Here is a 49077-nt window from a genome sequence, read left to right on the forward strand (position 1 = left end):
AGCTCTCTTACAACAACATCAACGATACGGATGCAGCTCTGGAATGCCTCGCAGAATTTGAGAATTCCGGTAATCCTGCCTGCGTCATCGTCAAACATGCAAATCCTTGTGGTGTAGCAGTCGGGAGATCTTTGCTTGAAGCCTATCGAGATGCGCTTGCCTGTGATCCAGTAAGTGCCTTTGGTGGCATCATCGCTGTCAACAGACCTCTCGATCCTGAAACAGCCGCCGAGATTACGGAACTGTTCACTGAGGTAATCATTGCTCCGTCAGCTGATGTGGAATCAATCGGTGTCGTCGCCAGAAAGAAGAACCTTCGGCTACTCGTCTTGGATGGAAATCCACTTTCTGCCGGGGGTCTGACGGTAAAGTCCGCAGGTAGTGGCCTTCTGGTGCAGACACGTGATGTGTTGCATATCGAAAACATGTCGCTCAGGACTGTCACCAAGCGCGAGCCCTCTGCCCAGGAGATGTCGGATCTCCATTTTGCCTTCCGTGTCGCAAAACACGTGAAGTCCAACGCAATCGTCTATGCGAAGAACGGTGCTACTGTGGGCATTGGCGCAGGCCAGATGTCGCGCATCGATGCGGCCAGGATCGCTGCCAGCAAGAATGCGGAGATTTCTCGTCAAGCAGGAATTTCAGTTCCCAGCATCAGGGGATCCGTCGTGGCATCTGACGCTTTCTTCCCTTTTGCTGATGGCCTGATCCATGCGGTGGAGGCCGGGGCGACGGCGATCATCCAACCCGGCGGATCATTGCGTGACGAGGAGGTCATTGCTGCCGCAGATGCTGCAGGGATTGCCATGGTCTTCACCGGCATTCGGCACTTCCGCCACTGAGGGATCAATCAGACCATAGAGCAAGATGAAGGCAGCCACGTTCACGCCCAAATTCCCCTCCCCACAAGCGGGAGGGGAAATCAGTTGGATACGTCAGGACCCATTCCGCTCTAGCCGGCGGCAAACGTCCTCGAGCTGATCGAGCGAGCTGTAGGCGATGTCGATCGTGCCAGCGCCATTGCTGCGATGAGAAATCGTAACCTTAAGGCCCAGCGCTTCGGATAGGGTTTTTTCCAGCGAGCGCGTATCTGCATCTTTTCCAGCTGGTGCTCTTGATTTCTTTGGAGCGGCGGCTGAACGTGCCAGACCTTCGGCCTCACGTACGGACAGTCCAAGCTTTATGATCTGTTCGGCAAGATCGATAGGCTGATCGGTTGCGACAAGTGCACGGGCATGACCTGCCGTGAGACGTCCCTGTTCAATCTGTATACGGACGGTTTCAGGCAAGTTCAGAAGGCGCAGTGTATTGGCTATGTGGCTTCGGCTCTTTCCAATTGAATCGGCAAGTTGTTGCTGCGTGTAGGAGAAGCGGTCGATCAAAAGACTGTATGCGCGCGCCTCTTCGAGTGGGTTCAGGTCGGAACGCTGAACATTTTCGATGAGCGCGATCTCCAGCGCCTCCGCGTCCGAAAGTTCTCGGATCACAACCGGAACATCATGAACGCCGGCCCGTTGCGCGGCACGCCAACGGCGCTCTCCGGCCACGATTTCGTAGTTCCCGGTTTGCAAAGGCCGGACCACAATCGGCTGCAGAAGACCCTTCTCGCGAATTGAGCGCGCAAGATCCTCCAGATCCAGCTCAGCGAAGGATTTTCGTGGGTTGTTGGGGCTCGCCGTCAGAAATTCGATCGGCATCTGTCGCAGCGAGCGTGGCTCCTCTGCCGCGGTTTCACTGGTCGAGGCGTCTCCGATCAGTGCCGCCAGTCCGCGGCCGAGTCTTTTCTTCGATGCACCTGCGGTGTCCATGTCTGTTTCCTGTTTGCCTGACGCCCAGTGGCGAAATCACGCGGCGCGGAGGTCGCGTTCCCGCCGGATGATTTCCGAAGCCAGACGGATGTATGCTTGCGAACCGACACAAGCATTGTCGTAGAGCAAAACCGGCTTCCCATATGACGGAGCCTCGGAAATCCTCACATTGCGGGGAATGACTGTCTGGTAGACCTTGTCGCCCAATACGCTTCGCACGTCATCTGCAACCTGTTCCGAAAGCTTGTTGCGGCGATCGAACATGGTCAGCACAACACCCTGAATGGTCAGGCGTGGATTGAGGCTGGTCTTCACCCGCTCCACCGTTTTGATCAGCTGGCTCAGGCCCTCCAGCGCAAAGAACTCGCACTGGAGGGGAACCAGCACTGCATCAGCAGCAGACAAAGCGTTGATTGTCAGCAGATTGAGCGATGGCGGGCAATCGACGAGAACATAAGAATAGGTCCGTTCAGGATCATTGTCCCTGTACAGACCGGCAATCGCATCTGCCAGGCGGTGGGTCTTGCGCTCGAAATCGGCCAGCTCCAGCTCGGCGCCCAGAAGATCCATGGTCGATGGCGCGCAGTGCAGGCGCGGGATGCCGGAATCCACGATTACATTGGCAAGCTTGGCTTCGCCAATTAACACGTGATAGGTGGATTTCTGTCCGGCGCGCCGCTGCACTCCGAGTCCCGTACTGGCGTTGCCCTGCGGATCAAGGTCGACGATCAACACTCTTTCTCCAACAGCCGCCAGGGCTGTACCCAGATTGATTGCAGTTGTCGTCTTGCCAACGCCGCCCTTTTGGTTTGCAACAACCAAAATGCGCGGTGAAACTGCAGCGGTCGGAGCACTAGATGCTGGGTCAGACACGGGAGACCTCATGAATTTCGAGTACAAAGCCACGTGGATCGCACTGGCTGGGGTGCCTCACACTTTGGATTTTCCAATATTTTGTGGCTTCGGTCAATTCAATATCAATATCTTGTCCCTTATGGAATAGTCCAATTGCCCCATCCATCAAGAAAGGCTCTGCATAGCCGAGAAGCAAGGACAGGGGTGCCAGAGCACGGGCGGTAACACACTGAACCTTCGGCACGACATGGACGTTTGCCAGGGTTTCAAGCCTCACGGCGTGAACATGGGCACGGGTTCCGGTCTGGCGAGCTGCCTCGCGCAGAAATGCGGCCTTTTTTCCGTTACTTTCATAAAGATGAACTTCCAGATCCGCTGCCATTGCAACCACCAGGCCCGGAATACCGGCACCGGAGCCGAGATCAGCGATGGTGACCGCTTCGGCCGGGAGAAGAGGTAAGAGCTGCAGAGCATCCAAGATATGCCGCTCCCACACAATTGGCACGGTCGTTGGTCCAATCAGATTGATCTTTGACTGCCATGCAAGCAGCAACCTTACATAGGTTTCGATCCGCTTGCGTGACACACGTGAAACATTAAACCGGTCAAACAGCTCTTCAGAGCCTTCGGCAGTCATGCCGCACTCTGCCGACCACGCCGCCGGATGTGCCCAAGAACGATGGCCAGGCCCGCAGGCGTCATCCCGTCGATTCGCGAAGCCTGACCCAATGTCGAAGGCCTGACGGCCGCGAGCTTTTGCCTCAACTCAGCTGAAAGCCCGGGCATTCCCTGGTAATCAAGGTCAAGGGGAAGCACAAGTCGTTCCTCCCGGCGCAGCGCGTCAATATCCGACTCTTGCCGGGCAATATAACCGGCATACAGGGCCTCGGCTTCAATTGCTTCCACCACATGAGGCGGAAGGTCCAGCAGTTCGGGCCAGACTGCAGTCGCAGCAGACCATCCGATTTCGGCCATACCAATGAGATCCAAAGCCGATCGTCGTAAACCGTCCTGGTTTACTCTCAGACCGCGGCGTGCCGCCTCTGCGGAAGTCATGGAGAGGTGCCGTGCAAGTGCGAGACCATCCGCCACTGCCCTTTCACGGGCCCGAAACCTTGCAATTCGTTCCTCGCCGATAAGACCCAGGGCAATTCCGACAGGCGAAAGTCGCAAATCCGCGTTATCAGCCCTCAACGAAAGCCGATATTCTGCCCTCGACGTGAACATGCGGTAGGGCTCAGCCACACCGCGCGTGACAAGGTCATCGATCATCACACCGATGTAGCCCTGCGTCCGATCGATGGTCAGGCAGGCTTCCCGGCCGGCCTTTCGAGCCGCGTTGACCCCGGCAATGAGGCCCTGGGCCGCTGCCTCCTCATAGCCGGTTGTTCCATTGATCTGGCCCGCCAGGAACAGGTTCGGCATTCGCTTCACTTCAAGAGAAGAGCTCAGCTCGCGCGGGTCGATGTAATCATATTCGATTGCATAACCCCAACGCTTGATAACGACGTTCTCCAGCCCTGGGATGGCACGGATGAAGGCCTCCTGCACGTCCTCAGGTAGCGACGTCGAAATGCCATTTGGGTAGACCGTATCATCGTCCAGCCCTTCCGGCTCAAGGAAAATCTGGTGGCTCTCCTTGTCGCGGAACCGATGGATCTTGTCCTCGATGGAGGGACAGTAACGCGGTCCCACACCCTCGATCTGACCCGAAAACATCGGAGATCGGTGCAGATTGTCTGCAATGAGCTGGTGAGCAGCTGGGGTTGTTTCCGTGATGAAGCAGGAAAGTTGTTTGTTTTCAATACTTTCAGTAAGGAATGACAAGGGGGTTGGCTGTTCATCGCCCTTTTGCTCTTCAAGCCTGGACCAGGCAATGCTCCGGCCATCCAGGCGAGCGGGCGTGCCGGTCTTGAGCCGGCCCAGTTTCAAGCCAGCTTCCCTAAGTTGGTCTGACAGCCCACCGCTTGGTGCCTCGCCATGCCGCCCGGCGGGGATGCGCCGTTCGCCAATATGGATCAACCCATTCAAGAAGGTACCTGTGGTCAGCACCACTGTGGTGCAATGGAGTACGTTGCCATCCTCGCAACCCACGCCAACTACGGCGCCACGCTCCAGCACAAGGCGGTTGGCAGCACCCTCGATGACAGTAAGGCCTGCCTGCCCGGAGATAGAAGCCTGAATGGCGCGCTTATACAGCTTGCGGTCAGCCTGGGCCCGTGGTCCCCGAACTGCAGGCCCCCTGGAGCGATTGAGAAGCCTGAACTGTATGCCCGCATGATCTGCAGCGCGGCCCATGAGACCGTCGAGGGCGTCAATTTCCCGCACCAGATGGCCTTTCCCCAGTCCACCGATAGCTGGATTGCAGGACATCTCGCCAATCGTATCAGCCCGGTGCGTCATCAGGGCTGTTCGGGCCCCGAGACGCGCTGCAGCAGCGGCAGCTTCCGTTCCGGCGTGGCCACCACCAATTACAATGACGTCGAAACCAGTCTTCATGTCAGGCTTCTCTACGCATATTGAAACCCAGAGTCAAAACTGCGTTTGTTTCACGTGAAACGCCAACTATTTGCCAATGCAAAAGCGATTAAAGATCGCACCCAACCACTCTTCGACATCAACCCGCCCCGTAAGGCGGCCCACCTCATCCGAAGCAAGACGAATACACTCAGCCTTTAGCTCCAGATTGGTGGACCCAACCATACATGCATCGTTGAGCAGCCGAATCGACCGTTCGACGATTGATTTTTGTCGTGCCGAAACAATAAGGGCTGCATCGCCAGCTCTAACCTGTTCATTCGCCAACGATCTGATATAATTGATGAGTTCCGAGCTGCCGGACCCCGTCTGTGCAGAAACATCAAGGTACGGAGGCTCGGTCTCGTTTCGGAAGAGTTTCGAACCGGGATCCACCAGATCAGACTTGTTCCTGACATAGAGATCGACTTTTATGCCAGCTTCAGGGTGGGCACTACCAGGAACATCCGGTGCGGACACCCAAAGAACAATGTTGGCATCAGCAATCCGGCGGCGGGTTCGCCGAATTCCCTCTGCCTCAATCTCATCAGAAGTAACGAGCCTCAGACCCGCCGTATCAGTCAGGATCACCGGAACGCCACCCAGGTCCATATGCACTTCGATGACGTCACGGGTGGTGCCAGGTCTAGTCGCGACAATTGCAGCATCTCGCCGGGCTAACAAATTGAGAATGCTGGATTTTCCGGTGTTTGGATAACCCGCCAAGACCACCCGTACACCGTCGCGCAATATCTCCGACACCGCCGATTGATCAATTGACAGCTGCATTTTTTGTTCAAGTGCTTGAATTTGTTGACCAACGCTCTCAAGAGCTGCCTCAGCAACCCCGCGTTCGTCGGAGAAGTCGACCGCCGCCTCTATACCCGCACGTATCTGAAGGAGCTCAGATCGCCAACCGTCGAATACAGAACTGGCTACCCCCGAGAACTGTTGCATGGCCTGCCGAAGCTGGGAGGAGGTCCGGGCCTCAAGCAGATCCGCTAATCCTTCAACTTCAACCAAGTCAAGCTTTCCATTGGCAAAAGCCCGCCTGGTGAATTCACCAGCATCAGCAGGCCGCAGCAACGGATAGCGCCGCAGCACGTCGAAGACTGCACCCAGGACCGCCGGACTTCCATGTAGATGAAGCTCTACTACATCCTCACCGGTGACCGATTGCGGGCCCGGACACCAGACGACAGCTGCTTTATCCAATAATTCACCTGATCCGGGGTCCCGCAGGCTGCACAGCGAAAAGTGCCGGGGTGCGGGCAAGGACCCCGCCAAATCCTTCAGCAAAAGAGACGATTGCGGACCGGAAAGCCGCATAACGGCAATTGCGACGCGCCCAACTCCGCTCGACAGCGCAAAAATCGTGTCGCTGCCAGTCATTACGCCCTCGAATCAGCGGGCCAACCGTGTGCAGCAGAAGCGCTCAAGCATTCATGGAGTCGAAAAAGTCGCTATTCGACTTTGTTTGACGCAGCTTATCGAGCAGAAACTCGATGGCGTCCACCGTTCCCATCGGATTGAGAATGCGGCGAAGGACATATGTCTTCTTGAGCATATCCGGCTTGACCAGCAACTCCTCCTTGCGGGTACCAGAGCGCAAAATATCAATGGCAGGAAACACCCGCTTGTCCGCAACCTTGCGATCCAGAATGATCTCCGAATTGCCCGTACCCTTGAATTCTTCGAAAATCACCTCGTCCATCCGGCTTCCCGTATCGATCAGCGCCGTCGCGATGATGGTAAGCGATCCCCCCTCCTCGATATTGCGCGCGGCGCCAAAAAAACGCTTTGGACGCTGCAAGGCGTTGGCATCGACGCCACCAGTCAAAACCTTGCCAGAGGAGGGTACCACGGTGTTGTAGGCACGACCCAGGCGAGTAATCGAGTCGAGCAAGATGACCACATCCCGACCGTGTTCCACCAACCTTTTGGCCTTCTCGATGACCATTTCAGCTACCTGAACATGCCGGGAAGCCGGCTCATCGAAGGTCGAGCTGATCACCTCGCCCTTCACCGACCGCTGCATGTCCGTCACCTCCTCAGGGCGTTCATCAATCAGCAACACGATCAGATAGCATTCGGGATGATTCGCCGTGATGGAATGAGCGATGTTCTGCAGAAGCACCGTCTTGCCAGTACGCGGGGGCGCCACGATCAACCCACGTTGCCCCTTGCCCAGTGGAGACACAATGTCGATAACTCGAGAGGAGTAATCTTTTCTTGTCGGATCGCCAGTCTCCATTTCCAACCGCTCGTCCGGGTAGAGTGGCGTGAGATTGTCGAAGTGAACCTTGTGGCGCGTCTTTTCCGGATCCTCGAAATTGATCCTGTTGAGTTTCACCAACGCGAAATAACGTTCGCCATCCTTCGGGCTTCTGATCTGCCCCTCAACCGTATCGCCGGTTCTCAGGGTGAATTTTCTGATCTGGCTTGGGCTGATGTAGATGTCATCCGGGCCAGCGAGATAATTGGCATCCGGTGAGCGCAAGAAGCCGAATCCATCCTGAAGAACCTCGACGACGCCCTCACCGATGATCTCCACATCCCGAATGGCCAGGTTCTTCAAAATGGCAAACAACAGCTCCTGCTTCCGAAGTGCGCTTGCATTTTCAACTTCAAGCTCCTCGGCAAGCGTTACCAGCTCGGCGGGCGACTTCAGCTTCAAGTCCTGAAGCTTGATTTCCTTCAGCTCAGCAATAGCGGTCATTTTTTCAATCACATGGAATGTTTCCGGCCATTCGGCGGGAAATTTGAGGCGGGACTGCGCGCCAAACGCACAGCAGTTCTTGTATACCGCCTTCCAGCCTTATCGCCAAGACCAAAGTCAAGCTGGCTTCAAGACAACCAAGCAAACGATGCCTATCACCAACAAAGTCGGAAACTCATTGATTACGCGGAAATAACGGCCTGACTTGACTTCCCGATTCTCCCTGAACCGTTTGGCATGAACTTCAAGCAATCCATGGAAACCTGTCAAAGCTACGACCAGCAGCAATTTCCAAACAAGCCAGGCGGGAAATGGGTGACCCCAACCACCCAAATGCACAAGCACCAATCCAGATACGAGACTGACCAACCCTGCAGGCCGCATTATTGCCTTGAGCAGCCGACGTTCCATGACCTCAAATACTGATATGATTTCAATTTTTCCAGCATTTTCAGAATGATAAACAAATAGTCTGGGAAGATAAAACAGCCCGGCCATCCAGGAAATCACCGCTAGAATATGAAACGCTTTCAGCCAGCCATATGGATCAGACATCAAACCGCCTCACCGTCTCCACCGCTTCGCCTACGAGCGCCGGATCAGTACCGACTCGAATACCATGTCCCAGATTAAAGATGTGCCTCTGTCGATCGACCAGACCGCAGATACGCTTTACCTCCGACCGCACTGCATCTTTGCCAGCCAAAAGGACGACCGGATCAAGATTTCCCTGTACCACCACGTTGTCAGGTATTTCACCAAGATCAAATTCCGTCTCGACACCAATCGCTGCAGCACCAGGCAAGGCCGCTGCTTTTTTCTGCTGAACCCCTACACCTCTGGCGAAAACGATAACCGGTGTCAGTGGATGGCGGGACCCAACACCCGCTACAATCCTGCCAATGGGCTTCATCACGAACTCTTCAAGTTCCGTCGCCACCAAGTCTCCTGCCCAAGAGTCAAAGATCTGAACCGCCTGGGCACCAGCAGTTATCTGAGCACAGAGATATTCAATTGATTCCTCGACGAGGCGATCTATCAAGGCACAAAACCACGGTTGCCGCTGATAGGCGGCCACTTTCGCCTGAACACGATCTGAACTACCTCCACCGACCATATAGCTCGCTACTGTCCAGGGGGCACCGCAGAACCCGATCAGCGCCTGATGAGAGGGAAGCTGGGTGCGTGTCAACCTGACCGTCTGGCAAACCTGGTTTACTTCCCAAGACGATCCTACCGGCTTGAGTGTCCGCAAATCGTCCATGCTGCGAACCGTGTCGAGGACGGGGCCTTCACCCTCTTCGAAGCGCAGCGCCAAGCCCATTGCGTGGGGTACAACCAGAATATCCGCAAACAAGATGGCAGCGTCGAGATCAAATCGCCTGAGTGGCTGTATAGTCACTTCAGCGGCAAGCTCAGGATTGTAGCAAAGATCCAAGAACGAGCCGGCCTTTTCTCGAACAGATCGGTATTCTGGCAAATATCTTCCAGCCTGCCTCATAAACCAGATGGGCCGGCGTAAAGCCTTTCTTCGCGTCAGCACATCGAGAAGTGCGCTTCTCGAGGACTGACCATCTCCCTTACTATCAATCATTTTATTTCTTCTTGAATCTTTTGTTTGCAGTGCGAAAAGCGGGATACAACTCAATCCAATGATTTCCAGTTGGTCAAGACCAAGCGTGGTTGAAGCACAGATCCAATCTGGGGATACCAGAAATTAAGAAGTGTTAACAGTTTCTTAATTCGGTAGGATTTTCACGCGCTCAGTGCAAAACCTGTTTGCGACTGTTCTGTTGTCCACAATTCTTAAATTATGGCCCTCATGGGGATCCCCTTGTGGAGTTCAGCAGGATCCCGTTTGGAGTGTTTTGAGACAAGGCAACACATATCCTGTTTTCCCACAATTCATGAACAGCAATGCCACAATCTGGTTCACCGCGATTCTTCCATCTACATTTGATTTCAGACGCCACCGGTGAAACACTGGCGACAGTCGCCAAAGCTGCTGCTGCACAATATGCTGATTTCAGACCGATTGCTCACATCTATGCTCTCGTACGCACTCAATCTCAATTGAGACGCGCGCTACATGAAATCGAGGAAAAACCGGGTATCGTTCTGTTTACACTGATCGACTCTGGCCTGCGAAAGCAGCTTGAGACCCAGTGTGATGCGCTGGGTGTGCCTTGTCTTTCTATACTTGATCCGATTATTTCCGCACTGTCACAATACCTCAATGCAGTATCGCGGCCCCAGGTTGCTGGCCAATACGCATTGAATTCTGACTACTTCCGCCGGATTGATGCGCTGAATTTCACCATGGCTCATGACGACGGTCAGAGCCTAAACGATATCTCAAATTCCGATGTCATCATACTAGGTGTCAGCCGCACATCAAAAACTCCAACATCAATCTATCTGGCTCAACGTGGCATCAAGACAGCCAATGTTCCTATAATCCCTCAGGCTCCAGTACCCAGCGAGCTGCTTGACGCTCGCGGGCCGCTCATCGTTGGCCTGATTGCGAGCGCCGAGAGGATAGCTCAAATTAGGAAGCATCGCCTCTTGTCTCTCGCGGAAACCCGATCGACCGACTATGCAGATCCCCGTCTCATCACGGATGAACTGATATTCATGAAAAACTTGTGTTCAAACAATGATTGGCCCATGATTGACGTAACGCGACGTTCAGTTGAAGAAACTGCCGCGGCAATTCTAAACCTTTTGTCAGAAGTTCGACGCTCCAGAGTCTGAAATGATTGTCCTTGCCTCAACCAGCTTGACGCGACAGTCCATGCTTCGAAATGCTTCAGTCGAGTTCGAAGTTGAAGCTCCACAGCTTGATGAGCGGGAACTGGTACGCCAACATCCCGAGTGGTCGTTTGAAGACACAGCGCTGCAACTGGCGGCCGCAAAAGCGATTGAGGTGTCATCGCGCCGCCCAAAGGCAATAGTAGTCGGTGCTGATCAGGTCTTGGCACTTGATGACAGGGTCTATTCAAAACCAAGAAACAGGGTTCAGTGCCATGATCAACTCTTGGATCTACGTGGCAAGACCCATCTCTTGCTTTCCGGGGTTGCCGTTGCCCAGAATGAACAAGTTTTGTGGATGCATCAGGATACCGCGCGCTTGACCATGCGCCACTTTACAGATGAGTTTATTGACTCTTATCTGGATGTCATTGGAGATGATTGCATGTCCTCTGTTGGCGGATACAAGATCGAAGGACCTGGTATTCAGCTGTTTAGCTCTGTAGAGGGCAACCACTTCACCATTCTGGGGTTGCCGCTGCTTCCCCTTCTCCAAAAGCTCCGAGATCTTGGGGAGGCAAGATCATGATCAAGTCTTGTGTGATAGGCTGGCCCATTCGTCATTCACGCTCGCCCATCATTCATGGTTATTGGCTGAAAAAATACAAGATCGATGGCAGCTATGATCGGAAACCTGTTGAACCCAACGCGCTCCAGGATTTTATTGCAGGTCTCACATCAGCTGGATTTACAGGCTGCAATGTCACAATCCCCCATAAGGAAGCAGTTTTCGACCTCGTCAAAGCTGATGATGACACCACAAGACGGATTGGCGCGGTCAATACAGTCTATGTCCGTGATGGCCTCACTCATGGTACCAATACGGATGGTGAAGGTTTCATAAGAAGTCTGCTTCAGTCAGCTCCTGATTTCTCCATAGTTCATAAACGCGTCATGGTGCTTGGTGCTGGTGGCGCGGCGCTCGCCATCGTGAACGCTCTTCTGGAACAGGGTGCGCGTGAGGTCGCTGTTGCAAACCGTACAATTGAAAGAGCAGTTGACCTTCGAAGCCGTTTTGGCAATCGGATCACACCCATTTCATGGGAGAAGATTGCAGATAATCTCTCAGAATGTAGCCTTTTGGTGAACACCACATCGCTTGGGATGACGGGTCAGCCAGAGCTTGATCTTGATTTGAGACGCCTATCGGATCGGGCCGTGGTAAGCGACATTGTGTATACGCCACTTCGTACACAATTACTGAAAAATGCCGCAGATCGGGGTAATACCGTCGTTGAGGGCTTGGGCATGCTGCTGCATCAGGCAGTGCGTGGTTTCTCCCTTTGGTTCGGGACTATTCCAGAGGTGACGCCTGAGCTGTATGACATCGTCGCGCGCGACATTGATCCGGCCCATCAATAATGATCGTTGCCGCTCTTACCGGTTCGATCGCCATGGGGAAGAGTGAAACTGCAAGAATGTTTGCGGTTCACGGCATACCCGTTTTTGATAGTGATGCCATTGTGCATCAACTGTATTCCAGCGGAGGCGCTGCCGTTGAAGCGCTGCGGGCACTGGTTCCGGATGTGATTGAAGGTAATCATGTTGATAGGAAGAAACTGGCTGACGAAGTTCAGGCGAGGCCAGACTTGCTGAAGCAGGTGGAAGCAGTCATTCATCCTCTAGTCAGAAGAAAACAACAGGAATTTCTAGACAAGGCAATGGCCGCGGGTTCTGACTTTGTTGTTCTCGATATACCTCTGCTCTTCGAGACAGGGCGGGAGGCCGAGGTTGATGTGGTTCTGGTCGTGTCTGCTGATGCTGAAAAACAGCGGGCACGAGCACTCGCACGACCTGGCATGTCAGCTGCAAAACTGGATTTCATTCTCGCACGACAGGTTTCCGATCAGACGAAACGGGCCCGTGCTGACTATGTGATCGATACGTCTCACAGTCTTGCTGAAACAAACCGTCAGGTTGACGGGATTATCGCTGAACTCAGGAAGCGAGCTGGGTCGCACTCATGATGCACGAAATTGTTCTGGATACTGAAACTACAGGTCTTGATCCTGCTGCAGGTCACCGAATCGTCGAAATCGGTGCTGTCGAGCTTCTGAACCGACTGCCGACAGGTCGCACGTTCCACGTCTATGTAAACCCTGAACGCGACATGCCCCGTGAGGCGGAGGCAGTTCATGGACTTTCCTCTGCGTTTCTGAACGAAAAACCTGTTTTTTCAGAGATTGCCCAGGAGTTCATAAACTTCATCGCAGATGCGACCCTGGTCATTCACAATGCCAGCTTCGATATGGCATTTATCAACGCCGAGCTGGCGTTCCTTGGCCTTCCGGCAATTCAGCCAGACCGTGTGGTGGACACTCTACATGTTGCCCGCCAAAAACACCCCGGGGCACCCGCCAGTCTCGATGCCCTGTGCCGCCGCTATGGAATCGACAACAGCAAGAGAACCAAGCATGGAGCATTACTCGACTCCGAATTACTTGCGGAAGTCTATCTTGAATTGACGGGCGGCCGTCAGACGGCGCTCACGCTTGAGACATCGGTAACCAAGCGCTCCTTCACGCGTGACTTGTCCATCTCCACAACGATGCAACGGCTGCGGCCGCTACCGCGCCGCCTAACGGATCAGGAACGTGCTGCGCATCAAGCGTTTGTAGCCGATCTTGGAGATAACGCACTCTGGAATGCAGGCAAGCCGATCAGCGACTAAGCCTGACCGACTGTCTGCTGTTGCATACGGCGTTGGTACATGGTGGCGAAATCGATCGGATCGAGCATCAGGGGCGAGAAGCCTCCGTTCCGCGTCGCCTCGGCCATGATCTGGCGGGCGAAGGGGAACAGCATGCGTGGACATTCAATTAGAACCGCCGGATGGATCATCTGCTGGGGAATGTTGTCAAGGCGGAAGGTCCCCGCATATAGCAAGTCTGCGGCGAAGATAACCTTGTCTTGAGACGTTGCTTTTGCTTCAAGCTGGAGCTCGACTTCGAAATCCGTTCCGCCGAGATTACGAGCATTGACGTTGACTGAAATCTTGATGTCCGGTTGAGACTGCTGCTGCCCAAGTGATTGTGGCGCAAGCGGGCTTTCGAAACTCAGGTCTTTCAAATACTGGCCCAGAATTCGGATTGAGGGTTGTCCCTGAATACCAGGATCGGTCTTGCTTGATCCTCCGAGCTGGTTTTCCGGAGCTTCGTCATTTTTTGGAGTATCGGACATTGGAAGCCTTTCTGGATTTCTCGTCACTCGCTATCATGCGGTCGTAACTCCTGCAAGCATGTGCGGGAAGATCTTAATGGCTGGTCGGAGCCGATGGAGGCTGCTGATCATCTGGACTTGCAACGATTTCGATCGATTCACCATCAATGATGAGCCCTCGGGACGGCGGCCAATTGCCATGGGCTGGCCATGATTGGCTGCGAATGGCCAGGGTTGAAAAGACCCAACGCCGTACCATTGGCAGAAGAACCAATAGACCGAGCAAGTCACTGAAAAAGCCAGGAACCAAAAACAGGACTCCTGAGGTAACCTGGCCCAAGAGACGGTAATGGAAATCCTCAGGCTTCAAGCCGGCTGATCCTCTGCGCGTGAGTACTGCCAGACCATCCCGGCCAGCCGACCGTAGCAGACAGACGCCAGCAATACCTGATGCCAGCAGCAGTCCGAGGGTGGAAACGACCCCCCATATCTGGCCAGCCCAAATGATAGAAGTGATCTCAGCAATGAGGGCTAGGACCAGAAACAGGGACAGAATCTGCGAGACAGACGATTTGGGCATGCTTGGGCCTTGGAGCTCCCGAGGGCATTCTATATATAGGTCGGCAAGTGCGGAACTTCACATCATGGTGCGCTTTGGAAAAGTCGCCATCTCAGATCGGTTGAAGAAATGACCATTGATCCACTGAACATCCTTCTCCTTGCCATTGCCCTGGTCGTCTTCTGGCGGTTGCGGTCTGTGCTCGGAGCGCGGACTGGAACAGAAAAGCCACCACTCAGGCCGTTTGAACCCAGAAGTTCTGACCGGGACGAAAGCCAAGACGCCGAATCGACCGTGGTGGATTTTCCGCAAACGAATGGTGGCCCTGGCCGGGACCAAACCCCGGGGGAGACAGCAAAGGTCTGGACCGGATTCGCAGAACCCGACTCTCAGCTGGCCATATCGCTTGAGGCCATCGCGTCACGGGATCCGTCATTCGCACCCGCAAGCTTTCTGGAGGGAGCGAAGCTCGCTTATGAGATGACTGTTGAAGCATTTGCGAAGGGAGATACACCTACTCTCAAGACACTTCTTTCGAAGAGTGTGTTTGATGACTTTTCACGGGTGATCAGCAAACGTGAAGCAGATGGGCAGAAGGTTGAAACGAATTTCGTCGGCATCGACCGGGCCAAGATCCAGGCAGCCAGGCTCGAAGGAAAGACAGCCTCGATAACAGTCGAATTCGTAAGTGAGCTCATTACTGCGACTTATGACAAGGGTGGTCAGCTGATCGATGGTGATCCGAGGCAAATTGGCCGCGTGACGGATGTCTGGACCTTTGAACGGGATTTGACCTCACGTAATCCCAACTGGTCACTTGTTTCGACCCAGGTTTCCGAATGAGTTCAGGACAAGATCGTGGCTGTCAGGTTGACGAGATGCTCGTTCGCTGAGCTTTCGGGCTGGGAGCATCATGATCACGCAGCTGCGCTCGATGTCTTCAGAAGATCCTGCCGTCGACTTTCTGATGTTCCGTCTTACCGCGGCTTGGGACCAGTATTTGGCGGTTCTCCGGAGGACTGGCGGACTGTCTGTTCAGAAGCAGTGAAGTCCGATGCTGCACGTATCTTTTTCGAGACTTTTTTTGTGCCCTGCCGGGTGATTGATCCGGTCAAACCGGACGGTCTGTTCACGGGATATTTCGAGCCAGAGGTCCAAGGGAGCTTGGCACGGACAGAGGCTTTTCATGTCCCCATCTACTCGGTCCCTCCAGATCTTGTTTCATTCACTGAGGACGAACGCTCAGCCATTGGCCTGACATCCGGCAGAAGGCGTATGGGCAGAGCCGAGCCATATCTTACACGTGAGGAAATCGAAGAGGGCGCTTTGGCGGGCCAGGGCCTCGAAATTGCCTGGCTTCGTGACTGGGGCGACGCCTATTTCTTACAAATCCAGGGGTCTGGTCGGATCCGCATGGTGGATGGAACTACTCTTCGGTTAAGCTTTGCTGCCAAGTCTGGTCACCTCTATACCAGCATCGGCAGTCTTCTTGCTGAGCGTGGCCAGATTGAGCCAGACAAATTATCCATGCAATCCATCAGACATTGGATGACCTGCCATCCAAGGCAGGCACGTGAGCTGATGTGGGAAAACAGATCATTCATTTTTTTTCAAAGGGCCGATCTTGCCGAACCCCACCTAGGCGCCTTCGGTGCCCAGCGGGTTCAGCTAACTCCCCAACGCAGCATAGCGATTGATCGTTCCTATTGGGCCTATGGAACACCCATATGGCTGGACACTGAAGCTCCGCTGGGCGATGAAGGCAGTATGAAGAGGTTTCGGCAATTGCTGGTTGCCCAGGATACAGGCAGCGCCATTCGGGGGGCGGCTCGTGGTGACGTGTACTGGGGCTTCGGAGACAGCGCGGGTAGAATTGCCGGACCCATGAAGAGTGCAGGTCAGATGACAGTCCTGCTTCCATATTCAGTGGCGCGCCGAATCGGCCTGATGCCATGACACGCAAGACATCCGACTTTGAACTCTGGCTTGAAACCGTCAAGACAATCAAGCCGTTGTCGAATAGGCATTCACAGCATGTGCTTGTGCCCAGTTTATCCAAATCCCCGATCGTGAGGATCAAGATGCCTCACATATCCTCACCCCAACATCATGTTCGGTCGTTGCTTGAGAAGCCGGCTCCACCAGTTACAGGACTTGACCGACGCACTGCCCAGCGCCTGACCCGAGGACAGGTCGAAATCGACGGCAGAATTGATCTTCATGGCAGCAGCATAGAACAGGCACGCCTCATGCTTCTGCGGTTTCTCGAACAGTCTCAGTTGAATGGTTTGCGGACTGTGCTGGTAATTACCGGTAAGGGCGAGTCGCCATTTTCAAGACATACTCTGCATGGCACGGGCCATTTTCATGTTCCAGAGCGCGCTGGACGATTGAGGCGATTGGCAACTGAGTGGTTTCATGAAATAGAGTTCAGGCGGCTTGTGTCCGGATTTCAGCCCGCACATCCCAAACATGGGGGAGGAGGTGCCTACTATGTCCGGATTCGCCGCATCCGCGAGGACAGATGACGCCCTTCGGTGAGAAAATGCGCAAACTGCGTATGGAGCGCGGCGTCACTCTGAAGCAGATGGCTGACGAAATTGGTGTATCTTCAGCTTATCTCTCGGCACTCGAACATGGAAAGCGCGGCCGTCCAGGGTGGCACCTGATCCAGCGGATCCTGTCTTTCTTCAACATTATTTGGGATGAGGCCGAGGAAGTCATAAGGCTTGCCCGGATCTCTCATCCACGAATTACAATCGACACATCTGGTCTCAATCCGAAAGCAACAGAACTTGCCAATCGTCTTGCAGATGAGATTGCCCGGCTTGAAGCAGCAACACTCGACGAAATTCTTGTCATCATCGAACGCAGACGGTCAAAGACTCTTGCAGCCGGATCCCCGTCAGACGCCGCTAGAAGGCGAAGATCTGTAAGGACAGGATGACGTCGAGAAAATATCGTTTTTACAATATGAACTTGGAAAGATCGGCATTGCGGGCAAGCTGTCCGACATGCAGTTCGACGTAGCTCCTGTCGATCCTGATCTTTTCTTCCGGGCGATCCGGAGCGCTATAGCTGATATCATCGAGAAGCCGTTCCATGACGGTTTGCAAACGTCGCGCCCCGATGTTTTCGACACTTGCATTGGTGTCGGCTGCAATCTGAGCAATCGCCGTGATTCCATCATCGGTGAAGTCCAGCTCGACACCTTCGGTAGCCAGAAGAGCACAATACTGCCGGACAAGGCTCGCCTCTGGCTCCGTGAGGATTTTCTTCAGATCGTCACGCGTCAGCGCTGTCAGCTCAACCCGGATCGGCAGACGCCCCTGCAACTCAGGAAGCAGGTCTGATGGCTTGGCGATGTGAAAAGCGCCAGATGCTATAAAGAGAATGTGGTCGGTTTTTACTGGGCCATGCTTGGTCGACACCGTCGTTCCTTCAATCAGCGGGAGAAGATCGCGCTGGACGCCCTCCCGGCTGACATCAGCGCCATGACGTTCGGCACGGGCGCAAATCTTGTCGATTTCATCGAGAAAAACGATACCATTGTTCTCGACGGCCTCAATAGCATCGAGGACGATCTGATCCTGATCAAGAAGCTTGTCAGATTCCTCAGCCATCAAGATATCGTGGCTGGCGCTTATCGACATCCGCCGTGTCTTTGTTCGATTGCCCAGAACCTTTCCGAGCATATCGGATATGTTGATGACGCTGGCAGAGCCACCAGGAATACCCGGTATCTCAAAACTGCGGCCAGCTGTCTCCGTGACTTGCAGTTCGATCTCCTTATCGTTGAGCTCTCCTGCGCGTAACTTCCGGCGAAAGGCCTCACGAGTTGAGTCAGAAGCGTTGGATCCAACGAGAGCATCAATCACCCGCCGCTCAGCGTTGATCTGCGCCTGGGCCTCCACGTCCTTGCGGCGCGCTGTTCGTGTCATTGAAATTGCCGCCTCAACAAGGTCCCTGACGATCTGGTCTACATCGCGACCGACATAACCGACTTCGGTAAACTTGGTTGCTTCAACCTTCAGGAATGGTGCGTTGGCAAGTTTCGCAAGGCGTCTTGCAATTTCAGTCTTGCCGACACCGGTTGGGCCGATCATCAGGATATTTTTCGGCATGACTTCGTCGCGTAGCGGGCCGATCAGCTTTTTCCGCCGCCAGCGGTTGCGCAGGGCAATCGCAACTGCCCGTTTGGCTTGCATCTGACCAACGATGTGCCGGTCAAGCTCTGAAACAATCTCGCGTGGGGAGAAGTCTGTCATCTTGGTGGTTTACCGTTCAGCCGGCTGCCAGAGTTTCAATGGTCAGGTTGTTGTTGGTATAAACACAGATTTCCGCTGCGATCGCCATGGCCTTCCGGGCAATGGCCTCTGCATCCAGAGCGCTGTCGGCGAGTGCACGTGCCGCCGCCAGGGCGTAATTACCCCCGGATCCGATGGCTACGATACCATTCTCGGGCTCCAACACGTCGCCCGTGCCAGTGAGGACCAGCGTAACAGAGGCATCTGCAACAATCATCATGGCCTCCAGCCGCCGAAGGTAGCGGTCGGTCCGCCAATCCTTTGCCATTTCAACACAGGCGCGTGTCAACTGGGCTGGGTGTTGCTCCAATTTGCTTTCAAGACGCTCAAAAAGGGTCATGGCGTCAGCCGTTGCGCCAGCAAAACCACCAATGACCAGACCTGATCCAAGGGGACGCACCTTACGGGCATTGCCCTTGATCACGGTTTGCCCCAGGCTCACCTGACCATCGCCCGCGATCACAACCCTTCCGGCCTTTCTGACTGAAAGAATTGTTGTTCCGTGCCACGCTGGTGCCTCTGCCATCGGCCGATCCTTGTCTGCTCAGTGCCTCATGTAGGCTCTCCTGGGACCAAAGAAAAGCCACCCTTGGCCAATTCCTGATGCATCTGCTATGAGGCAGTTCAGGCACCAGATGGACGAGCTTGCCATGCGCACCTCTTCGGTAGAACGAAAGACTGCGGAAACCCGGGTTTCCGTGAAGGTCAATCTGGATGGTTCTGGAAACTCAAACATCAGGACGGGTGTTGGTTTTCTCGATCACATGCTGGAGCAGCTCTCGCGTCATTCGCTGATCGATCTGACGCTCAGTGCCGATGGTGACTTGCATGTTGACTGTCACCATACCGTTGAGGATTGTGGCATCGTCATCGGCCAGGCTGTGGCGAAGGCCTTGGGAGACCGCAAGGGTATTTGTCGCTATGCCAGTCTGCATCTGCCGATGGATGGTACCCTTACTCGAGCGGCCGTTGACGTCTCGGGCAGGCCATTTCTGGTGTGGCGCGTAAACTTTACGTCGCCGAAAATTGGCGAGTTTGATACTGAGCTTGTACGGGAGTGGTTTCAGGCATTTGCCATCAATGCCGGAGTTACCCTGCACATTGAAACGCTTTATTCGGACAACAACCATCATATCGCAGAAGCATGTTTCAAGGCGCTTGCGCGCGCATTGCGTCAAGCGCTTGAAATTGATCCCCGGCAGGATGGAAGGGTTCCCTCGACAAAGGGAACGCTGACAGGCTGATGACCCTATACACTGTCCTTGAACCCCCCGGTGGCAAGACAGACCAGGTGAAATTCATCGCCGAGGGTTTTTCATGGGCTGGTTTCCTGTTCACCAGTCTGTGGGCTCTGGCGATGCGGATGTGGTTAATGGCTGTCTTGCTCATTCTGATGGCAATCGCGCTCAACATCGCTTTTGCAACCGACATGATTGATCTGTCGATCGCTATTCTTCTGCAGCTGGGCCTCATGGTCATCGTCGGTCTGGAAGGGCGGATGTTTCGTATCATGTCCCTCGAACGTGCCGGGTACAGGGTGACCGGTCTCATCGAGGCAAGCGGTCTTGAGGCTGCTGAAACTGCCTATTTTTCGGTTCGCAAGCCTCAGATCCCTGCGTCGGTTTCTGGAAACTATCGCAGCCAGCCAGAAGATACGCTCGGCATTTTTGGAAATGTGTGAGACGACTTCGTGAATCTCGCCATTATTGATTATGGATCCGGAAATCTGCATTCAGCCGCAAAAGCCTTTGAGCGGGCTGCCTCAGATAGCGGCCAAGATGTGTCTATCCGGATTACATCTGATCCGCATGTGCTTCACCGTGCTGACCACATCGTTCTTCCGGGTGTTGGTGCTTTTCGAGATTGCCGCGATGGGCTGATGGCTGTGCCGGGACTCTATGAAACCCTTGAGGCCGAAGTGATTGGAAAGGCCAAGCCGTTTCTTGGCATTTGTGTTGGCATGCAGCTCATGGCAACGCGAGGTCTTGAACATGATGAAACAGAAGGATTTGGCTGGATTTCCGGGGATGTCAGGAGGCTTACACCATCAAGTGCACTGTTCAAGGTTCCGCATATGGGGTGGAATACGCTTGAGTCGCACAGGCCGCACCCCCTGCTTGATGGCATTCCGTTGGGCGAGCAGGGGCTGCATGCCTATTTTGTCCACTCCTATCATCTTGATGCTTCCGATAGTGCCGACGTGATCGCAACCACAGACCATGGGACCACGCTGACGGCTGTCGTTGCACGGGAAAACCTGGCTGGCACTCAATTCCACCCTGAGAAGAGCCAGACCCTTGGCCTCCGGCTCCTCGCCAATTTTCTCAGGTGGCGGCCATGATCCTTTTTCCAGCAATTGACCTCAAGGACGGGCAGTGCGTTCGTCTGAAGCTCGGCGACATGAGGCAAGCGACCGTCTACAATGCCGATCCAGTTGCGCAGGCACGCGTTTTCGAAGCTCAAGGCTTCAAGTGGCTTCACTTGGTTGATCTGAATGGTGCTTTTGCCGGCAAGCCGATCAATGGCGGGGCTGTCGAGGCGATACTGACTGGAACGAAATTGCCCATACAGCTGGGTGGCGGCATCCGCAGCCTGCAGCAGGTCGAGATCTGGCTGTCCAAAGGCGTAAGCAGGGTCATTCTTGGAACCGCTGCCTTGCGGGATCCGGGCTTGGTTCGAGAGGCCTGCCGGATTTTTCAGGGGCGTATCGTAGTTGGAATTGATGCCCGTGCCGGCCGGGTCGCTGTTCAGGGGTGGTCAGAGACATCTGACCTCTCAGCTGAAGATCTCGCGTTGCGTTTTTCTGATGTGGGTGTCTCTGCCATCATTTTTACTGATATCGATCGTGACGGTGTGCTCGAGGGATTGAACATCGACGCAACACTGGATCTGGCCCGGAAAGTGCCTATTCCGGTGATTGCCAGTGGTGGACTTGCATCGATGACTGACGTTCATCGTCTGCTTCAGCCCGACTGTCGAATCCTGGAAGGAGTCGTGTCCGGGCGGGCAATCTATGATGGCCGCATTGATTCAGCGCTAGCACTCAAGTTGTTCGGACAGGTTTGAAGATGTTGAAGGCCCGTCTCATCCCATGTCTGGATGTAAAAGATGGCCGGGTGGTCAAGGGCGTCAATTTCGTCGATCTTCGTGATGCTGGCGATCCTGTGGAAATCGCAAAAGCCTATGACGCCGCCGGCGCCGATGAATTGTGCTTTCTGGATATTACCGCCACTCATGAGAACCGGGGTATCATACTCGATGTTGTAAGCCGCACGGCTGAAGCTTGCTTCATGCCGCTGACGGTGGGTGGCGGCGTCAGGACCCTCGATGATATTCGGCACTTGCTTCTGGCGGGAGCCGACAAGGTGTCAATCAATTCGGCTGCGGTCGCCAATCGCCATTTTGTCCGCCAGGCTGCTGAGAAATTTGGCTCCCAGTGCATCGTGGTGGCTTTGGATGCCAAGCTTGTCGGTCCGGGCCATTGGGAAATCTTTACGCATGGCGGCCGCCGGGCGACCGGACTGGATGCCGTCACGTTTGCCCGTGAAGTGGTATCCCTAGGTGCCGGCGAGCTTCTGCTTACATCCATGGATCGCGATGGCACGGGCCAGGGATTTGATATTTCACTAACAGCTTCTATTGCGGATTCTGTCTCTGTGCCGGTTATTGCATCGGGCGGTGTGGGTACGCTTGACCATCTGGTGCAAGGCATCCGTGATGGTCATGCAGCAGCCGTACTGGCAGCTTCCATTTTTCATTTCGGGAGCCACTCGATTGGTGAGGCCAAGCGATATCTTGCGGCCAGTGGCATTCCCATGCGCCTGTGCTAAGAGAAAAGAATGAGCGATCAACGACTTGAAGTCCTCGGCGCACTTGCGGCAGAAATTGCTGCCAGACGTGTCGTGGCCCCTGATCAGTCCTATACGGCCAGGCTGCTGGCAAAGGGTGTTGAGGCCTGTGCCAAGAAGTTGGGTGAAGAGGCTGTTGAAGCGGCTCTTGCAGCGATGACTCCTGACAGAAAGCGCCTGGCCGCTGAATCGGCGGATCTGCTCTATCACCTTCTCGTGCTGCTCGAAGCAAGGGATGTTCCCCTGTCAGATGTCATGGCTGAACTTGCCAGCCGTCAGGGCGTGAGCGGGCTGGCTGAGAAAGCTGCCAGACCCAAGGATTGAGCCCATGGAAGAACTGGTAAAAGAGGTCTCGCCCTTCCGGCGTTTTGCACGTGAGGAGTGGGCCGCCCTTCGTGCAGACACTCCCATGACGCTCACTCAGCAGGACCTGGACGAGCTTCGCGGCCTTAATGACCGGGTTGATCTGGCTGAAGTGGAAACGATTTATCTGCCACTGTCCCGGCTATTGAACCTCTACGTTGCCGCAACCCTGGGGCTGTTCAGGGCTACCAATAATTTTCTCCACCTCACCGATCGCAAGGTTCCTTATGTAATCGGAATGGCTGGCAGTGTGGCCGTTGGCAAGAGCACGACTGCGCGCATTCTGCAGCGGCTTTTGGCGCGCTGGCCAAAACATCCGAAGGTCGATCTTGTAACTACTGATGGCTTTTTGCTTCCCAACGCGGTTCTTGAACGCGAAGGATTGATGACTCGAAAGGGATTTCCGGAAAGCTATGACCTTCCTGCGCTTCTGAGGTTCTTGTCAGATATCAAAGCCGGCAAGCAGGATGTGGCGGCTCCCCTCTACTCACATCTGACCTATGACGTCCTCAAGAATGAGCACACAATCATCAATCAGCCCGATATTCTTATCGTTGAAGGAGTGAACGTCCTGCAAACCGGACGACCCCCTCGGGATGGGCGCGGGATTCCAAATGCCTCGGACTTTTTTGATTTTTCGATCTATCTTGATGCTGATACCGAAGACCTTCGCTGCTGGTACATCGAACGCTACCTCACGCTGCGGGACAGCGCCTTCCAAAACCCCAAATCCTATTTTCATCGTTATGCTAAACTTTCTGACCGGGAAGCCCGAGAGACTGCAACCCGTATCTGGGACACCATCAATCTGGTCAATCTGCGAGAAAACATCCTGCCCACGCGGCCGCGCGCGGATCTTGTGCTTCGAAAAGGAACGGATCATTTTATCCGTAGCGTTTTCCTGCGGAAACTATAGCAGGCCCAGTTGAATGGCGTGGGACTGCAAGTTGACCTCTGGTCGTGCGCCGATATGGGAGATGACCTCGGCAGCAGCCATGGAGCCGATGCGTGCGCATTCGTGAAGCGGCCGCCCTGCCGTAAAACCATGGAGGAAACCTGCTGCAAAGAGATCACCCGCGCCCGTGACATCAACAACCCGGCTCACTGGAAAGGCAGGACTCTCATGTAACCTACCTTCCGCGACCACGACGCATCCCTTTTCAGAGCGCGTAATCACGGCGATCGAGCAATCTCCAGAAATCTTTTTTAGAGCTGCATCAAAGTCTGTCGTTTGATACAGTGACTTCAACTCAGCCTCATTGGCAAAGACGATATCGATACCACCTCGAATCAGTTCGAGAAAACTGTCACGGTGACGCTCGACACAAAAAGAATCCGAGAGCGTCAGGGCTGTCTTGCGGCCAGCTGCCCGAGAAAGCTGGGAAGCCAGCTTGAAGGCATCCTTGGCCTCAGGCCGATCCCACAGATAGCCCTCCATATAGGTGACCTCCGCAGCCTCCACCATTGCCTTGTCGATATCCATCATCGAGAAGTTCACGCAGGCACCAAGATATGTATTCATGGTGCGCTCACCATCGCCTGTGACCAGAATAAAGGAACGCGCCGTAGCCGGGCCCGTTACAGCCGCAGGTGTGTCGAAAACAACGCCCTGAGAACGCATGTCATGGCGAAAAATTGCCCCAAGCTGGTCTTCTTTCACCTTGCCGAAATAGGCAACACGGCTACCGAGGGAGGCCAGGCCTGCAGCTGTATTGGCAGCAGAACCACCTGAGACTTCAACCGCCTGACCCATCTCTGCGTAAAGCGTTTCAGCCTGACGTTCATCGATAAGTCTCATAGAGCCCCTGACCAGCCCATGGCGTGTGATGAATTCGTCGTCCACCCGTGTGATCACGTCCACGATTGCGTTGCCGATGCAAAGCACATTGAATTCAGAGCGGCCCATCGATCATCTCCCATCGTTCCATGTATGTCGCCCTAGCGAAGAGTGTCCCCTCTGGCAAGCATGGCCTTTACAATGTGGTTGGCAGGAACGAGCTTCCATTTTTGGCTGTCGCGCGATAGACAAGGGCATGCTCAAGGCTGCGCTGATGGCGTTCAGTGATGTGGTTTCACCGCAATTTCGGTTGATTCTTGCCAAAGCGATCGGCCTCACGGGTGCTCTGTTTATTTTTGTGATCATATTGGTGCCGCTTGTCGTGGGGTTGCTTGCCCAGTTTCCATGGCCATGGGCCGAGAACATAGCCGTGATTGGCTCTGGACTGGCCTTGGTGGTTGCTTTCTTCTTTCTGATGTCCCCAGTGGCTGCGGCTTTTGCCGGACTTTTCCTTGATCAGGTCGCCGAGATTGTCGAGAGACATCACTATCCAGACGACCCGCCTGGCCAGGCATTGCCATTACGCTCGTCTCTGCTGTTCTCAGGAAAGTTCTTTCTGTTGATGCTGGCCGTCAATATTGCTGCACTTCCTGCGGTCGTCATTGGTCTTGGCGTTGTGGCCCTTATCCTCGCCAATGCCTACCTGTTGAGCCGGGAATACTTCGAGATGGTTGCAAGGCGCCATATGTCGTCTGAATCGGCTGCGGTTTTGCGAAGGCAGAACGGACCCTCGGTACTTCTCGCAGGAACTGTTCCGGCACTCCTGTCGCTTGTGCCAATCGTCAATCTTGCTGTGCCACTTTTTGCAACATCGTTTTTTACCCATGTCTTCAAGTCGGTGCGGCGGTTTTCTGCCTGAAACGGCAGATGTCTGCTATTGGGCACCTCCAACACTCCGGTCGACGAGCCTTGCAGGTATAACGGCCATGAAGAATCAACCAGTGATGGGCGTGACGGCCGTAAATCTCCGGGACGGCCTTTAGAAGTTTTCGTTCTACCTCAAGTGGGGTTTTTCCGGGTGCCAGACCTGTGCGGTTTCCTAACCGGAACAGATGAGTATCCACAGCGATCGTCGGGTGACCGAAGGCTGTGTTCAACACGACGTTCGCTGTCTTTCTGCCAACTCCAGGAAGAGATTCTAGGGCTTCCCGGTCATCTGGAACCTGCCCGTGATGCTTTTCGATCAATTGCCGCGAGAGCAGAATGACGTTTTTCGCCTTGGTGCGGTACAATCCGATGGATTTGATAAGGTTGCGAAGCCTGTCTTCTCCCAGTTTGATCATGGCCTCGGGTGTCGAAGCAACAGAAAACAAATGGGCCGTTGCACGGTTGACACTTTCGTCGGTAGCTTGTGCAGACAGGACGACAGCAACCAGAAGTGTATAGGAATTGACATAGTGCAACTCACCTTTTGGCTCAGGGTTCATGTCCCGGAAGCGCCGGAAGATCTCGGCGATCTCGTCCTGTTTCAGGCGGGTTGATTTTGGCATTATTTCTGTGTTCCCTTGCCCAGCAATTCGGAAAGATCATGGACCCTGGCAAAACCAAAGTTTGGAAGGCAACGCTGACCCCTCACCGCAGTCTGACGCGGCAGGGCTTCCTTGTTGTCATGGTGTTGGTAATTCTTGTCAATCTGGTGGTGGGAGGTCTTTTCACGGTCGTGGGTGCCTGGCCAGTTGCCTGGTTTGCCGGGCTTGATGTTCTTCTAGTCTGGTGGGCATTCCGGGTAAATTTTGCAGATGCCCGCCGGATGGAGTGCATTTCCATAACCGAGCATGAGGTGATCGTTGAGCGCTTTAGAGACAAGAAACAACCGGAACAGCAATGTCTTGTCCGCCGTTGGGTGCGCGTAGAGCTAGAGGAGGATGTTGAGCGCGATCTGATCGGTCATCTCAGCCTCGTTTCTGGCCAGACACGCATCTTTCTCGGCAGTTTCCTGGCGCCCGACGAGCGGAAAAGCCTTGCAAGCGCCCTGCGTGCCGCACTTGCCATCCCGCGCATATGACCGATTTTCGGGTGGGAATGAGCTGTTGTCGACGCTATTTCTGAGCTATGACCAAGACTGCATCATTTGAGCAGGCAGCCAGGGACTATGACCTGGTGCGGCAGACCCTTGGTTATCTTCGCAATAACTGGCGTGACCAGCCATCTCTTGAAGAACTCTCAAGCAGTTGCGGCGTTACTCCCGACCATCTCCACCGCCTCTTCATGCGCTGGGCTGGCCTGAGCCCCAAGGCTTTCCTGCAGGCGCTGACCCTTGATCATGCACGAAATCTCTTGCGGGGGTCGGTCAGTATCCTGGAAACAGCCCATGAGGTGGGTCTTTCTGGCCCTGGTCGCCTTCACGATCTTTTTGTGACCCATGAAGGAATGAGTCCCGGTGTCTACAAGGCTGGCGGGCAGGGTATTCTTGTCCGTTTCGGCTTTCATCCCTGCCCATTTGGCGTCGTCCTGCTGATGATGACCGACCGTGGACTCTGTGGTCTTGCATTTGCAGATCCGGGTCAGGAAGATGCCTGCCTCGCTGACATGAAGGCCCGTTGGCCGAAGGCAAATTACGAAAGAGATGACGAGGCAACGGCAAAGCATGTGAGGCGGATCTTCGACCCGATGCGCTGGCGTCCCGAAGAGCCACTTCGCATCGTATTCATAGGGACGGATTTCGAGACCCGGGTCTGGGAAACGTTGCTTACAATACCACTAGGACAGGCCACGGCCTATTCTGACATTGCCGCGCACATTGGCCAGCCCAAGGCATCACGGGCGGTCGGAGCGGCGGTTGGGCGCAATCCGATTTCCTTTGTGGTGCCATGTCACCGGGTTCTCGGCAAATCCGGTGGTCTCACCGGCTACCATTGGGGCCTCACGCGAAAGCAGGCCATCCTCGGCTGGGAAGCGGGAATGTTGGCCGGTGTGGGCCTTTGAAGCTCAGGCCGTCTTATCCGTTGTCTTCCGCAATCGGATGATGATGTCCACCCGATCGATCTCGGTGGCGGGCGGTAGTTGGGGCAGGCCTTTCAGTTCGATACCCGTCGTTCCGATGTCGACGAGAGAGCCCGTCTCTTCAATAAAGTAATGGAAGTGGTTGGATGTGTTGGTATCAAAAAACGTCGTGTGCCCTTCAAATGCCACTTCACGCAGCAATCCTGCAGCCTTGAACTGATTCAGCGTATTATAGACTGTGGCGAGTGACACGCCGATTTCCGCGGACAGCGCCTCCTGATGAAGCGACTCGGCGCTGACATGACGGTCACCGGACCCAAAAAGGATCGTGGCGAGGGCCAGCCTCTGGCGCGTCGGGCGTAGCCCGGCCAATCTCAGCCGGTCGGCAAGTTTCTTCGGAGTCAAGTCCATCACACCTGCTTCTATAGGCCAAAGTCCTTTCGCAACGCAACAGTGACCCTGTCGCGGCCTGGCCGGCTGGTCTACTTGTGGGCTTGGACCATGAATTTCCTTGTGATATTAAAGGACTGTTCCGGTCTGGCCGGACGTTACCGGGTTACTGAGGCAGAATGAGCGGATCGAGATCGCATTTTGGTTATGACGACCTTCTCGCGTGCGGAAGGGGCGAGCTGTTTGGTCCGGGCAATGCCCAGTTGCCGCTGCCGCCGATGCTGATGTTTGACCGCATCACTGAGATTTCAAAGGATGGCGGCTCTTCCGGACTTGGAAAGATCGTAGCCGAATTCGACATCAAGCCCGACCTCTGGTTTTTTGGATGCCATTTCAAGGGTGATCCCGTTATGCCAGGTTGCCTGGGCCTTGATGCACTTTGGCAGATGACCGGTTTCTTTCTTGGCTGGCTTGGAGAACCCGGTCGCGGTCGGGCGCTTGGCGTGGGTGAAGTGAAGCTGAGCGGAATGGTCACACCGATTATCCGGCGGGTTACCTATGAGGTGGAAATCACCCGTCTGGTTCTGCGCCGGCTGAAGATGGCCGTCTCCAATGGCATCATGAAAGCTGATGGCGAGACGGTTTACCAGGTCACCGACATGAAGGTGGGGCTTTTCCAGCCCACGGCCTGAGAAAGGAAACACTATGCGGCGCGTCGTCGTAACCGGTCTCGGGATTGTATCGAGTATTGGCAGCAATGTGCAGGAAGTCCTGAATTCGCTTTACGAAGCGAAGTCTGGCATCGTGAAAGCACCTGACTACGAAAGGCTGGGTTTCCGTTGCCAGGTTCATGGTGCCCCGACTTTTGACCTTGAAAGCGTGGACCGTCGGGTCCGTCGTTTCATGGGTGACGGTGCAGCCTGGAATTTTGCCGCCATGCAACAGTCCATCGTGGATTCGGGTCTTGAGGACAGCGACATAAAGAATGACCGGACCGGGATCATCATGGGTTCTGGTGGGCCTTCGACCCGCACAATCGTTCAGGCTGCAGATACGACGCGGGAAAAGGGCCCGAAGCGCGTCGGACCATTTGCTGTCCCGGCCGCCATGTCCAGCACCAACTCTGCAACACTTGCGACACCGTTTGGAATACGTGGCGTGAACTACTCCATCTCCTCTGCCTGTGCGACGTCTGCACATTGCATCGGAAACGCTGCAGAACTGATCCAATGGGGCAAGCAGGATGTGATGTTTGCCGGTGGTGGCGAAGAGCTGGACTGGACGCTTTCCGTCCTCTTCGATGCCATGGGCGCCATGTCAAGCAAGTATAACGCTACGCCCGACAAGGCGTCGCGCGCCTATGACAAGAACCGCGACGGTTTCGTCATTGCTGGCGGCGCCGGGGTCGTGGTTCTCGAGGAGTTGTCTCACGCAAAGTCACGTGGTGCGAAAATCTATGCTGAAATTGTTGGCTATGGTGCAACATCAGACGGGTATGATATGGTCCAGCCATCGGGGGAAGGGGCAGTTCGCTGCATGCAGCAGGCCATGTCCAGGGTCGATGTCATCGACTACATAAATCCACATGCAACGTCGACCCCCATTGGTGACAAGAAAGAGATCGAGGCGATCAGAAACGTCTTTGGTGACAAGATCCCGCCGATTTCTGGAACGAAATCACTGACGGGACATTCGCTGGGCGCGGTCGGTGCACAAGAGGCGATCTACTCCATTCTCATGATGAGAAACAATTTCATATGTGAAAGCGCCAATATTGAGGAGTTGGATCCGGAATTTGCAGATGTTCCGATCGTGCAAAAGCGAATCGACGATGCAAAAATTGACACGGTGATGTCAAACAGCTTTGGTTTTGGCGGCACTAACGCCTCTCTTGTCTTCCAGCGCTACAACGGCTGATCATCAAATGACAAAACCACTGATGGAAGGTCGCCGCGGGCTGGTCATGGGTGTTGCCAATGATCATTCCATTGCCTGGGGTATAGCACAGCAGCTTTTTCAGAACGGGGCCCAGCTGGCCTTTACCTATCAAGGAGATGCCTTTGGCAAGCGGGTCAAGCCGCTGGCCGAGTCTGTTGGTTCGAAAATCCTGCTGCCCTGTGATGTTGAGGACATCACGACAGTCGATGCGGTCTTCAGCGAGTTGAAGCACCAGTGGGGCTCAATTGACTTTGTTGTTCACGCAATTGCTTTCTCTGACAAGAACGAACTCAAGGGAAAATACGCCGATACAACCCGAGACAACTTCATTAGAACCATGGTGATTTCCTGCTTTTCATTTACGGAAGTCGCAAAGCGTGCAGCAGATTTGATGCCAAATGGCGGCTCTCTTGTAACGCTCACCTACGGCGGATCTGTCCGGGTCATGCCGAACTATAATGTCATGGGTGTCGCCAAGGCAGCTCTCGAGTCATCTGTGCGGTATCTCGCAGCTGATTACGGACCGCAGTCAATTCGCGTGAATGCGATTTCGGCCGGACCGATGCGGACCCTTGCAGGTGCCGGAATTGGCGATGCCAGGGCCATGTTCAATTTCCAACAGGATCACGCACCCCTGCGGCGTACCATTACACTTGATGAGGTGGGCGGAGCCGGGCTTTACCTGCTTTCACCCCTATCGGGTGGCGTAACCGGCGAAATCCACTACGTCGACTCCGGATACAACATCATTTCCATGCCGCGTCCAGAGGACCTTAAGCAGTCCTGACTCTCTCACGCGCCAGGATGATCGAGGTAGTTTTCCTCGGTGAGCGACGTGATTGATGGCCTGTGACCCGTTAACGGATTATCGGCTTTCCATCTGAGGCGCGTTTCGTAGAAGCGGCACGCCAAAGCATCGTACATCAGCAGGCGGCCGGCAAGACTTTCGCCAATTCCAATCAATTCCTTGATCACTTCCATGGCCTGCATGGATCCCATGATGCCAGGGAGCGCACCGAGCACGCCCGCTTCTTCGCAGGCTGGAAACAATCCACGCCGGGGAAGCTCGCCCATGAGGCAGCGGTAGGTGGGCCAGGGTGACCCATCTGGCGAGAGTTCGTGGGGCTTGAAGGTACAGAGTTGTCCATCGAATTGTCCGACTGCGGCAGACACAAGTGTCTTCTTTGCAAAATAGCAGGCATCACTGACTAAGAAGCGCGTCGGAAAATTGTCGCAGCCATCGGCAACAACATCATACTGCGAAATGATGGCAAGGGCATTCTTGCTGGTCAGTCGAAGGTTATGCTCATTTACGGTCACGTGAGGGTTTAATGAGAGCATGGCATTTCGAGCGCTTGTCGTCTTCGCAACGCCGATTGCTGCAGTTGAATGAATGATCTGGCGCTGAAGGTTGGAGATAGCGACAGTATCGTGATCCACGATGCCAATGGTGCCAATTCCTGCTGCCGCCAGATAGCAGAGCAGTGGGGCTCCCAGTCCTCCTGCGCCGACCACCAGAACCTTCGATGCTTTCAATCGGTTCTGTCCAGGTCCACCGACCTCGTGGAGGACGAGGTGTCGCGCATAGCGCTCAATCTCATCTGATGAAAGTACCATTACTTCCTGCCCGAAGAGCCAAACCCGGCTGACCCCCGAGCTGTCTCGTTAAGTACAGAAACTTCACACCATTCGATCTGTGCAACTGGTGCAATAACCAGCTGTGCGATCCGATCACCTCTGGCGATCACAAAATCCTCACTGCCATGATTGATAAGCGGAACCTTCACCTCTCCGCGATAGTCACTATCAATCGTACCTGGCGCATTCAGGACAGTGATGCCATGCTTGATTGCCAGACCAGAGCGTGGCCTCACCTGAGCCTCAAAGCCTTGGGGCAGTGCGATGGCGAGCCCGGTTGGAACAAGGCTTCGGGCACCTGGCTGGAGCGTCAGACTCTCCGTGGACCGAAGATCCATGCCGGCTGATCCTGCGGTTTCATAAGCCGGCAGAGGAAGGTCTGCAGCATGTGGCAGACGCTTGATCTTCACGGCGATCATGAGGATGGCCTACCTTCTGGAATAAGATGTCCAGCCAGCCGCTCCATCAGCATCAGACCGACCTCGTCCTTGCTCATTGCCGGCCAGCTTTCAATTCCTGATCTAGAGATGAAATGCACTGCATTCATGTCGCCGCCAAAGACGCCCGTTCCGCGACTGACATCATTTGCGACAATAAAATCACAACGTTTTTTGTTGAGCTTTTCAAGTGCATGCACATGAATATTCTGTGTCTCGGCAGCAAAACCTACAACGACTTCGGGTCGCAGTTGGTGGCTGGTGATTGTGGCAAGTATGTCGGGATTTTCGACTAGGGATAGCTGAAGTGAACTGCCATTAGACTTTTTAATTTTGTCAGTCTCTTGTTCAGCCACCCGCCAGTCAGCTACGGCAGCGGTGAATATGGCAATGTCGGCAGGCAATTCTGCTTCGCATGCAGTCAGCATCTCCCGGGCTGATTCAACACCTATCACTCTTATGCCAGCGGGAGGAGCGAGTGCGACCGGTCCGGAGACGAGGACAGTGTCTGCCCCGAGTTTCGCTGCGGCGCGCGCAATGGCATAGCCTTGCTTTCCGGATGAATAGTTTGAAATGAAGCGAACAGGATCAATGGGTTCACGCGTGGGCCCGGCTGTGACCACGACCTTTTTTCCGCTCAGTGGCAGAGCCTGCGGCTGAAGCATGGAAATGATTTTGTTAAGAATCTCTACTGGCTCCGACATCCGCCCAGGTCCAAACTCCCCACAGGCCATTTCACCCTCATCCGGACCCACAAAGGCAATGCCTCGGTTCTTGAGTGCTTGGGCATTTGTCACTGTTGCGGGATGCCGCCACATTCTCACATTCATGGCAGGCGCGATCAGCACAGGCTTATCGGTTGCAAGCAATGCCGTCGTCGCCAGATCATTTGCCAGACCGTTTGCCATCTTGGCCATGAGATCTGCCGTGGCGGGCGCGACAACAACAAGATCCGCTGCGCGTGACAATTGGATATGTCCCATCTCGACTTCATCAGTGAGATTAAACAGAGCAGTATGGACTTTTTCGCCTGAGAGGCTCGCCAGCGACAGAGGCGTCACGAACTGTTCGGCGGCCTGTGTCATGATGATAAGGACCCTGATACCACGTGTCTTGAGGAGCCTTACGAGTTCGTGGGCCTTGTAAGCGGCAATACCGCCCCCGATGATGAGAAGTACAGATTTTCCAGCTATCATGTCTACACTCTCACTCTGCCAGTACTCAAATGTTCCGATCGTCCCGCATCATAGCAGCTGCCGGGTGGCAATGAGTGCAAGGGATATGGCGCCAACAGCCAGCCAGAAAACCATCCAGCGCTTTGGCTCACCCTGCAACTCGACCATGTATCGGATACTTTCGGGGTCAAGCCGAAGCCCTCTGCTTCCTGCTGTGCCAGCAAACAGGGCGGCGCTGCGCTTCACGTCCTCCAGCACTCCTGGCAGGCCTGCCAGAAATTGTCCCAGATTTTCCGTTGCATATTCGAGCTTACCTGCGGGACCAAGCTTGCGTTCAATCCACTCTCTCACAACTGGTTCGGCCGACAACCACATGTTCAAATTCGGGTTCAGTGTTCTGGCAACACCTTCAACAACTACCATGGTTTTCTGCAGCAGGAGAAGTTGTGGCTGTGTCTTCATGTCAAACTGAGCCGTCACTTCAAAAAGCTGTGTGAGCAATTTCGCCATTGAGATCTGGCTGGCTGGCAGGTCCATGATAGGTTCGCCAATGGCACGGATCGCCTGTGCGAAGACCGCCGGATCGTGCTCAGCTGGAACATAGCCTGCCTCAAAATGAACCTCACTGACCCGCAGATAGTTCCTGGTTATGAATCCGTAGAGTATTTCGGCAAGAAACATACTCTCCTTGCGTCCAAGTCGTCCGACTATTCCAAAGTCCACCGCCACAAGCTGACCTTGTCGGTCAATAAACAGATTACCTTGATGCATGTCGGCATGGAAGAAGCCATCCCGTATTGCGTGGCGCAGGAAGCTCTGAATGACGGTATCGCCAAGCGTGACAAGATCGAATCCCTGCGCTTTCAGTCCAGAAAGATCTGAAATTGGCGTTCCCTCGATCCATTCAGTTGTAAGGACCTCGCGGCTGGTGCGAGTCCAGTCCACTTGTGGAACCCGGAAGCCGGGGTCATTGCGGATGTTTCCCGCCATTTCAGAAATAGCAGCTGCCTCCATGCGCAGGTCTAGCTCCTGTTTCATGGAGCTTTCGAGCATTCGCACAGCCGCAACGGGGCGCAGACGTCGACCTTCCAGGCTGAAGCGCTCCATCAGCCTTGCCGCAAAGTAGAAACTGCTCAGATCGGCAGCAAAACGTTTTGCGACACCTGGCCTGAGGACCTTGACGGCAACTTCGCGGCCATCCGACGTTCTTGCCTTGTGGACTTGAGCTATGGAGGCGGCGGCAACTGGAGGACCAAACTCCTGAAAGATAGCGTCAACGCCGACCCGAAGATTTTCTTGGATGATCGATTTGGCTATCTCGGTTGGGAATGGCGGAAGACGATCCTGTAGGGCCTTCAGCTCGAATGCCCGCTCTGGCCCTACGAGATCGGGTCGTGTCGCCAGGAACTGTCCAAGTTTGATGTAGCTTGGCCCCAAGGCCGAGAGCGCGGCAGCAAGACTATTGTTATCATCACGAGCAGGCTTGCTCGCACCAATCTTTGCAATCGCCAGTGCTGCCCGGGCTGACCATGGCAGCTGTTTGCGTTGTTCCGGTGTCAGGAGAGCATCATAAGTGGCCAGAGTTCGTCCGGCTCGCATGAGGCTGTAGACATTGAGGAGTGAAGCGAACATCACACCCGCCAGCCAGAGTGGATTGCGACCACTCCACCAGTGAGGTTCCGAAAGCTGACATTTGCAAAGCCAGCCTGTTCAATCATGAGCTTGAACTGTTCCTGCTTAGGAAACGTTCGGATGGATTCGACAAGATATCGATAGGGTTGACCATCACCTGTCACCACCTTGCCAACCGCCGGGATTACTGTGAAGGAGTAGGCATCATATAGGCTGTCAAGAACAGGCAAGTCCACATGCGAGAATTCAAGGCAGAGAAACCGCCCCCCCGGCCTGAGAACGCGGTAGGCCTCGGCAAGGGCCTTGTTGATATGGGTTACATTGCGGATGCCGAATGCAATCGTATAACTGTCAAAGGTCTTGTCGGCGAAAGCCAGCGCCTCTGCATTGCCCACTGTGAAGCTGCACTTTTCTGACAATCCCTCGATCTGAGCCCGCTTGCGGCCCTCATTGACCATCTCCGGCGAGATATCGGCAACTGTCACCCTAAGGTTTGGCCCGCCGGCTCTGAGAATTCGGAATGCAACATCTCCGGTACCACCGGCAACGTCGAGATGGCTGTAGCTGGAAGAACCACGGACGGGGTTCAGAATAGTGACGAGATCATCTTTCCACAGCCGGTGGAGGCCCGCTGACATCAGGTCATTCATTTGATCGTAGCGTGAGGCAACTCTTGAAAATACCTCATTGACCAAGTCCTGCTTTTCAGACTCCTCAACACGGCGGAAACCGAATGCTACGGTCTCGTCATCTGGCCTGTCAGTCATGGCAAACGCTCCCCACACCAAACTCACTTCCGCAACATCATACGGAGCTCGTCAAGACGCATAGCTCCGGTCAGGTGCGCAACAGCAAAATAACTCACAATTCCGGCAGACACGAGAGCCAGAAGTGCCCAAGCTGCCGCAAGGAAACCTGCCATGGGGTCATAATTTGGCCGAACAAGCTCATTTCCTGCCAGCAGCAGGGCTCCCATGATGGCTGCTGACAGGAAAATACGTGGCAATCGTGTCCTGGATCTTTCGTCGAGGACGAAAAGACCTTGTCTGGACAAGGACATGGCGAGTAGCGCTGCATTGACCCATGCAGCAGCTGAGGTTGCCAATGCGATGCCCACATGGCCCAGATAGCGGGATAGGACAAGACTGCCAATGACGTTGACCAAAACAGAGATGATCGCAAACCGCATGGGGGTCCTCGTATCTTCCCGCGCATAAAATGCGGGTTGAAGAACCTTTGCGAGCGCAAAAGCCGGTAGTCCGATGGCAAAGGCCAGCAAGGCCGGCGCTACAGCAAATGTGTCGTCCCGCGTGAATGCCCCGTGCTCAAACACTGTGTGGATGATAGGTTGTGGTATTGCCATGAGGGCAAATGCAGATGGCAGTGTCAGGAACATCGAAAGCTCAAGAGCCCGGTTCTGGCTCCGCATGGCGCTTGCGCTGTCTCCTGATCTAAGCCACTTCGAAAGATCTGGCAGCAGAACAATCCCGATCGCCACTCCGATAACTCCGAGGGGCAGTTGATACAGCCTGTCGGCATAGTACAAGAACGCCACTGCACCATCGAGTGTTGTTGCTATCATCGTAGCAATGAGCAGATTGATTTGCATCACTCCGCCAGATACGATTCCTGGAAACGACAGAGCAATCACACGTTTCACGTCCGGCGTCAGTCTGGGTCGAGCAGGCATCAGCCGTATGCCTGCATGCTTGCACGCCATGGCTAGAAAAGCGTATTGGGCAACACCTGCCAGAAACAGTCCCCAGGCAAAAATGTGGCCCGTCGCCGGCGTGTTGCCGGTTGCCAGAAGCCAGGCAACCACATTTGATCCTATCATTACGACGTTCAGGAGGATGGGGGCCGCTGCTGCCGCCGTGAACCGGTTTAAGCTATTTAGAACGCCTGACTGAAGAGCTGTAAGAGACATGAACAAGAGATATGGGAAACAGATACGGGTTAATTCGACCGTAAGCCCGAGTTGAGCTTCGTCCCCCTTGAAACCAGGTGCAATGACATAGATGAGAAAGGGCATCGTCATCATCGCCACAGCTGAGAACAGCAACAGCCAGGCAAGCAGAACGCTGAAGACGTCGATGGCAAACTTCTGGGCGGCTTCAAGTCCTTCGCCTTCAAATTTCTTGGCAAAGAGTGGAACAAAGGCACTGTTGAAGGCGCCTTCTGCGAAAAGGGCGCGGAAAAGATTTGGGAAGCGTTGGGCTACAAAGAAGGCCTCTGCCACAAAGCTTGTACCAAGAGTAAAGGCAATCAGTTGATCCCGTAGAAAGCCAAGCACTCTGCTGACAAGGGTGAAGCCTCCCACAGTCGCGGCTGATCTGAAAAGAGACATTAGGTATCAGACTCCAGCTACAGCGGCTTGTGCTGGCCGCAGAATATCCAGCAGTGCATTTTCAATATGCTTGTGTCGTGCCGCGCTTTCGATTTTGGCGCCCGTCAAATCAGTAACATAAAAGACGTCTACGGCCTTCTCGCCAAATGTCGTTATATGTGCGGACGCTATGTTGATGTTGAGTGTATAGAGAGCCTCTGTCAATTCATACAGCAGGCCAAGCCGATCGAGGCCGTTGATTTCAATCACTGTGAAACGATTAGATGACTGGTTGTCAATGATGACCCGTGGCTCGACCTGAAATGCCTTGATGCGCTGCTGTGGCTTATAGGCCCGTGACACAGCCTCCTTCAGTCGGAGTTCACCCCGGAGTGCCTTGCGGACAAGCTCCGCAATTCGTTCACCACGACGACGCTCGTCATTTTCATCTTGGAATTCACGCTGGATTAAGATCGTGTCGAGCGCCATTCCATCTGTGGTGGTGAAGATCTGGGCGCCTGCGATATTTGCGCCTGCCGCTGCGCAGGCTCCAGTGATGAGGGCAAGCAAGCGGGGATGGTCCGGTGCGTAAATCGTCAATTCCGTTATTGCAGTAAACGCATCTGTTTCGAGACTGGTTACAATGCTCCTCGGTGAGGCCTGTGATATGAGCGTGGCATGACGCATTTGCTCATCGGTCGATGTTCCCAACCAATATGCATCATAGTGTCTGGCTGCATATGACACTTTCTGATCTTCGCGCCAGTCGTCCTGACGTGAGAAAAATGCCGTCTGCGCCGCCACGATCCGATCCCGCCGTGATACCGCGGTATGCCCGCCTGTGAGAACGGGTTCTGCTTCGGCGTAGAGTGTGCGCAACAACTGGCCTTTCCAGCCGTTCCATACGCCTGGCCCAACGGCGCGAATATCGGCGACAGTGAGAATGATCAAGAGCTTTAGTCTCTCCAAACTCTGCACGACGGCACAGAAATCCAGAATTGTCTTGAAGTCATTCAGGTCCCGCATTTGCGATGTTTCGCTCATCAGCAAGTGATGGCGGATTAGCCATGCAACGGTCTCCGTTTCAGGTGGGGTGAGTCCGAGTCGCGGACAGAGGTCAAGCGCAATGCGTTCACCTCCGATGGAGTGATCCTCCTTCCGTCCTTTGGCGATATCGTGCAAGAAAACAGCTACATAGAGAAGGCGCCGGCTCATGAGGGTCGGGAAAATCGCCGTTGAAAGTGGATGGTCATCCGCCAACCGTCCACGCTCTATAGCCGATAGTTGCCCCACAGCACGGATCAGGTGTTCATCAACGGTATAATGATGATACATGTTGAACTGCATCATGGCGACAATCCGGCCGAATGGGGGAATGAATCGGCCAAGAACTCCGGCTTCATTCATCATGCGAAGAACAATATCTGGATCCTCCGACGATGTGAGTAAACCAAGAAACAGAGCATTTGCTTCAGCATTATTCAGTATCGTCCTGATAGCACCGAGAGATTTCCGTAAAAGTTTCAGAGTATCGGGGTGAATTTCCGCGCCTGTCTGGCCTGCGGCGGTAAACAGACGAATGATATTCACAGGGTCGCGGTTGAAAACATCATCAACGAGCGGAACGATGCGTCCACTTTCGATTTTGAAATCAGGAGCCTTCTCGATCACGCCCGAGGTTCTTGAGACCAGGCGTCCTATCATGCGACCAATGGCTGGAACATCCTTGACGTGTTTTGCTTCCAGACTGGCACAGAATATTCTTGTGAGATCACCAACATCTTTTGCAATCAGGAAATAGTGCTTCATGAAACGCTCGACATGTTTCAGTCCGGCACGCGCTTTATATCCAAGACGTTCGGCAATGTCTGGCTGGCGGTCAAAGCTCAGTCGGTCCTCTCCCCGTCGCGAAAGGAAATGCAAGTGACAGCGCACCGCCCAGAGGAATCGTTCGCATTTCTTGAAGACGGCCAGTTCGTCTCTTGAAAAAGCACCTTTTTGAGCCAGTTGATCCGTGGAGTCCGCTGCGTACATGTACTTTGCAATCCAGAAAAGGGTGTTAAGGTCACGCAGTCCACCTTTTCCATCCTTTACATCTGGCTCGACGAGGTACCGGGTCTCGCCCGCCTTCATATGCCTTACGTCTCTCTCAGCCAGTTTGTCTGCAATGAATTTCTTGCTGTCGCGGCTCAAAAGGTCCCGCCGAAACTCAGTTACCAGCCTCTGGAACAGCTCTTGATCCCCACAGATGAAGCGCGCCTCCAAGATTGCAGTCAGTATGGTATTGTCTGATTTTGCCAGCCTGATGCATTCATCGATGCTGCGTGTTGCATGGCCAACTTTTTGGCGGGCATCCCACAGGCAATACAGAATGAATTCGACGATATTTTTTGTCCGATTGGTTTGCCGAGATGGCAAAACAAACAACAGGTCAATGTCTGATCCCGGCGCCAGCGTGCCGCGGCCATAGCCACCAACTGCCACGATTGATATCTGCCCCTGACTTTTTTCAGCAGGGAAAATCTCACCATTGGCAAACTGAAAGAGTTCTTGAACGAGTCTGTCTTGTGTATCGCTCAGAAACTGGGCACACGCGGTGCCATTTCCATCGGCAAGCAACTGTTTCTCGGCAATGACATGAGCCTGACGAAGAGCATCCTTTAAAATTTTTACAACAATTGGCCTCAGATCCGTTGGACTGCGCTGTTCCGCTGATCTTGCGTCACGAAAAAGGTGGCCCAAAGAGTCTGGGCTCATAAGGTCACTGTTCTGGGTTGCAGTCATTGCTTTTGCTGTCCCCGTAGCATAGCGACCAGCTCGTAAATGATGGAAAGGGCCTCTCGTGGCGATAGTTCATCTGCAACGAGCCCTCTCAATCGTTGTTCAACCTCTGAGTCATGGCGTTGAGTTGGTGTGAGCGTGGCAAAAAGCGGAAGATCATCCATGAAAGTGCGGGTGTTTGCAGAGCTCCCTGTGCGTTCGAGTCGGTCCAATATTGCCTGCGCACGGTTTATGACGCCTGCCGGCAATCCAGCAAGTTTTGCAACGTGAATGCCATAGGACCTATCAGCAACCCCTGCAGTGACTTCATGCAGAAATACGATCTCATCCTGCCATTCCCTTACCTTCATCGTTGAATTTGCAAGATGAGCGAGTTTCCCTGCCAGGGTAGTCAGTTCATGATAATGGGTTGCAAACAGAGCGCGGCACTTGTTGATGCTGTGAAGATGCTCAAGTGTTGCCCAGGCTATTGACAGGCCATCATAAGTCGCTGTTCCACGCCCAATTTCGTCAAGGATGACGAAAGACTTTTCGGAGGCTTGATTGAGGATTGCCGCGGTTTCGATCATTTCCACCATGAAGGTGGAGCGCCCGCGTGCAAGATCATCAGCTGCACCCACGCGACTGAAAAGCCTGTCGACCACTCCAAAGTGTGCTTCAGTGGCAGGAACGAAGGATCCCATCTGTGCCAGGACGATAATGAGAGCGTTCTGGCGTAGGAAGGTAGACTTGCCAGCCATATTTGGACCGGTTAGAAGACATAGACGTTTGGTGTCGCCCGACAATTCGCAGTCATTGGCCACAAAAGATCCAGAAGCGCCGTCCTGGAGGGTTGCTTCAACAACAGGGTGTCGGCCCCCCTTGATGGAGAAGCGGACTGTTCCATCTACTCGCGGCCGAGTATAACGTCGGCGTTCAGCAAGTTCGGCAAGCGCGGAAGCCGCGTCTATGTTGGCGGTTGACGTTGCCAATTGAGAAATAAGGTTCCGGCGAGCGATGGTCATGCTGCAGAGCCTCGTAAAGATCTCCTGTTCTAGAGCAAGCGCCTTATCGGCTGCGGCTGCAATCCTCTGATCAAGCGTCGTAAGCTCTGCCGTCACGAATCGAACGGCATTTGCCACAGTCTGCCTATGGATAAAGATCTCTGCGCCATTGCGCAGCTTGAGCGCCTCAGCATTGTTGGCAGAAATTTCAATAAAGTAACCAAGTACATTATTGTATTTTATTTTGAGTGACTTAATTCCAGAGACCTCACAATACTGACTTTGAAGTTGCGCCACAACCTGACGCGTTTCATCTCTTAGCGTACGGTTTTCATCGAGTTCGCTTGAGTACCCAGCTCGCACGAAATTGCCATCGCGAGCCTGCACAGGCAGGTCAGTGTTCAGAGCAGAAGCAAGCTCGCTTGACAGTTCCTCATCTGCCCAGCTGAGAATGTCATGGGCCTCACCAAGGTTTCGAGGAAGGTTTGACAGCGTCCCATGACCGGACATTCGCTTGGCGAGTGTTCTGGCAATGTCAATGCCATCACGAATCGCAGCAAGATCACGTGGGCCGCCTCGCCCCACTGTAAGCCTGCCCAGAGCTCGTTCAAGGTCTGGCATTGCAGATAGAAGTTGCCGAACATCGTTTCGGAGCAGTCCATCATTCAAAAAGTGCGACACATCATCGAGCCTATGGGCGATGGCATAGGGATCGCAGAGAGGATTTGAGAGTCGCTGCGCGATGCAGCGAGAGCCTGCAGCTGTGACGGATAGATCAATCACAGAAAGCAGGCTGCCTCGACGCTCTCCCTGCAATGTGCGTGAAAGCTCCAGATTGGCCCTGGTCGCCGGGTCTATGACCAGCGTTTCTGATGCGATGTCCTGGCGCGGTGGTCTCAGATGTGGAATTTGGCCAGCCTGGGTAATGATGATGTAGTCCAGAAGGCCGCCGAGAGCAGAGATCTCAATGCGGGAAAAGTTTCCGAACCCTTCGAGCGCATCAACCTCAAAATGCTGTTTAAGTCGCTGTTCTGATGAGATGGAATCAAAACGCGCTGATGGAATGGGAGTGATGGGCGCGCCTGGCCGGGACAAGGCGTCAAACATTTGATTGTCTTCAAAGAGGCGCTCTGGAACAACTATTTCCCGCGGATCAAGACGCATGAGGTCAGCAGCCAGCCGGTTGGCGTCAGTCAGCGTGACTGCAAGTTCACCAGAGCTTATGTCAGCCCAGGCAATTGCGACCTGCCCGCCCGCGCTATTATGGGTCACGGCGAGGAGGAAATTGTTGGTCCGGGAGTCGAGAAGCGTATCTTCAGTCAGTGTACCTGGGGTAACGAGGCGTACGATATCGCGGCGAACTACCGCTTTCGAACCTCGCTTGCGTGCGTCAGCGGGATCTTCAAGCTGTTCACAAACCGCCACACGGTGACCGAGACGTATCAGTTTCTGAAGGTACCCGTCAGCGGCATGTACCGGCACGCCACACATGGGAATATCTTGGCCCAAGTGCTTACCACGTTTGGTGAGGGTGATGCCCAGGGCTGCAGCTGCAACTTCCGCATCTTCGAAGAACAGTTCATAGAAGTCACCCATCCGGAAGAACAGCAGGCTTCCCGGGTTTGCCTGTTTCAGCACCAGAAACTGGGCCATGATGGGCGTGGGGCGCTGTCCGGGATTACCCCCGGCCTCGTCACTGCTATGGTCTGAATTGTGCACGGTCTATCCATAGCAGAAATAGGCATCTTTGGCACAAGACAGGATTTCGGGATGCTTGAGTATCAGCCCTGCTCTCTCTAGTCTCGGACGGGACGCTTTTTGAACCAATTCGGGGTATGCCATGGACCAAAAGCCACGCCGGCCGTCCTTCACTGACGAGGAGGCCCTGCAATTCCATAACCGTGGAAAGCCGGGCAAACTTGAAATCAATCCCACCAAGCCGATGGCCACCCAACGCGATCTGTCGCTTGCGTATAGCCCTGGCGTGGCTGTGCCGGTACGCCGGATCGCTGAAGAACCGGAAACTGCCTATGACTATACGGCCAAGGGAAACCTCGTTGCCGTCATTTCCAACGGTACCGCGATATTGGGGCTTGGTGATCTCGGGGCTCTGGCCTCAAAGCCGGTCATGGAAGGAAAGGCGGTACTCTTCAAGCGCTTTGCTGATGTAGATTCCATTGATCTGGAGGTCGATACCCGGGATGTCGATGAATTCATTAATTCTGTTCGGTATCTCGGCCCGTCCTTTGGCGGAATAAATCTTGAGGATATCAGAGCGCCTGATTGCTTTATCATAGAGCAACGGTTGCGTGAGATGATGGATATCCCGGTCTTTCATGATGACCAGCATGGAACGGCAATCATTGCCACAGCCGGACTCATCAATGCGCTTCATCTGACAAACCGGACTCTTTCTTCGGTCAGGATCGTATGTAACGGTGCGGGTGCGGCTGCCATTGCCTGTGTCGAACTCATAAAATCTCTTGGAGTTCCCAATTCCAATGTCATCCTGGCTGATTCAAAGGGCGTGGTCTACAAAGGGCGAAGCGAGGGCATGAACCAGTGGAAGTCAGCCCATGCCTCTGACACGCCTGCGCGAAGCCTCGCAGACGCACTGGTCGGCGCAGATGTTTTTTTCGGACTTTCTGTAGCCGGTGCCCTTACACCAGACATGGTTCGCAGCATGGCGCCTGACCCAATCATATTTGCCATGGCCAATCCTGACCCCGAGATCACTCCGGAGGAGGTCTCCAAGGTGAGGCCGGACGCGATCATGGCCACGGGCCGATCCGATTATCCAAATCAAATCAACAATGTACTCGGATTTCCCTACATTTTCAGGGGTGCTCTTGATGTCCGGGCAAGGACCATCAATGACGAGATGAAGATTGCAGCAGCTGAGGCCCTTGCGGGTCTAGCACGCGAGGATGTGCCCGATGAAGTTGCGGTCGCCTATCATGGGACAAGGCCAAGCTTCGGCCGGGACTATCTCATTCCAGTGCCCTTTGATCCGCGCCTGATTTCAACTGTTCCTGTCGCCGTGGCTAAAGCAGCCATGGAGAGTGGTGTTGCACGTCGGCACATTGCAAATCTCGACGAATATGGACGTACGCTTTCTGCAAGACTTGATCCTATTGCCGGTACATTGCAGAGCGTGTTCGAGAAAGTCAGGGTTGCGCCGCGGCGTGTCGTCTTTGCGGAAGGTGAAGAGGACCGGATGATCAGGGCAGCGAATAGCTTTGCCAGCGCAGGCCTTGGCCGCGCCATACTGATTGGCCGTGACTCCGCTATCGAAAGAACCCTTCAGAGCGGTACTCTGGAACTTCATGAGAATGTCGAGATCTCGAATGCCAGGCTGTCCGAGCGCAACGTTGATTACGCAAATTACCTCTATGAGCGGCTGCAGCGCAACGGCTTCCTTCTCCGTGACTGTCAGCGCATGGTTAACCAGGACCGGAATGTCTTCGCGGCCTGCATGGTTGCAATGGGTGACGCCGATGCAATGGTCACCGGACTCACCCGCAACTTTTCGGTTGCACTGGACAATGTTCGTCAGGCCATCGACCATCGGCCTGGTCACCGTCCCATTGGCGTGTCAATGGCTCTTGTACGAGGCCGCACCGTGTTCATCGCCGATACGTCGATTCATGAACTGCCGTCTGCCACGGAGCTTGCAGACATAGCCCAGGAGGCGGCAGGCGTTGCACGACGTTTTGGTTACGAACCGAGGGTTGCTTTTCTGTCATATTCAACCTTTGGCTATCCGCGTGGTGAACGTGCCGAATATGTGCGCAATGCAGTTTCGGAGCTTGATGGCCGACATGTTGATTTCGAGTATGATGGAGAAATGGCGGCTGATGTGGCTTTGTCGCGCGAGGCCATGGCACTCTATCCATTTTGCAGATTGACGGGTCCGGCAAATGTACTGGTCATGCCGGCTGCACATTCAGCGTCTATTTCAACAAAAATGCTGCAGCAGCTGGGTGGCGTTACCGTTGTTGGGCCGTTGCTGACAGGCCTTGACCGGCCAGTACAGATTGCGTCGATGTCTGCTACTGCGTCTGAAATTCTCAATCTCGCTGCCATTGCCGCCCACGACATCAACCGCTAGAGTGTATTATAGCAGCGCCGTTCGGGCGCAGCGGTGGTGGCCGGCAGGAGCGGTGTGAAACAACCACTCGGGGTCTTCGTGAGGAGTGCTGCGAACAAAACGCCCGCCGCCAGAAAACCCGAAGGGCTGGGGCTTTTCGTGCCTTGGCGGTGTTGGATGGCTTGACTGGGCTGCAGCCTGCTCTTCGCCATTCTCCTGATCACACCGCAAAATCCCTTCGGCGGCTCAATTCAATCAGGTCGGTTCTTGCTCTAGGCGTATGGTTGCTGCCCGAGGGGTCGGTCAATTCGCTCGGTTGCTTCCACAGGGGCTCCAAAATGGGTGAAGTAGCGCGACCTTATCGCTGATACAGGAAGAATGACCAAGACATCAGTCGTATTGAACTGTTCGTCAGCCACGGCACCATCACCAATATAGCAGCCAAGCCTTAGGTAGCCTTTGATCAGGGGTGGCAGAGACATAAGCGCGCGCCGCTTTTCTGGTTCAGACAATGTCAAGAGACGCATCTCGATCCGTTTATCCGGCAGTGCATTGACGTGCCATTCGGATTTCGGGATCGCCTCTGCAAGAAGGCTCAGCGCCGGCCCATGCAGAGCAGGTGAAGTGCCAGCGAGGCTTGCACAGCCCAGCATTACATCCATGTTGTAAGCACGAACATAGTTCCAGATTCCCTGCCAGAGTAGTTCAACTACCGGTCGGGTGCGAAAAGGTTTGAGCACGCAAGACCGGCCAAGTTCAAGAAACCTCAGGCTGGGCTTGGCCTTCATCAATGGCACAATATCAAATTCACGTTGCGAATAAAAACCAATCGCTGCTTCGGCAACTTCCTGGCGCAGCAATCGATAGGTTCCAATCAGTTGCCCGTCTGACAGCAGAACGGGATCATCCTGTGCCCCTGGGCCTTGGTTGACTACAATCAAGTGATCGCAGATGGAATCGAATTCATCGCGGTCGATTTTTTGCTCAACTGTGAGATCGTCTGCTCTTGCCTTCATTTCCTCGTAGAAGACCCTGTAGCGAAGACGTTGGCAGGCCAGAAGTTCATTAGACCCTGACGCCTGACGGAGAATCAATTGACCGCGTGCAACGTTGATGTCGCGCATTTTCGACCGTCTATTGTTTAGCAGGCAACCGGTTACAAACCCGAACTTTGTGAATGCATTATGACGTACTAGGCCGCGGTCTGACGGGTTACCAGTCGGTTGATTGTATCTTCAAGGTCTTGGCGGTCGAAGGGCTTTGACAGGTATCCGTCCATGCCCGCATGGAGACATTCGACGATGTCTTCGCGATGCGCATTTGCCGTCAGAGCCAGAATGGGGAGCCTCTGAAGGCCAAGGATCTGCTCGTTCCGGCGAATCTGCCGTGTTGCTTCAATGCCATCGAGGACGGGCATCTCGACGTCCATGATGACAAGGTCAGGCCTTGTATCTGTCTTCAAGGCCACAAGGGCGTCTTGCCCGTTGCTGACGTGGGTTACCTCATAGCCTTCACGCCGCAGAACGGTCTGGGCCAAAAGGGCATTGACCGGGTTGTCTTCAGCCAGAAGAACACGGAGCGGAATAGTTGAGCGATCAATCTCAACGATTTTTCTCAAGTCTTCTATGGCCGTGTCAATCGTTGCTTCCTGAGGCAGTTCTACCAGCCTTAGCAGCGACTGTCTTCGAAATGGTTTCAGCAGATAGCCGGAAACAGGCTTGCTGAGGAGATGCTGGTATTGACGTCGTTGTTCCGATCGGATGATCACCAAAGTCTTGAGAGTTGACGCTGCTCCATGCTCCCTGATGAGTTCTGCGAAATCGCTGTCGCAGATTACCATAGTGGTGCCGGTTATTTCACTGTCTTTTAGCAGCGTTTCTAAGCCATGCGGCTCAGTGAGCCGTGCGATGGTAGCTCCGTTTTCCGTGAGCGTGGCTTGAACATGTTCGATGGTTATGGCTGGACGGCCGGCAACGATGAAATGCCGCCCTGTCAGTTGCAACTTGTTTTTGGGCTCAGAAATCCCTTTGCAAGGTAACTTGACCTTGAAGCTTGAACCCTGCCCGGGTGTTGACTTGACCGTTATCGTACCGCCCATTGCTTCGATCAATTGTCGCGAAATGGCAAGTCCGAGTCCGGCACCGCCAAACAGCCGGCGGGTGTCCTGGTTAGCCTGTGTGAATTCGTCGAAAATACGCGCCTGCTCATCCGTTGACATGCCGATGCCGGTGTCAGTCACCGTGATTACGAGGTCATGTACCGGTGATAACGTTGCACTTATCGCGACGCCACCATGTGAGGTGAACTTGATGGCATTGCCACACAGGTTGAGCATGACCTGCCGCAGCCGATTTTCGTCACCGACCACGAGCGGTGGAATTTCAGCAGAAATGAAGCAGGATATCTCAATGCTCTTTGCGTGAGCACGAGGGGCGAGCAATTCAGTGACAGACTCGATTAGCGATGTGAGGTCAAAACCCGCATGCTTGACTGGCAATTTTTCACGCTCAGCCAGTGATGCATCTAGCAGTTCATCGACAATCGACAGAAGTGCTCGGGCAGATGCATCTGCTGTTCTTGCATAGTTCCGCTGCTCTGCAGTAAGCGGCGTTTCCAGCAGCAGGCCAATCATTCCAATGACACCGTTCATCGGTGTCCGGATTTCATGGCTGGTCACAGCAAGAAATCTGGATTTTGCGTTGTTCGATGCTTCTGCTCGAAGCCTGGCTTCATGCAGAGCTTCGGCTGTTGTGGCTAGAGCGGCAAGGCGCCGGCGTGTTGCCTTGCGCCAGAAGAACTGTCCCAGTGTGATGGCGATCGATATAATGAGACCCGCAACGACGAGGCCAAGAACGAGGTTCCGAGAACCAGTGGATAGAGCGGTCGCAATTGCCAGTCCACTGAGCAATGCGACCAGCGAAGAAGACCCTATCAATGTGCCGTAACCAACTTCGGGGCGCGCCAGCTGCTCCAGGGCGCGCGTCAGACTGGCATCTGGCGCCAGACCTTCAGCTGTTGGTTCCAAGCTGGCTTCGATGAATCTGTGGTCAGTGTCACTCATCGCTGTCTAATTGCCATGGTCGGATTGCAAAAGACTTACGGGCAGAAGATGTGGTTAATCTTTGATTAACCGCAGTCAGGCAGCCGTATCGAATGAGCGAAGTCTCTGGCGGTAGCTGAGTGCTTCGGCAATGTGGATGCGACATACCTGGTGATTTTGATCGAGATCTGCCAAGGTCCGTGCCACGCGCATGACCCGGTGATAGCCACGTGCAGAAAGATTCATGGCGGCTGCTGCATCTGTGAGCAAGGATAGGCCGGCGGCATCGGGGGATGCGATGCCTTCCAGCAATCTGCCATCTGCTTCTGCGTTTGTGTGAAGGTCGGGCCGGCCCAGTTCGTGATAACGTCGTTGTTGCAGTCTTCGGGCTGCCAGGACCCGCTGTGCCACGTCAGCACTGGTTTCCTTGGGCGCTGGAAGTGCAAGGTCAGCCGCTTTGACGGCGGAGAGTTCGACCTGTATGTCCATGCGATCAAGCAAGGGGCCTGACAGTCTTGCCTGATAATCAGCCGCACAACGCGGTCCACGGCGGCATGTGTGGCCTGGCTCACCGGCCATTCCGCATTTGCACGGGTTCATTGCTGCCACCAGCTGGAATCGCGCAGGATAGGTGACATGATAGTTGGCGCGGGCGATGACTGTTTGGCCGGTTTCCATCGGCTGTCGCAGCGATTCAAGTACTCGTGGCTGGAATTCCGGCAGCTCATCGAGAAAAAGAACACCGTTGTGGGCAAGCGCCATCTCGCCGGGCTTCGCCCTGAGGCCTCCACCCACAAGAGCCGGCATCGACGCCGAATGGTGGGGCGCGCGGAAAGGGCGTCGCCGGGATAGCCGACCACCTGAAAGTTCGCCCGCCAGGGATGCGACCATGCTGACATCCAGCATTTCGCGGGAGTCCAT

At 54.4% G+C, this 49077-nt stretch carries 50 protein-coding genes and 1 pseudogene; 24 read left to right on the top strand and 27 right to left on the bottom strand.

Annotated features, from left to right (window positions below; translation table 11 throughout):
• Positions 1 to 842: pseudogene (gene purH / locus ACILRN_RS00330) on the top strand (bifunctional phosphoribosylaminoimidazolecarboxamide formyltransferase/IMP cyclohydrolase); the annotation flags it as partial.
• A gap of 93 nt (positions 843 to 935) precedes the next feature.
• Here purH and ACILRN_RS00335 read toward each other — a convergent pair.
• The 8 genes from ACILRN_RS00335 to hemE all read right to left on the bottom strand — a co-directional run bounded on the left by ACILRN_RS00335 (position 936) and on the right by hemE (position 9493).
• Positions 936 to 1808, bottom strand: coding sequence for a ParB/RepB/Spo0J family partition protein (locus tag ACILRN_RS00335; protein WP_395684596.1), 873 nt, complete (start codon positions 1806 to 1808; stop codon positions 936 to 938).
• Between the two features lie 36 nt (positions 1809 to 1844).
• A complete protein-coding gene (locus ACILRN_RS00340; protein ID WP_395684597.1) occupies positions 1845 to 2693 on the bottom strand; it encodes a ParA family protein in 849 nt (282 codons plus the stop codon).
• Entirely contained in the window at positions 2674 to 3300 is a 627-nt protein-coding gene (rsmG, locus tag ACILRN_RS00345) for a 16S rRNA (guanine(527)-N(7))-methyltransferase RsmG (RefSeq protein ID WP_395684598.1), read from the bottom strand. Before rsmG ends, ACILRN_RS00340 begins: the two co-directional genes overlap by 20 nt.
• Positions 3297 to 5162, bottom strand: a complete 1866-nt coding sequence (mnmG, locus tag ACILRN_RS00350; protein ID WP_395684599.1) for a tRNA uridine-5-carboxymethylaminomethyl(34) synthesis enzyme MnmG — start codon at positions 5160 to 5162, stop codon at positions 3297 to 3299. The genes rsmG and mnmG overlap by 4 nt, the downstream gene beginning before the upstream one ends.
• 66 nt (positions 5163 to 5228) lie before the next feature.
• A complete protein-coding gene (gene mnmE, locus ACILRN_RS00355) occupies positions 5229 to 6572 on the bottom strand; it encodes a tRNA uridine-5-carboxymethylaminomethyl(34) synthesis GTPase MnmE (protein ID WP_395684600.1) in 1344 nt (447 codons plus the stop codon).
• 43 nt (positions 6573 to 6615) lie between these two features.
• Positions 6616 to 7881 carry a transcription termination factor Rho gene (gene rho, locus ACILRN_RS00360; RefSeq protein WP_395684642.1) on the bottom strand — a complete coding sequence of 422 codons (1266 nt, stop codon included), beginning with the start codon at positions 7879 to 7881 and terminating at the stop codon, positions 6616 to 6618.
• A gap of 135 nt (positions 7882 to 8016) precedes the next feature.
• Positions 8017 to 8454: a protoporphyrinogen oxidase HemJ gene (hemJ, locus tag ACILRN_RS00365; protein ID WP_395684601.1), complete on the bottom strand. Its 438-nt coding sequence runs from the start codon at positions 8452 to 8454 to the stop codon at positions 8017 to 8019.
• Entirely contained in the window at positions 8447 to 9493 is a 1047-nt protein-coding gene (gene hemE / locus ACILRN_RS00370; RefSeq protein ID WP_395684602.1) for a uroporphyrinogen decarboxylase, read from the bottom strand. The genes hemJ and hemE overlap by 8 nt, the downstream gene beginning before the upstream one ends.
• A gap of 323 nt (positions 9494 to 9816) precedes the next feature.
• On the opposite strand from hemE, the gene ACILRN_RS00375 reads away from it, so the two are divergent.
• From ACILRN_RS00375 to dnaQ, 5 genes are read left to right on the top strand one after another with little or no spacing between them, the layout of a single operon-like run.
• Complete coding sequence (locus ACILRN_RS00375; protein ID WP_395684603.1) at positions 9817 to 10653, top strand: pyruvate, water dikinase regulatory protein; 837 nt, start codon at positions 9817 to 9819, stop codon at positions 10651 to 10653.
• A 1-nt stretch (position 10654) separates the two neighbouring features.
• Entirely contained in the window at positions 10655 to 11239 is a 585-nt protein-coding gene (locus ACILRN_RS00380) for a Maf family nucleotide pyrophosphatase (RefSeq protein WP_395684604.1), read from the top strand.
• Positions 11236 to 12072: a shikimate dehydrogenase gene (locus ACILRN_RS00385; protein ID WP_395684605.1), complete on the top strand. Its 837-nt coding sequence runs from the start codon at positions 11236 to 11238 to the stop codon at positions 12070 to 12072. Before ACILRN_RS00380 ends, ACILRN_RS00385 begins: the two co-directional genes overlap by 4 nt.
• Positions 12072 to 12677, top strand: a complete 606-nt coding sequence (gene coaE, locus ACILRN_RS00390; protein ID WP_395684606.1) for a dephospho-CoA kinase — start codon at positions 12072 to 12074, stop codon at positions 12675 to 12677. Before ACILRN_RS00385 ends, coaE begins: the two co-directional genes overlap by 1 nt.
• Entirely contained in the window at positions 12677 to 13381 is a 705-nt protein-coding gene (gene dnaQ / locus ACILRN_RS00395; protein WP_395684643.1) for a DNA polymerase III subunit epsilon, read from the top strand. The genes coaE and dnaQ overlap by 1 nt, the downstream gene beginning before the upstream one ends.
• Here dnaQ and secB read toward each other — a convergent pair.
• Together secB and ACILRN_RS00405 are read right to left on the bottom strand one after the other, a co-directional pair.
• Positions 13378 to 13890: a protein-export chaperone SecB gene (gene secB / locus ACILRN_RS00400; RefSeq protein ID WP_395684607.1), complete on the bottom strand. Its 513-nt coding sequence runs from the start codon at positions 13888 to 13890 to the stop codon at positions 13378 to 13380. The two genes, dnaQ and secB, sit on opposite strands and share 4 nt — an antisense overlap.
• A 73-nt stretch (positions 13891 to 13963) precedes the next feature.
• Entirely contained in the window at positions 13964 to 14449 is a 486-nt protein-coding gene (locus ACILRN_RS00405; protein ID WP_395684608.1) for an FxsA family protein, read from the bottom strand.
• A gap of 108 nt (positions 14450 to 14557) precedes the next feature.
• Between ACILRN_RS00405 and ACILRN_RS00410 the strand changes: the two genes are divergently transcribed.
• On the top strand, positions 14558 to 15271 hold the full coding sequence (locus ACILRN_RS00410) for a Tim44/TimA family putative adaptor protein (RefSeq protein WP_395684609.1): 714 nt from the start codon (positions 14558 to 14560) through the stop codon (positions 15269 to 15271).
• 201 nt (positions 15272 to 15472) lie between these two features.
• Entirely contained in the window at positions 15473 to 16384 is a 912-nt protein-coding gene (locus tag ACILRN_RS00415; RefSeq protein WP_395684610.1) for a murein transglycosylase A, read from the top strand.
• Positions 16385 to 16524: 140 nt separating this feature from the next.
• On the opposite strand, the gene ACILRN_RS00420 is transcribed toward ACILRN_RS00415, so the two are convergent.
• Entirely contained in the window at positions 16525 to 16650 is a 126-nt protein-coding gene (locus ACILRN_RS00420) for a hypothetical protein (RefSeq protein ID WP_395684645.1), read from the bottom strand.
• Between the two features lie 27 nt (positions 16651 to 16677).
• Here ACILRN_RS00420 and ACILRN_RS00425 point away from each other — a divergent pair, with 27 nt between their 5' ends.
• The gene (locus tag ACILRN_RS00425) at positions 16678 to 16956 is read left to right on the top strand and encodes a Smr/MutS family protein (protein ID WP_395684644.1); all 279 of its coding nucleotides are present in this window, start codon (positions 16678 to 16680) and stop codon (positions 16954 to 16956) included.
• Positions 16953 to 17375: a helix-turn-helix domain-containing protein gene (locus ACILRN_RS00430; RefSeq protein ID WP_395684611.1), complete on the top strand. Its 423-nt coding sequence runs from the start codon at positions 16953 to 16955 to the stop codon at positions 17373 to 17375. The genes ACILRN_RS00425 and ACILRN_RS00430 overlap by 4 nt, the downstream gene beginning before the upstream one ends.
• 19 nt (positions 17376 to 17394) lie before the next feature.
• Here the strand turns inward: ACILRN_RS00430 and hslU are convergent, their stop codons facing one another.
• Together hslU and hslV are read right to left on the bottom strand one after the other, a co-directional pair.
• Entirely contained in the window at positions 17395 to 18696 is a 1302-nt protein-coding gene (gene hslU, locus ACILRN_RS00435; RefSeq protein WP_395684612.1) for an ATP-dependent protease ATPase subunit HslU, read from the bottom strand.
• A 16-nt stretch (positions 18697 to 18712) separates the two neighbouring features.
• Positions 18713 to 19261: an ATP-dependent protease subunit HslV gene (gene hslV / locus ACILRN_RS00440; protein ID WP_395684613.1), complete on the bottom strand. Its 549-nt coding sequence runs from the start codon at positions 19259 to 19261 to the stop codon at positions 18713 to 18715.
• Positions 19262 to 19370: 109 nt separating this feature from the next.
• Between hslV and hisB the strand changes: the two genes are divergently transcribed.
• From hisB to coaA, 7 genes are read left to right on the top strand one after another with little or no spacing between them, the layout of a single operon-like run.
• Positions 19371 to 19979: an imidazoleglycerol-phosphate dehydratase HisB gene (gene hisB, locus ACILRN_RS00445; protein WP_395684614.1), complete on the top strand. Its 609-nt coding sequence runs from the start codon at positions 19371 to 19373 to the stop codon at positions 19977 to 19979.
• On the top strand, positions 19979 to 20416 hold the full coding sequence (locus ACILRN_RS00450; RefSeq protein WP_395684615.1) for a DUF2628 domain-containing protein: 438 nt from the start codon (positions 19979 to 19981) through the stop codon (positions 20414 to 20416). The genes hisB and ACILRN_RS00450 overlap by 1 nt, the downstream gene beginning before the upstream one ends.
• A gap of 9 nt (positions 20417 to 20425) precedes the next feature.
• Positions 20426 to 21076: an imidazole glycerol phosphate synthase subunit HisH gene (gene hisH / locus ACILRN_RS00455; protein ID WP_395684616.1), complete on the top strand. Its 651-nt coding sequence runs from the start codon at positions 20426 to 20428 to the stop codon at positions 21074 to 21076.
• Positions 21073 to 21801 carry a 1-(5-phosphoribosyl)-5-[(5-phosphoribosylamino)methylideneamino]imidazole-4-carboxamide isomerase gene (gene hisA, locus ACILRN_RS00460; RefSeq protein WP_395684617.1) on the top strand — a complete coding sequence of 243 codons (729 nt, stop codon included), beginning with the start codon at positions 21073 to 21075 and terminating at the stop codon, positions 21799 to 21801. The genes hisH and hisA overlap by 4 nt, the downstream gene beginning before the upstream one ends.
• Before the next feature lie 2 nt (positions 21802 to 21803).
• Entirely contained in the window at positions 21804 to 22565 is a 762-nt protein-coding gene (hisF, locus tag ACILRN_RS00465) for an imidazole glycerol phosphate synthase subunit HisF (protein WP_395684618.1), read from the top strand.
• Between the two features lie 9 nt (positions 22566 to 22574).
• Positions 22575 to 22907, top strand: coding sequence for a phosphoribosyl-ATP diphosphatase (locus ACILRN_RS00470; protein ID WP_395684619.1), 333 nt, complete (start codon positions 22575 to 22577; stop codon positions 22905 to 22907).
• 4 nt (positions 22908 to 22911) lie between these two features.
• A complete protein-coding gene (gene coaA, locus ACILRN_RS00475) occupies positions 22912 to 23862 on the top strand; it encodes a type I pantothenate kinase (protein WP_395684620.1) in 951 nt (316 codons plus the stop codon).
• On the opposite strand, the gene ACILRN_RS00480 is transcribed toward coaA, so the two are convergent.
• Positions 23857 to 24852 (bottom strand): adenosine kinase, encoded by a 996-nt coding sequence (locus ACILRN_RS00480; protein ID WP_395684621.1) that lies wholly within the window; start codon positions 24850 to 24852, stop codon positions 23857 to 23859. The two genes, coaA and ACILRN_RS00480, sit on opposite strands and share 6 nt — an antisense overlap.
• Here ACILRN_RS00480 and ACILRN_RS00485 point away from each other — a divergent pair.
• Complete coding sequence (locus ACILRN_RS00485) at positions 24773 to 25642, top strand: EI24 domain-containing protein (RefSeq protein ID WP_395684622.1); 870 nt, start codon at positions 24773 to 24775, stop codon at positions 25640 to 25642. The two genes, ACILRN_RS00480 and ACILRN_RS00485, sit on opposite strands and share 80 nt — an antisense overlap.
• Here ACILRN_RS00485 and nth read toward each other — a convergent pair.
• Positions 25614 to 26273 carry an endonuclease III gene (nth, locus tag ACILRN_RS00490; protein WP_395684623.1) on the bottom strand — a complete coding sequence of 220 codons (660 nt, stop codon included), beginning with the start codon at positions 26271 to 26273 and terminating at the stop codon, positions 25614 to 25616. The genes ACILRN_RS00485 and nth overlap by 29 nt on opposite strands.
• A 38-nt stretch (positions 26274 to 26311) precedes the next feature.
• On the opposite strand from nth, the gene ACILRN_RS00495 reads away from it, so the two are divergent.
• Positions 26312 to 26788 (top strand): DUF2244 domain-containing protein, encoded by a 477-nt coding sequence (locus tag ACILRN_RS00495; protein WP_395684624.1) that lies wholly within the window; start codon positions 26312 to 26314, stop codon positions 26786 to 26788.
• Between the two features lie 47 nt (positions 26789 to 26835).
• Positions 26836 to 27708, top strand: coding sequence for a methylated-DNA--[protein]-cysteine S-methyltransferase (locus ACILRN_RS00500; protein WP_395684625.1), 873 nt, complete (start codon positions 26836 to 26838; stop codon positions 27706 to 27708).
• Between the two features lie 3 nt (positions 27709 to 27711).
• Here ACILRN_RS00500 and irrA read toward each other — a convergent pair whose 3' ends face one another.
• A complete protein-coding gene (gene irrA / locus ACILRN_RS00505; RefSeq protein ID WP_395684626.1) occupies positions 27712 to 28137 on the bottom strand; it encodes an iron response transcriptional regulator IrrA in 426 nt (141 codons plus the stop codon).
• A gap of 158 nt (positions 28138 to 28295) precedes the next feature.
• Here irrA and fabA point away from each other — a divergent pair, with 158 nt between their 5' ends.
• Genes fabA through fabI form a run of 3 tightly spaced genes read left to right on the top strand, consistent with a single transcriptional unit; the run spans position 28296 to position 30841 of the window.
• The gene (fabA, locus tag ACILRN_RS00510) at positions 28296 to 28808 is read left to right on the top strand and encodes a 3-hydroxyacyl-[acyl-carrier-protein] dehydratase FabA (RefSeq protein ID WP_395684627.1); all 513 of its coding nucleotides are present in this window, start codon (positions 28296 to 28298) and stop codon (positions 28806 to 28808) included.
• Positions 28809 to 28821: 13 nt separating this feature from the next.
• Positions 28822 to 30033, top strand: a complete 1212-nt coding sequence (fabB, locus tag ACILRN_RS00515; protein ID WP_395684628.1) for a beta-ketoacyl-ACP synthase I — start codon at positions 28822 to 28824, stop codon at positions 30031 to 30033.
• A gap of 7 nt (positions 30034 to 30040) precedes the next feature.
• Positions 30041 to 30841 (top strand): enoyl-ACP reductase FabI, encoded by an 801-nt coding sequence (gene fabI / locus ACILRN_RS00520; protein WP_395684629.1) that lies wholly within the window; start codon positions 30041 to 30043, stop codon positions 30839 to 30841.
• A 5-nt stretch (positions 30842 to 30846) separates the two neighbouring features.
• Here the strand turns inward: fabI and ACILRN_RS00525 are convergent, their stop codons facing one another.
• From ACILRN_RS00525 to mutS, 8 genes are read right to left on the bottom strand one after another with little or no spacing between them, the layout of a single operon-like run.
• On the bottom strand, positions 30847 to 31671 hold the full coding sequence (locus tag ACILRN_RS00525; RefSeq protein WP_395684630.1) for a HesA/MoeB/ThiF family protein: 825 nt from the start codon (positions 31669 to 31671) through the stop codon (positions 30847 to 30849).
• Complete coding sequence (dut, locus tag ACILRN_RS00530) at positions 31671 to 32111, bottom strand: dUTP diphosphatase (RefSeq protein ID WP_395684631.1); 441 nt, start codon at positions 32109 to 32111, stop codon at positions 31671 to 31673. Before dut ends, ACILRN_RS00525 begins: the two co-directional genes overlap by 1 nt.
• Complete coding sequence (coaBC, locus tag ACILRN_RS00535; protein ID WP_395684632.1) at positions 32108 to 33325, bottom strand: bifunctional phosphopantothenoylcysteine decarboxylase/phosphopantothenate--cysteine ligase CoaBC; 1218 nt, start codon at positions 33323 to 33325, stop codon at positions 32108 to 32110. Before coaBC ends, dut begins: the two co-directional genes overlap by 4 nt.
• 48 nt (positions 33326 to 33373) lie before the next feature.
• The gene (ubiB, locus tag ACILRN_RS00540) at positions 33374 to 34936 is read right to left on the bottom strand and encodes a 2-polyprenylphenol 6-hydroxylase (protein WP_395684633.1); all 1563 of its coding nucleotides are present in this window, start codon (positions 34934 to 34936) and stop codon (positions 33374 to 33376) included.
• Complete coding sequence (ubiE, locus tag ACILRN_RS00545; protein WP_395684634.1) at positions 34936 to 35703, bottom strand: bifunctional demethylmenaquinone methyltransferase/2-methoxy-6-polyprenyl-1,4-benzoquinol methylase UbiE; 768 nt, start codon at positions 35701 to 35703, stop codon at positions 34936 to 34938. Before ubiE ends, ubiB begins: the two co-directional genes overlap by 1 nt.
• Positions 35704 to 35726: 23 nt before the next feature.
• Positions 35727 to 37283 carry a murein biosynthesis integral membrane protein MurJ gene (gene murJ, locus ACILRN_RS00550; protein WP_395684635.1) on the bottom strand — a complete coding sequence of 519 codons (1557 nt, stop codon included), beginning with the start codon at positions 37281 to 37283 and terminating at the stop codon, positions 35727 to 35729.
• Positions 37284 to 37289: 6 nt separating this feature from the next.
• Positions 37290 to 40046 (bottom strand): [protein-PII] uridylyltransferase, encoded by a 2757-nt coding sequence (locus ACILRN_RS00555; protein WP_395684636.1) that lies wholly within the window; start codon positions 40044 to 40046, stop codon positions 37290 to 37292.
• A complete protein-coding gene (gene mutS, locus ACILRN_RS00560) occupies positions 40043 to 42745 on the bottom strand; it encodes a DNA mismatch repair protein MutS (protein ID WP_395684637.1) in 2703 nt (900 codons plus the stop codon). The genes ACILRN_RS00555 and mutS overlap by 4 nt, the downstream gene beginning before the upstream one ends.
• A 121-nt stretch (positions 42746 to 42866) precedes the next feature.
• On the opposite strand from mutS, the gene ACILRN_RS00565 reads away from it, so the two are divergent.
• Positions 42867 to 45137 (top strand): NADP-dependent malic enzyme, encoded by a 2271-nt coding sequence (locus tag ACILRN_RS00565; protein ID WP_395684638.1) that lies wholly within the window; start codon positions 42867 to 42869, stop codon positions 45135 to 45137.
• 251 nt (positions 45138 to 45388) lie between these two features.
• Here the strand turns inward: ACILRN_RS00565 and ACILRN_RS00570 are convergent, their stop codons facing one another.
• The 3 genes from ACILRN_RS00570 to ACILRN_RS00580 form a co-directional block, all read right to left on the bottom strand.
• On the bottom strand, positions 45389 to 46240 hold the full coding sequence (locus ACILRN_RS00570; protein WP_395684639.1) for a GNAT family N-acetyltransferase: 852 nt from the start codon (positions 46238 to 46240) through the stop codon (positions 45389 to 45391).
• Between the two features lie 68 nt (positions 46241 to 46308).
• Positions 46309 to 48177, bottom strand: coding sequence for a response regulator (locus ACILRN_RS00575; protein WP_395684640.1), 1869 nt, complete (start codon positions 48175 to 48177; stop codon positions 46309 to 46311).
• A gap of 75 nt (positions 48178 to 48252) precedes the next feature.
• A partial coding sequence (locus ACILRN_RS00580; RefSeq protein WP_395684641.1) for a YifB family Mg chelatase-like AAA ATPase occupies positions 48253 to 49077 on the bottom strand: 825 nt, incomplete at its 5' end.

This window comes from Aestuariivirga sp. (assembly GCF_044238155.1).
In the GTDB taxonomy this organism is placed as follows: domain Bacteria; phylum Pseudomonadota; class Alphaproteobacteria; order Rhizobiales; family Aestuariivirgaceae; genus Aestuariivirga.

What these genes read in the sequence shown, in the direction of transcription:
- ACILRN_RS00570 (WP_395684639.1), bottom strand. Translation starts at nt 46,240, where the DNA reads ATGCGCGACATCAACGTTGCACGCGGTCAATTGATTCTCCGTCAGGCG.
- fabA (WP_395684627.1), top strand. Translation starts at nt 28,296, where the DNA reads ATGAGCGGATCGAGATCGCATTTTGGTTATGACGACCTTCTCGCGTGC.
- ACILRN_RS00500 (WP_395684625.1), top strand. Translation starts at nt 26,836, where the DNA reads ATGACCAAGACTGCATCATTTGAGCAGGCAGCCAGGGACTATGACCTG.
- ACILRN_RS00380 (WP_395684604.1), top strand. Translation starts at nt 10,655, where the DNA reads ATGATTGTCCTTGCCTCAACCAGCTTGACGCGACAGTCCATGCTTCGA.
- ACILRN_RS00375 (WP_395684603.1), top strand. Translation starts at nt 9,817, where the DNA reads ATGCCACAATCTGGTTCACCGCGATTCTTCCATCTACATTTGATTTCA.
- ubiE (WP_395684634.1), bottom strand. Translation starts at nt 35,703, where the DNA reads ATGACTGACAGGCCAGATGACGAGACCGTAGCATTCGGTTTCCGCCGT.
- ACILRN_RS00425 (WP_395684644.1), top strand. Translation starts at nt 16,678, where the DNA reads ATGCTTCTGCGGTTTCTCGAACAGTCTCAGTTGAATGGTTTGCGGACT.
- dut (WP_395684631.1), bottom strand. Translation starts at nt 32,111, where the DNA reads ATGATCGCCGTGAAGATCAAGCGTCTGCCACATGCTGCAGACCTTCCT.
- hslU (WP_395684612.1), bottom strand. Translation starts at nt 18,696, where the DNA reads ATGACAGACTTCTCCCCACGCGAGATTGTTTCAGAGCTTGACCGGCAC.
- ACILRN_RS00565 (WP_395684638.1), top strand. Translation starts at nt 42,867, where the DNA reads ATGGACCAAAAGCCACGCCGGCCGTCCTTCACTGACGAGGAGGCCCTG.
- coaE (WP_395684606.1), top strand. Translation starts at nt 12,072, where the DNA reads ATGATCGTTGCCGCTCTTACCGGTTCGATCGCCATGGGGAAGAGTGAA.
- ACILRN_RS00335 (WP_395684596.1), bottom strand. Translation starts at nt 1,808, where the DNA reads ATGGACACCGCAGGTGCATCGAAGAAAAGACTCGGCCGCGGACTGGCG.
- ACILRN_RS00495 (WP_395684624.1), top strand. Translation starts at nt 26,312, where the DNA reads ATGGACCCTGGCAAAACCAAAGTTTGGAAGGCAACGCTGACCCCTCAC.
- ACILRN_RS00385 (WP_395684605.1), top strand. Translation starts at nt 11,236, where the DNA reads ATGATCAAGTCTTGTGTGATAGGCTGGCCCATTCGTCATTCACGCTCG.
- rsmG (WP_395684598.1), bottom strand. Translation starts at nt 3,300, where the DNA reads ATGACTGCCGAAGGCTCTGAAGAGCTGTTTGACCGGTTTAATGTTTCA.
- hslV (WP_395684613.1), bottom strand. Translation starts at nt 19,261, where the DNA reads ATGGCAGAGGCACCAGCGTGGCACGGAACAACAATTCTTTCAGTCAGA.
- ACILRN_RS00525 (WP_395684630.1), bottom strand. Translation starts at nt 31,671, where the DNA reads ATGGTACTTTCATCAGATGAGATTGAGCGCTATGCGCGACACCTCGTC.
- hemJ (WP_395684601.1), bottom strand. Translation starts at nt 8,454, where the DNA reads ATGTCTGATCCATATGGCTGGCTGAAAGCGTTTCATATTCTAGCGGTG.
- ACILRN_RS00405 (WP_395684608.1), bottom strand. Translation starts at nt 14,449, where the DNA reads ATGCCCAAATCGTCTGTCTCGCAGATTCTGTCCCTGTTTCTGGTCCTA.
- ACILRN_RS00480 (WP_395684621.1), bottom strand. Translation starts at nt 24,852, where the DNA reads ATGGGCCGCTCTGAATTCAATGTGCTTTGCATCGGCAACGCAATCGTG.
- hemE (WP_395684602.1), bottom strand. Translation starts at nt 9,493, where the DNA reads ATGATTGATAGTAAGGGAGATGGTCAGTCCTCGAGAAGCGCACTTCTC.
- hisB (WP_395684614.1), top strand. Translation starts at nt 19,371, where the DNA reads ATGGACGAGCTTGCCATGCGCACCTCTTCGGTAGAACGAAAGACTGCG.
- coaBC (WP_395684632.1), bottom strand. Translation starts at nt 33,325, where the DNA reads ATGATAGCTGGAAAATCTGTACTTCTCATCATCGGGGGCGGTATTGCC.
- ACILRN_RS00420 (WP_395684645.1), bottom strand. Translation starts at nt 16,650, where the DNA reads ATGAAGATCAATTCTGCCGTCGATTTCGACCTGTCCTCGGGTCAGGCG.
- ACILRN_RS00450 (WP_395684615.1), top strand. Translation starts at nt 19,979, where the DNA reads ATGACCCTATACACTGTCCTTGAACCCCCCGGTGGCAAGACAGACCAG.
- ACILRN_RS00555 (WP_395684636.1), bottom strand. Translation starts at nt 40,046, where the DNA reads ATGACTGCAACCCAGAACAGTGACCTTATGAGCCCAGACTCTTTGGGC.
- secB (WP_395684607.1), bottom strand. Translation starts at nt 13,890, where the DNA reads ATGTCCGATACTCCAAAAAATGACGAAGCTCCGGAAAACCAGCTCGGA.
- mnmE (WP_395684600.1), bottom strand. Translation starts at nt 6,572, where the DNA reads ATGACTGGCAGCGACACGATTTTTGCGCTGTCGAGCGGAGTTGGGCGC.
- irrA (WP_395684626.1), bottom strand. Translation starts at nt 28,137, where the DNA reads ATGGACTTGACTCCGAAGAAACTTGCCGACCGGCTGAGATTGGCCGGG.
- coaA (WP_395684620.1), top strand. Translation starts at nt 22,912, where the DNA reads ATGGAAGAACTGGTAAAAGAGGTCTCGCCCTTCCGGCGTTTTGCACGT.
- ACILRN_RS00575 (WP_395684640.1), bottom strand. Translation starts at nt 48,177, where the DNA reads ATGAGTGACACTGACCACAGATTCATCGAAGCCAGCTTGGAACCAACA.
- ACILRN_RS00470 (WP_395684619.1), top strand. Translation starts at nt 22,575, where the DNA reads ATGAGCGATCAACGACTTGAAGTCCTCGGCGCACTTGCGGCAGAAATT.
- fabI (WP_395684629.1), top strand. Translation starts at nt 30,041, where the DNA reads ATGACAAAACCACTGATGGAAGGTCGCCGCGGGCTGGTCATGGGTGTT.
- dnaQ (WP_395684643.1), top strand. Translation starts at nt 12,677, where the DNA reads ATGCACGAAATTGTTCTGGATACTGAAACTACAGGTCTTGATCCTGCT.
- murJ (WP_395684635.1), bottom strand. Translation starts at nt 37,283, where the DNA reads ATGTCTCTTTTCAGATCAGCCGCGACTGTGGGAGGCTTCACCCTTGTC.
- ACILRN_RS00485 (WP_395684622.1), top strand. Translation starts at nt 24,773, where the DNA reads ATGAATTCGTCGTCCACCCGTGTGATCACGTCCACGATTGCGTTGCCG.
- fabB (WP_395684628.1), top strand. Translation starts at nt 28,822, where the DNA reads ATGCGGCGCGTCGTCGTAACCGGTCTCGGGATTGTATCGAGTATTGGC.
- ACILRN_RS00410 (WP_395684609.1), top strand. Translation starts at nt 14,558, where the DNA reads ATGACCATTGATCCACTGAACATCCTTCTCCTTGCCATTGCCCTGGTC.
- ubiB (WP_395684633.1), bottom strand. Translation starts at nt 34,936, where the DNA reads ATGTTCGCTTCACTCCTCAATGTCTACAGCCTCATGCGAGCCGGACGA.
- hisA (WP_395684617.1), top strand. Translation starts at nt 21,073, where the DNA reads ATGATCCTTTTTCCAGCAATTGACCTCAAGGACGGGCAGTGCGTTCGT.
- nth (WP_395684623.1), bottom strand. Translation starts at nt 26,273, where the DNA reads ATGCCAAAATCAACCCGCCTGAAACAGGACGAGATCGCCGAGATCTTC.
- ACILRN_RS00340 (WP_395684597.1), bottom strand. Translation starts at nt 2,693, where the DNA reads ATGAGGTCTCCCGTGTCTGACCCAGCATCTAGTGCTCCGACCGCTGCA.
- ACILRN_RS00430 (WP_395684611.1), top strand. Translation starts at nt 16,953, where the DNA reads ATGACGCCCTTCGGTGAGAAAATGCGCAAACTGCGTATGGAGCGCGGC.
- mnmG (WP_395684599.1), bottom strand. Translation starts at nt 5,162, where the DNA reads ATGAAGACTGGTTTCGACGTCATTGTAATTGGTGGTGGCCACGCCGGA.
- hisF (WP_395684618.1), top strand. Translation starts at nt 21,804, where the DNA reads ATGTTGAAGGCCCGTCTCATCCCATGTCTGGATGTAAAAGATGGCCGG.